Origin of the sequence: Amycolatopsis sp. NPDC098790, from assembly GCF_044759945.1 — a bacterium.
Taxonomy (GTDB): domain Bacteria; phylum Actinomycetota; class Actinomycetes; order Mycobacteriales; family Pseudonocardiaceae; genus Amycolatopsis.
In genome coordinates, this window is the sequence record NZ_JBIWAI010000001.1 from 665812 (window position 1) to 719905 (window position 54094).

General features: G+C 70.8%; 59 protein-coding genes, 3 tRNA genes and 1 pseudogene (2 of these 63 running past the window's edge). 26 read left to right on the plus strand and 37 right to left on the minus strand.

Features of this window, described 5'->3' with window-relative positions; translation table 11 throughout:
• On the plus strand, positions 1 to 468 hold the 3' portion of the coding sequence (locus ACIQWX_RS03420; protein ID WP_400864929.1) for a YitT family protein. Its footprint begins 153 nt before the window's first position; 468 of the gene's 621 nt are visible here — the last part of the coding sequence; the start codon falls outside the window, past its left edge; its stop codon occupies positions 466 to 468.
• Here the strand turns inward: ACIQWX_RS03420 and ACIQWX_RS03425 are convergent.
• A complete protein-coding gene (locus ACIQWX_RS03425) occupies positions 465 to 992 on the minus strand; it encodes a Clp protease N-terminal domain-containing protein (protein ID WP_400864932.1) in 528 nt (175 codons plus the stop codon). The genes ACIQWX_RS03420 and ACIQWX_RS03425 overlap by 4 nt on opposite strands.
• Entirely contained in the window at positions 992 to 1201 is a 210-nt protein-coding gene (locus ACIQWX_RS03430; protein ID WP_329052797.1) for a sigma factor-like helix-turn-helix DNA-binding protein, read from the minus strand. The genes ACIQWX_RS03425 and ACIQWX_RS03430 overlap by 1 nt, the downstream gene beginning before the upstream one ends.
• Before the next feature lie 94 nt (positions 1202 to 1295).
• On the opposite strand from ACIQWX_RS03430, the gene ACIQWX_RS03435 reads away from it, so the two are divergent.
• Positions 1296 to 2081, plus strand: a complete 786-nt coding sequence (locus ACIQWX_RS03435) for a hypothetical protein (RefSeq protein WP_400864936.1) — start codon at positions 1296 to 1298, stop codon at positions 2079 to 2081.
• A gap of 35 nt (positions 2082 to 2116) precedes the next feature.
• A pseudogene (locus ACIQWX_RS03440) lies at positions 2117 to 2680 on the plus strand (DUF998 domain-containing protein); the annotation flags it as partial.
• Positions 2681 to 2761: 81 nt separating this feature from the next.
• Here the strand turns inward: ACIQWX_RS03440 and ACIQWX_RS03445 are convergent.
• Positions 2762 to 3790 (minus strand): D-cysteine desulfhydrase family protein, encoded by a 1029-nt coding sequence (locus tag ACIQWX_RS03445; RefSeq protein ID WP_400864939.1) that lies wholly within the window; start codon positions 3788 to 3790, stop codon positions 2762 to 2764.
• An 85-nt stretch (positions 3791 to 3875) separates the two neighbouring features.
• On the opposite strand from ACIQWX_RS03445, the gene ACIQWX_RS03450 reads away from it, so the two are divergent.
• The 3 genes from ACIQWX_RS03450 to ACIQWX_RS03460 are packed head-to-tail and all read left to right on the plus strand — an operon-like array spanning position 3876 to position 6669.
• The gene (locus ACIQWX_RS03450) at positions 3876 to 5252 is read left to right on the plus strand and encodes an amidase (RefSeq protein WP_400864942.1); all 1377 of its coding nucleotides are present in this window, start codon (positions 3876 to 3878) and stop codon (positions 5250 to 5252) included.
• The gene (locus tag ACIQWX_RS03455; RefSeq protein ID WP_400864945.1) at positions 5219 to 5794 is read left to right on the plus strand and encodes a TetR/AcrR family transcriptional regulator; all 576 of its coding nucleotides are present in this window, start codon (positions 5219 to 5221) and stop codon (positions 5792 to 5794) included. The genes ACIQWX_RS03450 and ACIQWX_RS03455 overlap by 34 nt, the downstream gene beginning before the upstream one ends.
• Entirely contained in the window at positions 5794 to 6669 is an 876-nt protein-coding gene (locus tag ACIQWX_RS03460; protein ID WP_400864948.1) for an oxygenase MpaB family protein, read from the plus strand. The genes ACIQWX_RS03455 and ACIQWX_RS03460 overlap by 1 nt, the downstream gene beginning before the upstream one ends.
• An 88-nt stretch (positions 6670 to 6757) precedes the next feature.
• On the opposite strand, the gene ACIQWX_RS03465 is transcribed toward ACIQWX_RS03460, so the two are convergent.
• Complete coding sequence (locus ACIQWX_RS03465) at positions 6758 to 7333, minus strand: CGNR zinc finger domain-containing protein (RefSeq protein ID WP_400864951.1); 576 nt, start codon at positions 7331 to 7333, stop codon at positions 6758 to 6760.
• A gap of 53 nt (positions 7334 to 7386) precedes the next feature.
• Here ACIQWX_RS03465 and ACIQWX_RS03470 point away from each other — a divergent pair, with 53 nt between their 5' ends.
• The 5 genes from ACIQWX_RS03470 to ACIQWX_RS03490 all read left to right on the plus strand — a co-directional run bounded on the left by ACIQWX_RS03470 (position 7387) and on the right by ACIQWX_RS03490 (position 11810).
• Positions 7387 to 8232: an alpha/beta fold hydrolase gene (locus tag ACIQWX_RS03470; RefSeq protein WP_400864953.1), complete on the plus strand. Its 846-nt coding sequence runs from the start codon at positions 7387 to 7389 to the stop codon at positions 8230 to 8232.
• A gap of 96 nt (positions 8233 to 8328) precedes the next feature.
• Entirely contained in the window at positions 8329 to 9726 is a 1398-nt protein-coding gene (locus ACIQWX_RS03475) for a hypothetical protein (protein ID WP_400864956.1), read from the plus strand.
• The gene (locus ACIQWX_RS03480; protein WP_400864959.1) at positions 9723 to 10115 is read left to right on the plus strand and encodes a FixH family protein; all 393 of its coding nucleotides are present in this window, start codon (positions 9723 to 9725) and stop codon (positions 10113 to 10115) included. Before ACIQWX_RS03475 ends, ACIQWX_RS03480 begins: the two co-directional genes overlap by 4 nt.
• A gap of 14 nt (positions 10116 to 10129) precedes the next feature.
• Positions 10130 to 11272: a hypothetical protein gene (locus tag ACIQWX_RS03485; RefSeq protein WP_400864962.1), complete on the plus strand. Its 1143-nt coding sequence runs from the start codon at positions 10130 to 10132 to the stop codon at positions 11270 to 11272.
• Positions 11265 to 11810 (plus strand): hypothetical protein, encoded by a 546-nt coding sequence (locus ACIQWX_RS03490; protein WP_400864965.1) that lies wholly within the window; start codon positions 11265 to 11267, stop codon positions 11808 to 11810. The genes ACIQWX_RS03485 and ACIQWX_RS03490 overlap by 8 nt, the downstream gene beginning before the upstream one ends.
• Before the next feature lie 133 nt (positions 11811 to 11943).
• On the opposite strand, the gene ACIQWX_RS03495 is transcribed toward ACIQWX_RS03490, so the two are convergent.
• On the minus strand, positions 11944 to 12198 hold the full coding sequence (locus tag ACIQWX_RS03495; RefSeq protein WP_364461084.1) for a DUF397 domain-containing protein: 255 nt from the start codon (positions 12196 to 12198) through the stop codon (positions 11944 to 11946).
• A 432-nt stretch (positions 12199 to 12630) separates the two neighbouring features.
• On the opposite strand from ACIQWX_RS03495, the gene ACIQWX_RS03500 reads away from it, so the two are divergent.
• Positions 12631 to 12882, plus strand: a complete 252-nt coding sequence (locus ACIQWX_RS03500; RefSeq protein ID WP_400864968.1) for a hypothetical protein — start codon at positions 12631 to 12633, stop codon at positions 12880 to 12882.
• A gap of 181 nt (positions 12883 to 13063) precedes the next feature.
• Here the strand turns inward: ACIQWX_RS03500 and ACIQWX_RS03505 are convergent, their stop codons facing one another.
• The 4 genes from ACIQWX_RS03505 to ACIQWX_RS03520 all read right to left on the minus strand — a co-directional run bounded on the left by ACIQWX_RS03505 (position 13064) and on the right by ACIQWX_RS03520 (position 16296).
• Positions 13064 to 13663 carry a class I SAM-dependent DNA methyltransferase gene (locus ACIQWX_RS03505; protein WP_400864971.1) on the minus strand — a complete coding sequence of 200 codons (600 nt, stop codon included), beginning with the start codon at positions 13661 to 13663 and terminating at the stop codon, positions 13064 to 13066.
• On the minus strand, positions 13660 to 14508 hold the full coding sequence (locus ACIQWX_RS03510) for an SAM-dependent methyltransferase (protein ID WP_400864974.1): 849 nt from the start codon (positions 14506 to 14508) through the stop codon (positions 13660 to 13662). Before ACIQWX_RS03510 ends, ACIQWX_RS03505 begins: the two co-directional genes overlap by 4 nt.
• Complete coding sequence (locus ACIQWX_RS03515; protein ID WP_400864977.1) at positions 14505 to 15332, minus strand: SAM-dependent methyltransferase; 828 nt, start codon at positions 15330 to 15332, stop codon at positions 14505 to 14507. Before ACIQWX_RS03515 ends, ACIQWX_RS03510 begins: the two co-directional genes overlap by 4 nt.
• A 100-nt stretch (positions 15333 to 15432) precedes the next feature.
• Positions 15433 to 16296: a helix-turn-helix domain-containing protein gene (locus tag ACIQWX_RS03520; protein WP_400864980.1), complete on the minus strand. Its 864-nt coding sequence runs from the start codon at positions 16294 to 16296 to the stop codon at positions 15433 to 15435.
• Between the two features lie 236 nt (positions 16297 to 16532).
• Here ACIQWX_RS03520 and ACIQWX_RS03525 point away from each other — a divergent pair, with 236 nt between their 5' ends.
• Positions 16533 to 17453, plus strand: a complete 921-nt coding sequence (locus ACIQWX_RS03525) for an MBL fold metallo-hydrolase (protein WP_400864983.1) — start codon at positions 16533 to 16535, stop codon at positions 17451 to 17453.
• Between the two features lie 85 nt (positions 17454 to 17538).
• Positions 17539 to 18978, plus strand: coding sequence for an NADP-dependent phosphogluconate dehydrogenase (gene gndA / locus ACIQWX_RS03530; RefSeq protein ID WP_400864986.1), 1440 nt, complete (start codon positions 17539 to 17541; stop codon positions 18976 to 18978).
• 96 nt (positions 18979 to 19074) lie between these two features.
• Here gndA and ACIQWX_RS03535 read toward each other — a convergent pair whose 3' ends face one another.
• From ACIQWX_RS03535 to ACIQWX_RS03555, 5 genes are read right to left on the minus strand one after another with little or no spacing between them, the layout of a single operon-like run.
• Positions 19075 to 19812 carry a Clp protease N-terminal domain-containing protein gene (locus tag ACIQWX_RS03535; RefSeq protein WP_400864989.1) on the minus strand — a complete coding sequence of 246 codons (738 nt, stop codon included), beginning with the start codon at positions 19810 to 19812 and terminating at the stop codon, positions 19075 to 19077.
• Positions 19813 to 19843: 31 nt separating this feature from the next.
• Positions 19844 to 21067, minus strand: coding sequence for an NAD(P)/FAD-dependent oxidoreductase (locus ACIQWX_RS03540; RefSeq protein ID WP_400864992.1), 1224 nt, complete (start codon positions 21065 to 21067; stop codon positions 19844 to 19846).
• A gap of 24 nt (positions 21068 to 21091) precedes the next feature.
• On the minus strand, positions 21092 to 21883 hold the full coding sequence (locus ACIQWX_RS03545; RefSeq protein WP_400864995.1) for an IclR family transcriptional regulator: 792 nt from the start codon (positions 21881 to 21883) through the stop codon (positions 21092 to 21094).
• Positions 21880 to 22197 (minus strand): NIPSNAP family protein, encoded by a 318-nt coding sequence (locus ACIQWX_RS03550; protein ID WP_400864998.1) that lies wholly within the window; start codon positions 22195 to 22197, stop codon positions 21880 to 21882. Before ACIQWX_RS03550 ends, ACIQWX_RS03545 begins: the two co-directional genes overlap by 4 nt.
• Positions 22197 to 23336, minus strand: a complete 1140-nt coding sequence (locus tag ACIQWX_RS03555; protein WP_400865001.1) for a 5-methyltetrahydropteroyltriglutamate--homocysteine S-methyltransferase — start codon at positions 23334 to 23336, stop codon at positions 22197 to 22199. Before ACIQWX_RS03555 ends, ACIQWX_RS03550 begins: the two co-directional genes overlap by 1 nt.
• Before the next feature lie 117 nt (positions 23337 to 23453).
• On the opposite strand from ACIQWX_RS03555, the gene ACIQWX_RS03560 reads away from it, so the two are divergent.
• A complete protein-coding gene (locus ACIQWX_RS03560; RefSeq protein ID WP_400865004.1) occupies positions 23454 to 24776 on the plus strand; it encodes a nucleobase:cation symporter-2 family protein in 1323 nt (440 codons plus the stop codon).
• On the opposite strand, the gene ACIQWX_RS03565 is transcribed toward ACIQWX_RS03560, so the two are convergent.
• Complete coding sequence (locus ACIQWX_RS03565; RefSeq protein WP_400865007.1) at positions 24727 to 25302, minus strand: TetR/AcrR family transcriptional regulator; 576 nt, start codon at positions 25300 to 25302, stop codon at positions 24727 to 24729. The genes ACIQWX_RS03560 and ACIQWX_RS03565 overlap by 50 nt on opposite strands.
• Before the next feature lie 88 nt (positions 25303 to 25390).
• Here ACIQWX_RS03565 and ACIQWX_RS03570 point away from each other — a divergent pair, with 88 nt between their 5' ends.
• Positions 25391 to 25837: a pyridoxamine 5'-phosphate oxidase family protein gene (locus tag ACIQWX_RS03570; protein ID WP_400865010.1), complete on the plus strand. Its 447-nt coding sequence runs from the start codon at positions 25391 to 25393 to the stop codon at positions 25835 to 25837.
• On the opposite strand, the gene ACIQWX_RS03575 is transcribed toward ACIQWX_RS03570, so the two are convergent.
• Complete coding sequence (locus ACIQWX_RS03575; protein ID WP_400865013.1) at positions 25838 to 26350, minus strand: hypothetical protein; 513 nt, start codon at positions 26348 to 26350, stop codon at positions 25838 to 25840.
• Between the two features lie 170 nt (positions 26351 to 26520).
• Between ACIQWX_RS03575 and ACIQWX_RS03580 the strand changes: the two genes are divergently transcribed.
• Positions 26521 to 27261 (plus strand): rhomboid-like protein, encoded by a 741-nt coding sequence (locus ACIQWX_RS03580; RefSeq protein ID WP_400865016.1) that lies wholly within the window; start codon positions 26521 to 26523, stop codon positions 27259 to 27261.
• A 41-nt stretch (positions 27262 to 27302) separates the two neighbouring features.
• Positions 27303 to 29615 (plus strand): EAL domain-containing protein, encoded by a 2313-nt coding sequence (locus ACIQWX_RS03585; protein WP_400865019.1) that lies wholly within the window; start codon positions 27303 to 27305, stop codon positions 29613 to 29615.
• Here the strand turns inward: ACIQWX_RS03585 and ACIQWX_RS03590 are convergent.
• A complete protein-coding gene (locus ACIQWX_RS03590; protein WP_400865022.1) occupies positions 29609 to 30394 on the minus strand; it encodes an arylamine N-acetyltransferase in 786 nt (261 codons plus the stop codon). The two genes, ACIQWX_RS03585 and ACIQWX_RS03590, sit on opposite strands and share 7 nt — an antisense overlap.
• 33 nt (positions 30395 to 30427) lie before the next feature.
• Entirely contained in the window at positions 30428 to 30778 is a 351-nt protein-coding gene (locus ACIQWX_RS03595; RefSeq protein ID WP_400865025.1) for a YciI family protein, read from the minus strand.
• 175 nt (positions 30779 to 30953) lie between these two features.
• Here ACIQWX_RS03595 and ACIQWX_RS03600 point away from each other — a divergent pair, with 175 nt between their 5' ends.
• Complete coding sequence (locus ACIQWX_RS03600; protein ID WP_400865028.1) at positions 30954 to 31286, plus strand: hypothetical protein; 333 nt, start codon at positions 30954 to 30956, stop codon at positions 31284 to 31286.
• Between the two features lie 43 nt (positions 31287 to 31329).
• Here the strand turns inward: ACIQWX_RS03600 and ACIQWX_RS03605 are convergent.
• The 5 genes from ACIQWX_RS03605 to ACIQWX_RS03625 all read right to left on the minus strand — a co-directional run bounded on the left by ACIQWX_RS03605 (position 31330) and on the right by ACIQWX_RS03625 (position 32897).
• Positions 31330 to 31403: transfer RNA gene (locus tag ACIQWX_RS03605), tRNA-Phe, on the minus strand.
• A 31-nt stretch (positions 31404 to 31434) separates the two neighbouring features.
• Positions 31435 to 31508 (minus strand) — tRNA-Asp (locus ACIQWX_RS03610).
• A gap of 22 nt (positions 31509 to 31530) precedes the next feature.
• Positions 31531 to 31603: transfer RNA gene (locus ACIQWX_RS03615), tRNA-Glu, on the minus strand.
• Between the two features lie 99 nt (positions 31604 to 31702).
• Positions 31703 to 32491 (minus strand): hypothetical protein, encoded by a 789-nt coding sequence (locus tag ACIQWX_RS03620; RefSeq protein ID WP_400865031.1) that lies wholly within the window; start codon positions 32489 to 32491, stop codon positions 31703 to 31705.
• Positions 32492 to 32642: 151 nt separating this feature from the next.
• Complete coding sequence (locus tag ACIQWX_RS03625) at positions 32643 to 32897, minus strand: hypothetical protein (RefSeq protein ID WP_086683067.1); 255 nt, start codon at positions 32895 to 32897, stop codon at positions 32643 to 32645.
• 1130 nt (positions 32898 to 34027) lie between these two features.
• Here ACIQWX_RS03625 and ACIQWX_RS03630 point away from each other — a divergent pair.
• On the plus strand, positions 34028 to 34462 hold the full coding sequence (locus tag ACIQWX_RS03630) for a hypothetical protein (protein WP_400865034.1): 435 nt from the start codon (positions 34028 to 34030) through the stop codon (positions 34460 to 34462).
• A gap of 99 nt (positions 34463 to 34561) precedes the next feature.
• Here ACIQWX_RS03630 and ACIQWX_RS03635 read toward each other — a convergent pair whose 3' ends face one another.
• Positions 34562 to 34765: a cold-shock protein gene (locus tag ACIQWX_RS03635; RefSeq protein WP_003097368.1), complete on the minus strand. Its 204-nt coding sequence runs from the start codon at positions 34763 to 34765 to the stop codon at positions 34562 to 34564.
• Positions 34766 to 35221: 456 nt separating this feature from the next.
• Between ACIQWX_RS03635 and ACIQWX_RS03640 the strand changes: the two genes are divergently transcribed.
• The 4 genes from ACIQWX_RS03640 (at position 35222) to ACIQWX_RS03655 (ending at position 37938) form a co-directional block, all read left to right on the plus strand.
• The gene (locus tag ACIQWX_RS03640; protein ID WP_400865037.1) at positions 35222 to 36433 is read left to right on the plus strand and encodes an Ig-like domain-containing protein; all 1212 of its coding nucleotides are present in this window, start codon (positions 35222 to 35224) and stop codon (positions 36431 to 36433) included.
• Between the two features lie 164 nt (positions 36434 to 36597).
• Positions 36598 to 36900 (plus strand): hypothetical protein, encoded by a 303-nt coding sequence (locus ACIQWX_RS03645; RefSeq protein ID WP_400865040.1) that lies wholly within the window; start codon positions 36598 to 36600, stop codon positions 36898 to 36900.
• Positions 36901 to 36904: 4 nt separating this feature from the next.
• Positions 36905 to 37459 (plus strand): SigE family RNA polymerase sigma factor, encoded by a 555-nt coding sequence (locus ACIQWX_RS03650; RefSeq protein ID WP_400865043.1) that lies wholly within the window; start codon positions 36905 to 36907, stop codon positions 37457 to 37459.
• Positions 37460 to 37464: 5 nt separating this feature from the next.
• Positions 37465 to 37938, plus strand: a complete 474-nt coding sequence (locus ACIQWX_RS03655) for a hypothetical protein (RefSeq protein ID WP_400865046.1) — start codon at positions 37465 to 37467, stop codon at positions 37936 to 37938.
• Positions 37939 to 38279: 341 nt separating this feature from the next.
• On the opposite strand, the gene ACIQWX_RS03660 is transcribed toward ACIQWX_RS03655, so the two are convergent.
• Positions 38280 to 39608, minus strand: a complete 1329-nt coding sequence (locus tag ACIQWX_RS03660) for an MFS transporter (RefSeq protein WP_400869372.1) — start codon at positions 39606 to 39608, stop codon at positions 38280 to 38282.
• A 238-nt stretch (positions 39609 to 39846) separates the two neighbouring features.
• On the opposite strand from ACIQWX_RS03660, the gene ACIQWX_RS03665 reads away from it, so the two are divergent.
• On the plus strand, positions 39847 to 40443 hold the full coding sequence (locus ACIQWX_RS03665) for a PaaI family thioesterase (RefSeq protein WP_400865049.1): 597 nt from the start codon (positions 39847 to 39849) through the stop codon (positions 40441 to 40443).
• A gap of 61 nt (positions 40444 to 40504) precedes the next feature.
• On the opposite strand, the gene ACIQWX_RS03670 is transcribed toward ACIQWX_RS03665, so the two are convergent.
• The 12 genes from ACIQWX_RS03670 to ACIQWX_RS03725 form a co-directional block, all read right to left on the minus strand.
• Positions 40505 to 43174 carry a tetratricopeptide repeat protein gene (locus tag ACIQWX_RS03670; protein WP_400865052.1) on the minus strand — a complete coding sequence of 890 codons (2670 nt, stop codon included), beginning with the start codon at positions 43172 to 43174 and terminating at the stop codon, positions 40505 to 40507.
• Between the two features lie 53 nt (positions 43175 to 43227).
• Positions 43228 to 44196: a glutamate ABC transporter substrate-binding protein gene (locus ACIQWX_RS03675; RefSeq protein WP_400865055.1), complete on the minus strand. Its 969-nt coding sequence runs from the start codon at positions 44194 to 44196 to the stop codon at positions 43228 to 43230.
• Positions 44193 to 45614: a hypothetical protein gene (locus ACIQWX_RS03680; RefSeq protein WP_400865058.1), complete on the minus strand. Its 1422-nt coding sequence runs from the start codon at positions 45612 to 45614 to the stop codon at positions 44193 to 44195. Before ACIQWX_RS03680 ends, ACIQWX_RS03675 begins: the two co-directional genes overlap by 4 nt.
• Positions 45615 to 45720: 106 nt before the next feature.
• Positions 45721 to 46425 carry a sensor histidine kinase gene (locus ACIQWX_RS03685; protein WP_400865061.1) on the minus strand — a complete coding sequence of 235 codons (705 nt, stop codon included), beginning with the start codon at positions 46423 to 46425 and terminating at the stop codon, positions 45721 to 45723.
• Positions 46425 to 46847 (minus strand): hypothetical protein, encoded by a 423-nt coding sequence (locus tag ACIQWX_RS03690; RefSeq protein ID WP_400865064.1) that lies wholly within the window; start codon positions 46845 to 46847, stop codon positions 46425 to 46427. Before ACIQWX_RS03690 ends, ACIQWX_RS03685 begins: the two co-directional genes overlap by 1 nt.
• Before the next feature lie 22 nt (positions 46848 to 46869).
• The gene (locus ACIQWX_RS03695; protein ID WP_400865067.1) at positions 46870 to 48132 is read right to left on the minus strand and encodes a GAF domain-containing protein; all 1263 of its coding nucleotides are present in this window, start codon (positions 48130 to 48132) and stop codon (positions 46870 to 46872) included.
• 85 nt (positions 48133 to 48217) lie between these two features.
• On the minus strand, positions 48218 to 48946 hold the full coding sequence (locus tag ACIQWX_RS03700; RefSeq protein ID WP_400865069.1) for a thiamine pyrophosphate-dependent dehydrogenase E1 component subunit alpha: 729 nt from the start codon (positions 48944 to 48946) through the stop codon (positions 48218 to 48220).
• On the minus strand, positions 48943 to 49977 hold the full coding sequence (locus ACIQWX_RS03705) for an ATP-NAD kinase family protein (RefSeq protein ID WP_400865072.1): 1035 nt from the start codon (positions 49975 to 49977) through the stop codon (positions 48943 to 48945). The genes ACIQWX_RS03700 and ACIQWX_RS03705 overlap by 4 nt, the downstream gene beginning before the upstream one ends.
• A 273-nt stretch (positions 49978 to 50250) precedes the next feature.
• Positions 50251 to 50475: a heavy-metal-associated domain-containing protein gene (locus ACIQWX_RS03710; RefSeq protein ID WP_400865075.1), complete on the minus strand. Its 225-nt coding sequence runs from the start codon at positions 50473 to 50475 to the stop codon at positions 50251 to 50253.
• Positions 50476 to 50539: 64 nt separating this feature from the next.
• Complete coding sequence (locus ACIQWX_RS03715; protein ID WP_086855961.1) at positions 50540 to 50743, minus strand: cold-shock protein; 204 nt, start codon at positions 50741 to 50743, stop codon at positions 50540 to 50542.
• 205 nt (positions 50744 to 50948) lie between these two features.
• The gene (locus tag ACIQWX_RS03720) at positions 50949 to 51122 is read right to left on the minus strand and encodes a hypothetical protein (protein WP_400865079.1); all 174 of its coding nucleotides are present in this window, start codon (positions 51120 to 51122) and stop codon (positions 50949 to 50951) included.
• A 217-nt stretch (positions 51123 to 51339) separates the two neighbouring features.
• The gene (locus ACIQWX_RS03725; protein WP_400869374.1) at positions 51340 to 52995 is read right to left on the minus strand and encodes a thiamine pyrophosphate-binding protein; all 1656 of its coding nucleotides are present in this window, start codon (positions 52993 to 52995) and stop codon (positions 51340 to 51342) included.
• Positions 52996 to 53130: 135 nt separating this feature from the next.
• Between ACIQWX_RS03725 and ACIQWX_RS03730 the strand changes: the two genes are divergently transcribed.
• Positions 53131 to 54094, plus strand: partial view of a hydroxyacid-oxoacid transhydrogenase gene (locus ACIQWX_RS03730; protein ID WP_400865082.1) — the 5' portion only. The gene runs 317 nt beyond the window's last position; 964 of the gene's 1281 nt are visible here — the first part of the coding sequence; its start codon is at positions 53131 to 53133; its stop codon lies beyond the right edge, outside the window.

Genomic DNA, 54094 nt, shown 5'->3' on the forward strand with positions numbered 1-54094 from the left:
GGCGTCATGAAGCACACCGGCCTGACGTTCGGCACGGTCACCGGCCTGGTTTCGGTGGTCGTGCTCCTGCTGTGGATCCCGCTGCGCCAGCGGCCCGGGATCGGCACCATCGCGAACGTCGTGGTCATCTCGGTGATGGTCGACGTCGTCCGGGCGTTCCTCCCGGACCAGCACGACCTGGCGTGGCAGATCGCGCTGCTGGCCGGCGGCGTCGCGCTCAACGGCGTCGCGACGGCCACGTACGTCGGCGCCCGGCTCGGCCCGGGTCCCCGCGACGGCCTGATGACCGGGCTCGCCGGGCGCACCGGCTGGTCGGTCCGGCTGGTGCGCACCGGCATCGAGGTCACGGTGGTCGCCGCCGGCTTCCTGCTCGGCGGGACCGTCGGCGTCGGCACCGTGCTCTACGCGCTGGCCATCGGCCCGCTCACCCAGGCACTGCTCCCGCTGACCACCTGGCGCGAGGACTAGCCGGCTTTCCGCTGCTGGACGGCCCGGCGCAGCGTCAGGTAGTCGGCGCCGCGCCGGGCGAGGACGTCGTCGGTGCCGCGCTGCTGGGCCAGCGCGAGCAGGATGTGCTCCTGCCCGAGGTGCTTGTCCCCCAGCCGGACGGCCTCGCGGAGGCTCAGTTCCAGGGTCTTCTTCGACTGGGCCGTGAAGGGGACGTGCCCACGTTTCGCCGGGCCCAGCCGGCCGGCGAGCGCGCCTTCGCCGTGGGTCCGTTCGACGCTCCGCACGATCTGCTCGACGTCGATGCCGAACTCGGTGAGGGCTTCGGCGTCGGCGTCGCTGACCCCGCCCCGCCGTTTGGTCCGCTCGAGTTCGGCGGCCAGGTCGTCGGTGGCGACGCCCAGCTCGGTGAGCAGCGGAACCCCGGTCTTGAGCAGCCCGGCCAGCAGGTCCACGGGCCCGACCTCCACCGAGCCGGACTGCCGGGCCGTCATCTGAGCTTCGACGACCGCGAGCCGCGCGTCGGCGGTGAACCGTTCGAACATCAGTGCCTCCCGTACTTCTTGTGCACGGCCTGCCGGCTGACCCCCAGCTCGGCGGCGATCTCCTGCCACGACCAGCCATCGACCCGCGCACTGCGGACCTGAACGGCCTCGAGTTGTTCCACGAGCCGCCGAAGCGCGGCGACCGCGCGAAGCCCCACGCGGGGATCGCGGTCACCGGCCCGGGCGGCCAGGTCTGTCGCTTCCGTCATGCTTGTCAACCTACGTTGACATTCGTGGGTTGTCAACCTGAGTTGACAGCCGCGTCAGCGCGAAGGTCCCCGGGCCTCGACGTACAGTCGGGTGATGCCCGAGATCGTGATCGCCGAGCGGGCCGGGGTGGGCGCCGACGGCCACCCGCGCCCCACCGAAGACCACGTCGTCGTCCTGGACAACGCCGTCCTGCTCCTCGACGGCGCCACCTCCTCCGACCCCTCGCAACCCCCCGGCGGCTGGTACGCCGAACGCCTGGCCCAGCGCCTCGCCGACGACCTCCGCGCGGCCCCGGCAGCCGACCTCACCGACACCCTGACCAGCGCGATCGCCCAGGTCACCAGCGAAAACGCCCTCCGTCCGCAGCAGTCACCGTCGAGCACCGTCGCCGCCGTGCGGTGGCTCGACGACCGCGTCGACGCGCTCGTGCTCGCCGACAGCCCCGTCGTCGGGTTCGGCGGCTTCGGCGTCGACGTCGTCTCGGACGACCGGCTGGCGCGACTACGCAGACGCGGCATGCTCCAGACCGGCGCCGATGTCCGGAGAAGACGCAACGCCCACGACGGCTTCTGGGTCGCCGAAGCCGACCCCGGTGCCGCCGCGCACTCGATCCGCCGCAGCTGGCGAAGAGACACCCTCGACGCCGTCCTGCTCGCCAGCGACGGCGTCTCCATCGGCGTCGACCAGTACGCACTCTTCGACTGGCGCGAGGTCCTCGCGATCACCCGCGCCGACGGTCCGGACGCCGTGCTCGACGCCGTCCGGACCGCCGAAAAGCAGGATCCGGACGGCGACCGCTGGCCGCGGCCGAAGCGCCACGACGACCAAGCCCTGGTACTGATCGACTTCGCATCCGGGGGAATTCAGGGTCTTCCCTGATCACTTCGCCGCGTCCGAGCGAGAACCTGGACTGCATGGGGACGGAACAGGGGAAGCGCACGAGACCGTGGCGGCTGGTGGCGCTGGGCGCGATCGGCTGGGGGCTGTTCACGGCCGTCGTGCTGCACATCATCAGCTCACGCGACCCGGTGTACGACACGCTGTCGAGCTACACCGTGACCGACCGCGGCGACGGCATGCTCGCCGCGAGCGTGTTGTCGCTGGCCATCGGCTCGCTGGCGGTGCTCGGCGCACTGCACGCGGCCGGGGTGCCGCTGTCGCGGACGACCCGGCTGCTGCTCGCGTTGTGGTCGCTCGGGATGGCCGCCGCCGCGGTGTTCCCGGCGAGCTACCCGGAGGCGCCGGACCCGGTGAGCGGCGAAATCCACCTCTACGCCTGCCTGGTCGCGTTCCTCAGCCTGCCCGGCGCCGCGATCTCGCTGCTGGAATCGCTGCGAGGCCGCGACGAACGCGCCAGCGTCGTGAAGGCGCTGCGGCTGAGCGCGGGCGCGTTCGGGCTGTTCGCGCTCAGCTTCGTGTTCGTGCGGCTGGCCGAGGCCGAGGTCGGGCCGTTCCGCGCGATCTCCGACGCGTTCCCGATCGGCGTCATGCAGCGGCTGCTGCTGCTCGCCGACGTCGTCCTGCTGCTGACGCTGCTGCGGGTCGCGACGCGGCTGGAGTCAGCCTTCGACGGCCGCCGCGAATTCGGGGGCGTAGCCGTACAGGCCGGGCATCCCGCCGGTGTGCAGGAACACCACGTGGTCGTCCGGGGCGAAGTGGCCGGCCCATTCGACCAGCGCGGCGGCCACCTTGCCGGTGTAAACCGGATCGAGCACGACCCCCTCGGTGCGGCCGAAAAGCCGTAGCGCGTCCCAGACGGCGTCGGTCGGGATGCCGTAGCCGGGGCCGAGCGTCGAGTCGCCCATCCTCGTGTGCGTGAACGGCGGCGGCTCGACACCGAGGAGCTTGGCCGCGCCCGCGACGAGGTCGTGCAGGTTCTCGGTGGCCTCGTCGAGCGGGTGGCTGACGCAGGCGATGCCGACGCCGAGGCCGCCGAGGAGCCCCGCGGCCAGCGTCACGCCGGCCGCGGTGCCGCCGCTGGCGTGCGGGACGACGAGGTGGGCGCGCTCGATCCCGCGGTCTTCCAGTTGCTTCGCGAGCTCGTAGGTGGCGCGGACGTAACCGAGGGCGCCGAGGTCGTTGGAGCCGCCGACCGGGACGGTGAAGACCTTCCGGCCCTCGGCGGCGGCTTCGGCGACGAGCCGGTCGTACGTGCGGCCGGTCTCGTCGCCGTCCGCGCAGACGTGGACGGTCGCGCCGAACAGCCTGTCGAGCGGCAGGTTGCCGCCGCGTTCGTAGGCTTCGCCGTCGCGCGGGACCTTCGCGGTGAGGACGAGTTCGCAGCGCAGGCCGAGCTTCGCGCACGCGGCGGCGGTCTGGCGGCCGTGGTTGGTCTGGAGCGCACCGAACGTGATGACGGTGTCGGCGCCGGCCGCCTTGGCCGCGCTCAGGTGGTATTCGAGCTTGCGGAGCTTGTTGCCGCCGGCGCCGAGCGGGTGGACGTCGTCGCGCTTGAGCCAGAGGTTCCGCAGGCCGAGCGCTTCGCCGAGCCGGGGCGCCTCGTGCAGCGGCGTCGGCCAGCCGCCGAGGTCGACACGCGGGATCGAGGCGAGGGCGGCGTCGGGGAACCCGGCGAAGTCGAACGTCATGAGCCCCAGTCTGCCGCAAGGGTGGCCGAAAACCGCCGGTATCCGGTAACGTTCGTTCGAACGAACGAGAACTTCGGGAGGTGCCATGACCGCCACGAGCCTCGACTTCACCGGTCTCGCCGAGCAGGCCGCGCGGCTCGCCGCGGGCGAAGTCACCTCCGCCGAACTGACCGCCACGGCGTTGGGGCGTGCCCACGCGAGCCAGCCCACGCTCAACGCGTTCAAGCACCTGCGCGACGACGCCGCCCTCGCCGAAGCGGCCGACGCCGACGAGCGGCTGCGGTCCGGCGAACGGAAACCCCTGCTCGGGGTGCCCGTCGCGATCAAGGACGACGTCGACCTCACCGGCCTGCCCACGTCGTTCGGCTGCGCCGGCGAATTCCCGTGCGCCACGACCGATGCGCCCGCCGTCGCGCTGCTGCGCGCGGCCGGAGCGGTGATCATCGGCAAGACGAACACCCCCGAGCTGGGCCAGTGGCCGTTCACCGAGGGCCCGGCCTTCGGCGTGACGCGCAACCCGTGGCACCCCGGCCACACCCCCGGGGGTTCGTCGGGCGGGAGCGCGGCCGCGGTGGCGTCGGGGGCCATCGCGGCCGCGCTCGGGTCCGACGGCGCCGGCTCGGTGCGCATCCCGGCCGCGTGGACCGGGCTCGTCGGCATCAAGACCCAGCGCGGCCGGATCCCGACCGAAAGCGAGCTGTTCCACGGCCTGACCGTGCTCGGCCCGCTCGCCCGGACCGTCGAAGACGCCGCCCTCATGCTGGACGTCGTCGCGGACACCGGCACCACGTTCCGGACCGCCGCCGCGCGCGAACCCGGCCGGCTGCGGATCGGGCTGTCGACGCGGATCCCGTTCACCGCCACGAAAACCCGGCTCGACCCGGTCGTCGAAGCTTCCGTGCGCCGCCTCGCGGAGTCACTGGCCGGGCTGGGCCACGAGATCGTCGAGGTCGAACCGGACTACGGGCTGATCGGCCTGACGTTCCTGCCGCGCTCGCTCAGCGGCGTCCGCGACTGGACGCTGCGGGTGCCCGACCGCGCCGGGCTCGACAAGCGCACGCGCAGCAACGCCGGCCACGGGAGGCTCTTGGCCGGGCCGGCACTGCGGCTCGCCCGCGCGCTGGAGCCGGGACTGCACCGGCGGATCGGCTCGGTGTTCGGCCGCGTCGACGTCCTGCTGACCCCGACGACGGCGACCCCGCCGCCGCCGATCGGCACGTTCGACGGGCTGTCCGGCTGGGAGACCGACCAGGCCATGATCGCCGCCTGCCCGTACGCTTGGCCGTGGAACGTGCTGGGCTGGCCGGGGGTCAACGTCCCGGCCGGGCTCACGGACGGCGGGCTCCCGCTCGGGGCCCAGCTGCTCGGCCCGTCGCACGCCGAGGAGCGGCTGGTTTCGCTCGCCGCGCAACTGGAAGAGGTCGAACGGTGGCCGGAGCGGCATCCCGAGACAAGCTGGTAAGCACCCGGGACGCCATCCTGCGCGGCGCGCTGACCGTCGTCGGCGAGCACGGCGTCGGCGGGCTGACGAACCGCCGGATCGTCGCCGCCGCCGGCGTTTCGCTCGGCACGTTGACCTACCACTTCCCCAGCCAGACGGCGTTGCTGCGCGAAGCGATGCTGCTGTTCGTCGAGGAGGAGACGGCCAAGCTCGGCGCGATCGTCGACGGCTACCGCTCGGACGGCTTGAGCGTCGAGCAGGCGGCGTCGGTGGTCGAAAGCGTGATCGCGCAGCTGCCCTTCGGCGCGGACGAGCTGGGCGCGCACGAGCTGTACTTGCAGTCAGCCCGTGATCCTGAACTGCAAGAAGCTTCTTCGCGGTGCTTCGCGGCGTATGACGAGCTGGCCGTGACGATCCTGGCTGCGTTGGGAGTCCCGGAGCCGCAGCGGTTGGCCGGCCCGGTGGTCGCGCTGATCGCGGGCCTGCAGCTGCGGCGCCTGGCGACGGGCGAGACGGACACGCCGGTGGCCGAGCCGCTGATGATGCTGCTCCGCGGAGCTTGATGGCCCGGCCGATCGTCCGCGGCACGGCGGCGTGGAAGTACTTCGGCGACTTCCGCGACGCGCTGCTGGCGGGCCAGGTGCTGGTGCTGCAGGTGGCGCACCCGGTGGTCGCGGCGGGGGTGCGTGACCATTCGGACTACACGTCGGACCCGTGGACGCGGTTGATGCGGACGGGCGCGTCGCTGTCGATCTACGTGTACGGCGGTGCTTCGGGCGCGCGTTTCGAAGCGGCCCGGTTGCGCGCCTTGCACCGGTCGTTCACCGGTGTTGCTTCGGGCCGCCGTTACAGCGCTTTGGATCCGCTGGCCTATGCGTGGGTGCACGCGACGCTGGTGAAGGTTCCCGTTGACGCACAACGGTTCTTCGGCCGCCCACTGTCCTCTTCGGACCTTGAGGAGTACTACGCGCAGATGTGCGACGTCGGGCGGATGCTCGGCGTGCGGTCGCAGGATCTGCCGCCGGACTGGGCGGCTTTCGAGCGCTACTACGACTCGATGGTGGCCGGGTTTTCGGGGAATCCGACTCTCGACGAGCTGTTCGAGACGATCCGCACGGTCCGGAAACCGGTCCGCTGGCTGCCCGATTCGTGGTGGCGGTGGCACGGTCGAATCCAGATGTTCCTGCTGCGGGCAACCCTTCCGCCCGCCTTGCGCGACCGCCTCGGTCTACAGTGGACTTCGCGGGACGAGCGGCGGTTCAGGCGGTTCGCGTCTGCCGTGCGGCTTGCCGCCACGCCGATCCCGGCGAGGGTGCGGACTGTGCACATGCGGTGGATCGGCAAGCTCAACGTGCGGTTGCGCGCGCACCCGAAGGTGTACGAGCGGTTGATCGGCGGCAACGGCCCCGGCTCGGCGTCACCGTCACCCGGCGACTGAAGGCCGATCACGGGCGCGGGCCCGCGGGGGCGCCCCCCGGTTCCAGCGTATCGGCCGCCTACGACGAAAACTCGCGGTGCGGAGCCTGCTAGGCCGGGTTTTCCACATCTCGCTTTGCCTGTGGACCGGTGCGAGCGTAATGAGCTCGAGCCTTTGCCCGGTTCCCGCACCGGGACATCGAGCACCACTGCCGGTTCCGCCGCGGGGACGCATCACAGAACCGGACTCCGCAGTCGTCCGCCGCGCACACCCGCACTTCCGCGTCGCTCGTCGCCAGGTCGATCGCGTCCGCCGCCAGCGCCGCGAATGCCGATGCCACCGGGTCCTTCGGGGCCGGGACCTCGCGGCGCAGCCGGCCGTCCACCAGCACCAACCTCGGCGGGGGCGCCGGGGCCGATGCCGCCGCGTTGTTCACCAGCTCGATGTCCATCTTGTCCGGCTCCTCCGGTGGCAGCAGCACGCGGTCGATCGCCTCGCGCAGCGCCTTCGCCGCCAGCACGTTCCCCGCCGTCACCGGTACCGGTCCCGTCGTGAAGCCCGCCAGCGCGAGCCACTCCGCCAGCGCGTCCGGTCCAGTCAGCATCTCGACGCCGTCCGCGTACCGCGCGCGCAGCGTGTTGACCAGGTCGAGGCACGGCCGTCCGCCGTCGAATGCCCACTCCATCCCCCCATCCTAACCGTTGCCGACAGTTAGAACGTCGGCTACCGTCTAACCCCATGAACAGGTTAGAAAGCGTGAACGGACTCCGGATGCACTACCAGCGAGCCGGCGAAGGCCCGCCGCTGTTCCTGCTCCACGGCTGGCCACAGACGTCGCACTGCTGGCACAAGGTCCTCGAGCCGCTCGCCGAAACGCACACCGTCATCGCCCCCGACCTGCGCGGCTACGGCCGCACCGACAAACCCAAGACCGGCTACGACAAGCGCACGATGGCCGCCGACGTCGCCGCGCTCGCCGAGCACCTCGGGTTCACGAAAGCCGCCGTCGTCGGCCACGACCGCGGCGGCCGCGTCGCCCACCGCTGGGCCCTCGACCGCCCGGACCAGGTCGACCGCCTCGCCGTCCTCGACATCGCCCCGACCCGCGCGATGTGGCAGCGCCTCGACACCGGCATCGCGAAGGCCTACTGGCACTGGCTCTTCCACCTCCAGCCCGACCTGCCGGAGCTGCTCGCCGGCCAGAACATCGCCGCCTACCTCGGCTACTTCTTCGAGCGCTGGACCTACCAGCGCCACACCCTCGACCCCGACGCCGTCGCCGAGTACGTCCGCGCCTTCTCCCAGCCCGGCGCCCTCCGCGCGGGTTTCGACGACTACCGCGCCTCCTTCCCGGACGACGCCGAGCTCGACGACGCCGACTTCGACGCCGGAAGGCGCGTCACCCAGCCACTTCTCGCGCTCTGGGGTGCGAACGGCCTGCTCGGCACCCTGCCGACGCTCAAGATCTGGCGGGAGTACGCGAACGACGTCACCGGTGGGGCGATCGCCGAGTGCGGCCACTTCCTGCCCGAGGAACAGCCCGAAGAAGTGGTCGCTCACCTGCGGAAATTCCTCGGCCCCTGAGACCCCCGGGGGCTCCGGTCCCCCGCGCTGGGGACCGGAGTTCCCTCGCCGCCGTGACGCCCGCCACCCGCGGCCGTCGCTAGGTTCGGACCCACGATGGGGACCAAACCAAGAGTGTTCTTGCTGATGCTGCTGGCCGCGCTGGGGATCGCGGTGGGCGGCGGCACCGCGCACGCCGACGGCGCACCGTCCGGCACCGACGTCCAGGTCGCGCAGACTCTCGGCGCGCGCGAACTGACCGTGATCATCCGCCGGGTCGACGTCACGCCGTCGCCGCTGCGGGTCGACGTCGTGACGCACCAGGGCTCGCCGCCCGGCACGCTGCACCTGGCCGTCGCGGCCGACGGCGTCACGAGCGCGCGCACCGACATCGTGCTCGGCGCGGAACCGGGCGTGTACGCGGGAAATCTCCAAGTCGACAAACCGGGTCCGTGGGAACTGTCGCTGAGCGACGGCACCGGCCCGGCCGCGACGATCCCGTTCATCGTGCCCGCCCGGGTCGTCCCGCCGTGGGAAAAGGCGACCTACGGCGGGTTCGTCGCCGCGGGCGCGTTCTTGCTGCTGGCTCTGATCGTCGGCGTCAAGGCCCGGCGGACGGCGTTCGCGCTGATCCCGGCGGGTGGCGTGGTCGCGGCGATCGCCGTCGCGGTCACCGGCGCGCTGCTGTCGGCGAGCACTCCCCCGCCGCCCGCGCCCGGCAGCCAGCTCGACCCGACGTTCGACAACGTCACCGACCCGTACGCCAACGCGCAACTGTCCACAGTGGACTACTCACGGCCACCGGTGAACCTCGCGGCACACGCGGAAACCGGTGGGCTGAAGCTGAACCTCACCGACGGCGCCACCGGCCGCCCGGTCGACGACCTGCTGGTCCACGACAACGCGCTGGTGCACCTCGTCTTGGTTTCGCCGTCGGGGCGGATGAGCCACCTGCACCCGGTGCGCGTCGGCCCCGGTGACTACCGCGTCCGCGTCGCCGATCCGGAGTCCGGCACGTACGCGGTCGCCGCCGAACTGGTGCGGCGCGGCGGCGGGGTCCAGCTCGTCCGGTCCACTGTGGACTTGACGGGCACCGCCGCGCCCGCGCCCGAACCAGCCGGCGCCGGACCGCGGACCGTCGACGGCACCCCGGTCGACCTCACCGTCACCCCCGGCACGCCGACCACCATCACCGCTCACTTCAGGACCCAGGACCTCCAGCCGTGGCTGGGGATGCTCGGCCACCTCATCGTCGCCGGGCCGATCACCGGGCCCGTCGGGGAAAGCGCCGCGAAGGCACCGACGTGGGCGCACGTCCACGCGATGATCCCGCCGGTCGCGGGCCAGCTCGACCGCCCCGACGAAACCGTGGCCGCGTACGGCCCGGACGTCAGCTTCACCTACACCTTCGCCGCGCCCGGCCGGTACCGGATCTGGCTGCAGGCCGAACGCGGCTACCGCGTGCTGACGATCCCCGCCGTGGTGGACGTCCCGACGACAGGAGCCGGCCGATGAGACGCCCGACGTTGCTGATCGCCGTGGTCGCGCTGATCGTCGTGGCCGGCGCCACCTGGTTGCTCTGGCCGGGCGGCAGCGCGAAAGCCTCGGCGCAGCAAGCGGTTTCCGGGCCGTACACCGTGCGGTTCTCCGCGGACGAGCCGCGCATCGGCGGCAACACGTTCGGGGTGGCCGTCACCGGCCCCGCACCCGACGCCGTCACGGTCGCGCCGGTCATGGCGCAGATGGGGCACGCGTTCCCGGCGGTGCCCGCCGCCCCGGACGGCCCCGGCCGCTTCCGCGCCACCGGCGTCGGGCTGCCGATGTCCGGGCAGTGGGAGATCACGGTGTCGCTGCGCGGCCCCGGCGGGCCCGCCCAAGTCGTTTTTCCGTTGCTCGTCAAGTAGAAAGGTTCGGGGGAATGGATCTCACCGCATCCGGCGTGCGCACCACGTCGGTGGCGAAACAGGCGCGAACGGGGTTGCTGCCGGCGAACGTCGTCCTCGGCGGTTCGGTGCTGTCGCTGGTCGGGCTGACCTGGGACATCCAGTGGCACAGCGACGTCGGGCCGGACACGTTCTTCACGCTGCCGCACCTGTTCCTGTACGCGGGCAGCGCGGTCGTCGGGCTGGCGAGCCTCGCCGTCGTGCTGCTGACGACGGCGGCGCGGCGCGCGGGCCGCCCGGTCGACCCGCGGATCGGCGGGCGCGTGGTCAACGTGTTCGGCAAGACGTTCGCGGCGCCGCTGGGCTACCTGGTTTCCGGTGTCGGCGCGGCGACGTTCCTGCTGTACGGCCTGTGGGACCAGTGGTGGCACGGGCTCTACGGCTTCGACGCCGTCATCGACTCGCCGCCGCACATCGGGCTGCTGCTGGCGATCACGGTGTCGCTGATCGGCACGACCGCGGTGTTCGCCGCGGCGCGCGAGCACCGGTGGGGCCGGCTCGGGACGCTGGCGTCGCTGACCGTGCTGCTCACGTTCGGGCCGGTGCTCGCGCTCGGGCTGCAGCAGGTGCCGGACGACTACGCCGACGCCGTCTCGATCGGCTGCTCGATGATGGCGGTGCTGCTGGTCGCGGTCGGCGCGGGGTTCTTCCGCCGTCCCGGCGGCGCGGCCGGCACGGCCGCGATGGTCCTGGTCGTCCAGGGGATCTTCTGGTGGTTCTCGCCGTGGGCGGCGAAGGCGTACGCGGATCTGGTCGACCTGCCGTTGCGCGACGCGATTTCCGGGGTGCCGGAGATGCCGTCGCTGACGCCGCTGGCGCTGCTGCCGGTGGCCGCGCTGATGGAGCTGGGGTACCTGGCCGGGCGACGCCGGGGGTGGCGCGCGGGCCGCGTTTCGGTGGTCGTGGGCGGGATCGCCGGGCTGCTGATCGGGCTGAGCCTGCCGGTCCAGCGGACGCTGCTCTACACCGGCGCGCACCTGCCGCCGGCCTGGTACCTGACGACGACGGCCGTCCTGGCCGGCCTGTTCGGGCTGCTCGGCGGGTTCGCCGGGTGGCGGTTCGGCGGGATGCTCTGCCTGCTGGCGCCCGCGGAGAAGGGGGAAACCGCTGATGCGTAAGACACTTTTGGCCCTGGCGGCCGTGGCGGGGCTGCTGTTCGCGACCGCGGCGCCGGCGAACGCCTACGAGCCGGTCAACATCGTGCACACCGAGCACGTGCAGGCCGGGCCGTACGGGCTGACGGTCGGGTTCAGCACCTGGCCGCTGAAGGCCATGCAGTCACTGGACTTCACGTTCATCCCCGACGGCGGGATCGAGGACAAGTCCGGCACGCTCACGATGATCAACCCCGAAGGCGGCCAGAACCGGAAGCAGCCGCTGGTCCGGCACCCGCGCAAGCGGGACGTCTGGGGCCTGGACGTCCGCTCGATGCCGCGGCCGGGCGAGTGGACGTTCAGCTTCACCGTCAACGGCCCGGCGGGCTCCGGCACCGGCGAGCTGCGCGCGTTGCCGGTGCTCGAACAGCCGGGGCCGCCGATGGGGTTGAGCTGGGCGATCAGCACGCTGCCGTTGATCGGGCTCGTGGTGCTCGTCGTGGTGGCCTGGCGCCGGACGCGCGGCCGGCTGCGCGGGGGCGAGCTTCCGGCAATCGGGTGAGATAACCCTCACATTGAGCACTCAGGCGTATCCACGCCGTCGCGAAGGCCTCCTTCACCGTGAGAGCGGGAAGGGGGCCTTCGCGATTTCAGTGGACGGGCGGGTGATCATGATCACCCGCGCAGGGGAGGACTCAGGCGGGCAGGTCGAACTGCCCGGCCTTCACGGCGACCAGGAACGCTTCCCATTCGGCGGTGTCGAACACGAACACGGGGCTGGTGGCGAGCTTGGTGTCGCGGACGCCGATCAGGCCTTCGCGGCCGAGGTTGACCTCGACGCAGCTGCCGCCGTTGGGCTCGCTGGCGAACGACTTTTCCCAGGCCGCCTCTTCGAACAAGGACACGGCCGTGTTCGGATCGTAATCCGCGAACGACGGATAATCCGCCATGGGTCGTACCTCCGAGCATCGATGGGGGGCGCGGCCGCGACCTGGTCGAACGTACCCGCGTCCGGCTACTCAGTGTCTCAATGGAGTACGCCGCACGGCCAAGCGGGTGATCAACTAGGTCTGGCCTCGACATGAAGATTATTCCAGGAGTAGGATTAATCGCATCGGCCGGGGCGCTGGTGTCGGTGAATGACTGCCTGCATGCGGCGGGCGGTCCCCGAGGGCAGGCCACTGGCTGACGACCGACAAACCCACCACCGCAGGACCTCATGGGGGAGGATCAGCGTGATCGTCGAGGACAGCGCGCCACCGACCGCGGGCCACGCCCGCCGACCGGGCGCCACCCGTGGCACGAACGAGCTGGTCCGAAGCCGATGCCGGGAAGCGCTTTCCCAGGCACTGCCACCGCGACGAGAGCTGGGGGTGTAACCGATGGCCGTCCGAATGAACTCGCTGTTCCGCCGCGAAGAAGAGCGTCGTGGCCGCCGGGGGATCGGGAACGAGCTGCGGAACCGCTTCGGTTTCAGCTTGATCCAGGCACCACTGCGCAAGACGACGACCTGGGCGACGGACCAGGACCTCCCGCTGCAGCGCTACTCGGACGGGGTCCGGACCACGCGCCCGCTGGAGACCGCGATCGACTTGACCCCGCTGCTGCGCGGGCGGATCGGGTCGCGGGCTTGAGAGCCTGAACTGCCGCACCACCACAGAAGAGCCCCGGTTCCCCGATGGGACCGGGGCTCTCGCCGTTGCGCGGCTACGGCTTCCGCGGTCGCCCCGGGCCGCCTGCGGATGACATGAACGACCCTTTCATGGCGTCTGGCGACATGAAAGGGTCGTTCATGACGTCCGGAACCGGGCGCGGCTACGGTTTCCGCAGGAAAAGCCGCCCCTGACGGTAAGGCCGCTCCCCCTCGACGTGCTCCCGGTACAGCCGGCCCACCACGGCCAACCCCGCCTCGGCGGCCATCGAAGCCAGCGCGTCCAACGGCCACACGTAAGCCGTCGTCACCTTGTGGTCGAACTCCGAAACCTCGCCGGCCTCGAAGCACCCCAACAGAACGTGACCGCCGGGCGCCAACGTCCGGGTGAATTCGGCGAAGTACCCCGGCAGTTCCGCCGGCGGCGTGTGGATCACCGAATACCACGTCAGGATCCCCGCCAGCGACGCGTCGGGTACGTCCAACGCCGCCATCGAACCGACCTCGAACCGCAGTGAAGGATGCGCCGAACGAGCCAGGGAGACCATCGCCGGGGACACGTCGACGCCGAACGCGTCGACCCCCAGCGAACTCAAGTGCGCCGTCAGGTGGCCCGGCCCGCACCCGAGGTCCGCGACCGGTCCCCGGCCACGCACGAAGTCCGCGAACGCCGTCCACGCCGCGCGGTCCAGCACCGACGAGTCCCAGATGTCGCGGACGAACTCGGCGTACTGGACCGCGACCGCGTCGTAGGCAGCCGTCACGGTTTGCGGCCGAGGCCGCAGATGTGGCCGACGAACGCCGGGTCGTTCGCGAGCTTCTTCGTCGCCCGCGACTCGATCTCCTCCGGGTGCCACTCCGGCAGGTACACGATGCCCGGCTCGACGAGCTCCAAGCCGTCGAAGAACGACGTGAACTCCTCGCGCGAGCGCAGGTGCAGCGGGGTGCTCGACCTGTTGTACTGCGCCACGATCGACTCGCGGCTCTCCGAGTCGGCCATCCCGTCGAGGCCTTCGGTGGTCAGGTGCGAGGACAGGAAGTACGAGCCGGACGGCAGCAGCGACAGGTACTTCTGGATGGTCTGGGCCACCGGCTCGTCCTTGCCGAGGAAGTACAGGACGCCGACGATGATCAGGCCGATCGGGCGGTTCGGGTCGAGGACGCCGGTGTCGAGCGCGCGCTTCCAGATGTCGGCCGGGTCGCGCAGGTCGCCCTGCAGCACCGCGTGCCGGTCGGCGACACCCTCCTTCTCCAGCAGGATCTGCGAATGCGCCACCGCGACCGGCTCGTTGTCGACGTACACGCACCGCGCGTTCGGGTTCACCTCCGCCGCGACCTCGTGGACGTTGCCGACCGTCGGCACGCCCGACCCGAGGTCGAGGAACTGGTCGATGCCGTTGCGGGCCAGGTAGCGGACGCCGCGGCCGAGGAAGTCGCGGCCGACGCGGGCCACGGTCTTGATCATCGGGAACGTCTTGACGGCCTGCTCGCCGAACTGGCGGTCGATGGCCCAGTTGGCGTCGCCGCCGAGGAACCAGTCGTAGATGCGGGCCGCGTTCGGCCGCTCGAGGTCGACGCCTTCGGGGGCCTCGGGATCCTGTGTGGTCATGTCCGTCCTCCAGGCTTGCGGCCGACACCGCCGACCACGCTCGCGAGGGGGACCGTGGCGGCGCCGGGCTCGGGACGCCACTCTCCCACAGGCACGATTCCCGGCTCGACCACCTCGAAGTTACCGAAGAACGCGGCGATCTCGCCGAGCGTCCGGGACACCGCGGGCGAGCTCGACCGCTCGGACAGCTTCACGAGCCGCCGGATCTGCTCCAGTTCGTCGCCCTCGACGCCGGACTCGGTCGCGTGCGAGAGGACGTACGCCGAGCCGGGTGCCAGCAGCGTCCGGTAGTCGCGGATGGCTTCACGGACGCCGGTGACGTCGGGCAGGAAGTGCAGCACGGCCACGCTGAGCAGGCAGATCGGCTGCTCCGGGTCGAGCACGCCGGTGGCCAGCGCGGCGTCCCAGACCTCCTCGGCGTCGCGCAGGTCGGCGTGCAGGACGGCGTGCCGCTCCGGGTCGCCCTCCTCGTCGAGCAGGATCCGGCCGTGCGCGACGGCCACCGGCTCGTTGTCGACGTACACGCAGCGGCTGTCGTCGGCGTGCTCGTCGGCCACCTCGTGGACGTTGCCGGCGGTCGGGATGCCGGAGCCGAGGTCGAGGAACTGCGTGATGCCTTCGGACACGCAGTAGCGCACGGCTCGGCCGAGGAAGTCGCGGTTGCCCCGCGCCAGCGTCTTCGCCAGCGGAAACGCTTTCACGGCCAGCTCGCCGTACTGCCGGTCGACCGCCCAGTTCGCGGTGCCGCCGAGCGCCCAGTCGTAGATCCTCGCCACGTTCGGCCGGTCGAGGTCGACGGCGTCGGGGAGGAAGTCGGGGTCCACGATGTCCCCTTCGGGCGAAACTTCCGGTGGATTCCAGTGCAACAGAATGACTCTACCGAAAGTTGTTCACCGGCCGGGATACCTCAGGCCACCGTTCGCCCTATTGGAGCTGCTGCATCTGGCCGCGGTAACCCTCCGCGAGCTCCTTGAGGAACTGCCGGGTCTCCTGCCGCTCCAAAGCCGCTCCACGCAGCCGGTCCCACGAGTCGACGAAGATGTTGAAGTCCTTGACGTCGTCGAGGTACAGCCCGCCGGCGGAGTGCTCGATGTAGACGAAGTCCCGGGTGCGGTCCGGGAAGCGCATGATCGTGAAGTCGTTGGGCACCGCGGCCAGCCGCGCGCCGAACGGGAGTACGTGCACGTAGACGCGCTGGTGCTTCTCGAGCGAGAGCAGGTGCTCGACCTGGTCCAGCATCACCGCGGGCGCATACCCGCCCGGGGCCCGGCGCAGCGCGCCCTCGCTGATGATGAACCGGTAGTACGGCGGCTGCTGCTGCTCGAACACCGCCTTGCGGTCGAGCCGGTTGCGCACCAGCGACGTCACGTCGGTGGCGCCGAACTCGGTGAACTGCTTGAGCATGTAGTGCTCGGACTGCAGCGGGCCCGGGATGCGCTCACCGTGCCAGGTGAGGATCTCCGCGGCCGCGGGCTCCAGGTCGGTGAAGGTGCGGAACCAGTGCGGCACCACCGAGCGGTAGCCGGACCAGTGGCCGCGCTGCCCGGCGGCGGCGCGCGCCAGGTTCATCAGCGTGTCGGCCTCTTCGCCGTTGATCCCGAACGCGTTCAGCATGGATCGCACATCCCCGAGCTTGACCCCGACGGCACCGGACTCGATCTTGTTGACCTTGCCCTGGGTGCAGCCGAGGACCTCGGCGACCTGCTGCTGTGTCATCCGCGCCGCGGTGCGGGCATGCCGGAGCTCGTTGCCGAGCTGCTTCCGGCGCGAGGTGACGGTGCTGGCCATCGCCCTGCTCTCCCGGACCACTACCAAGCGACGGCGGCCTCCCGGTCGCCGTCGCGCGCGAACTATCGAACCCACCCAGGCTAGTGCTTCACCTTGCGGATCTCGATGATGACATCGCGCAGCGTTCCAGGAAACGCCGCGGAATGCCAGTCACCTGGGCTATCACTCGCCTGGACCAGCGAAATTCCTAATTATTCGGCCAACCGGCGGAGCCGGACTCGGGCATAGTGAGCGCCGTGACCGATCGCTCGCCCTCCGCCGCCGCCGTCACCCGGCTGGCCGACCAGGTCCACGGCTACGTCCAGCCGGACGGCTCCTGGTACATCAACAACTGCGGCGTCGTCGACGCCGGCGACCACACCGTCCTCATCGACACCTGCTCGACCGAGCGCCGCACGCGCGCGCTGCTCGCCGCGGTCGAGGCCGCCACCGGCAGTCCGGTGACGACGCTGATCAACACGCACCACCACGGCGACCACACCAACGGCAACTACCTGGTCGAGGGCGCGACGGTCATCGGCCACCGCAAGACGCGGGAGCTGATGGTCGCCGAGGGGATCCAGACGTTCGAGGGCATCTTCGTCGGCAGCGACTGGGGCGAACTGCGGTCGCGGCCGCCGGAGGTCGTGTTCGACGACCGGCTGACCGTGCACGCCGGCGACGTCACCCTCGAGCTGATCCACCCCGGCCACGCGGCCCACACGACCAACGACGTGCTGGTCTGGCTGCCCGAGCAGCGCGTGCTCTACGCCGGTGACCTGGTGTTCCACGGCGGCAGCCCGTTCGCGCTGATGGGCTCGGTGGCCGGCTGGCGCAAGGGCCTCGACGTCATCCGGGAGCTGTCCCCCGAGGTGATCTTGCCCGGGCACGGCGGCCCCTGCGGGCTCGACGTGGTGGACAAAGTGGACGAATACCTCGAGTTCGTGCAACAGACGGCCGAACGCGGGAAGGCCGCCGGGCTGTCGCCGCTGGAGGTCGCGAAGGAGACGGACCTCGGCGAGTTCGCGTCGCTGGGCGAGCAGGAGCGGCTGCCGGGAAACCTGCACCGCGCGTACGCCGAACTGGACGGCGCCGAGTGGGGCGCGGACATCGACCTGGTCGCGGCGATCACCGACATGCTCGCCTACAACAAGGGCCCGATCCGCTGCTTCTCCTGAACTAGGTGAGCTGCTCCTCCGTGGCCTCCCATGAGGCGTCGATCGGACTACTGTCTGAATCGAGAGAGACTTCGAGAGGATTCGGATGAGCAAGAAGGCGAGCATCGGGGTCACCGGCCTGGCGGTCATGGGCCGCAACCTGGCCCGCAACCTGGCCCGGCACGGGCACACGGTGGCCCTGCACAACCGGTCCGAGGAGCGGACCCGCGCGCTGGTGGAGCAGTTCGGCGACGAGGGCGACTTCATCCCGGCGTACTCCGCGCAGGCGTTCGTCGACGCGCTGGAGCGGCCGCGCCAGGTCGTGATCATGGTCAAGGCGGGCGGCCCGACCGACGCCGTCATCGAGGAGTTCGCGCCGCTGCTCGAAGAGGGCGACGTGATCATCGACGCCGGCAACGCGCACTTCGCCGACACGCGCCGCCGCGAGAAGGCGCTGCGCGAGCGTGGGCTGCACTTCGTCGGCAGCGGCGTCTCCGGCGGCGAGGAAGGCGCGCTGCACGGGCCGAGCATCATGCCCGGCGGCTCGAAGGAGTCGTACGAGTCGCTCGGCCCGCTGTTCGAGGACATCTCGGCGAAGGTCGACGGCGAGCCGTGCTGCACGCACATCGGCGCGGACGGCGCCGGCCACTTCGTCAAGATGGTGCACAACGGCATCGAGTACGCCGACATGCAGCTGATCGCGGAGTCGTTCGACCTGCTGCGGCACGCGGGCGGCTACTCCCCCGCCGAGATCGCCGACGTGTTCCGCACGTGGAACACCGGGCGGCTCGACTCCTACCTGATCGAGATCACCGCCGAGGTGCTGGCGCACGTCGACCAGTCTTCGGGCAAGCCGTTCGTGGACATCGTCGAGGACGCCGCCGAACAGAAGGGCACCGGCCGCTGGACGGTGCAGATCGGCCTCGACCTGGGCGTCCCGATCTCGGGCATCGCCGAAGCCGTCTTCGCGCGTTCGCTGTCGGGCTCGAAGCCGCTGCGCGCGGCGGCCCGCGGGCTCGGTGGCCCGTCGGCTTCGCCGCTGACCGGTGCTTCGTTGGAGCGCTTCGCCGACGACGTCGAGCAGGCGCTCTACGCGTCGAAGGTCGTCGCGTACGCACAGGGCTTCAACCAGATCCAGGCCGGCGCGACGGAGTACGGCTGGGACATCGACCTGGGCAAGGTCGCCTCGATCTGGCGCGGCGGCTGCATCATCCGCGCGAAGTTCCTCAACGACATCACCTCGGCCTACGCCGATGAGCCGGAGCTGCCGACGCTGCTGACGTCGGGCGGCTTCCGCAAGGCCGTCGAGGACGCGCAGGACTCGTGGCGGTCGGTGATCTCGACGGCGGTCCAGCTCGGCATCCCGACGCCGGGCTTCTCGACGGCGCTGGCGTACTACGACGGCCTCCGCGCCGACCGCCTGCCGGCGGCTTTGGTGCAGGGCCAGCGGGACTTCTTCGGTGCGCACACGTACCGCCGTGTGGACCGCGAAGGTTCGTTCCACACGGCTTGGGCCGCCGACGGCCGCCCGGAGTCCGACGCCTGACGAGCCGCTGCTCTGACCGGGAAGACCCCCTGGTCCCGCCCGGTCAGAGCAGCGTCACCAGCAGCAGCGCGATGAGCGCGGCCGCCACCAGGAGCCTCACTGCCCCCGGGCGGCGAGGAGTTCCGCCAGCACCTCCACGATCTTCGCCTCGGCCTTGTCCTTCTTGACGCCCAGGCCGTCCAGGACCTCGAACCCGGTGCCCTCACGCTGTTCGAGCAGCGCCAGGAGCATGTGCTCGGTGCCGATGTAGTTGTGCCCGAGCCGCAGCCCCTCGCGCATGGTGAGTTCGAGGGTCTTCTTGGCGGCGGCGGAGAACGGCACGACGTTCGGCACCGGGTCGACTGGCTCGGGCAGCCGCGCCTCGGCGGCTTCGCGGACGGCGTCGAGCTGGACGCCCTGGGCCAGGATCGCGCCGGCCGCCAGCGCGGCGGGTTCGGTCAGCAGGCCCAGCACGATGTGCACGGTGTCGATCTCCGGGCTGGCGTGCGTGACGGCCGCCTTCTGGGCCTCGACGACGACGTGGCGCGCCCGGTCCGTGTAGCGGCCGTAGACGCGTTCGATGGCACCGCTCGGGTCGCCCCCGGGATCGACCTTCGGCACGAACCGCTTCTGGGCGGCCTGCTTGGTCACGCCCATGCTGGCGCCGATGTCGGTCCAGGACGCCCCGGACCGCCGGGCCTGGTCGACGAAGTGGCCGATCAGGTGGTCGGCCACCTCGCCGAGGTGCTGGCCCACGTAGACGGCGTCGGTGAGCTGGGCGAGGGCGTCCTTTTCGTTGTTGCTCTTGATCGCGCTGATGAGGTCGTCGAGCTTGATGTTGGTCGGTAAGGTCATGCGTCAACTGTAGGTTGACGCTCGGCTAGCGTCAACCGCGAGTTGACGCCAGATGTCCCTTCAGGTCGAACGCGCTCGCTTCGAGGTCCGCGTACGCCGGCTTCGGGTCGGCGGTGAACAGGCGCCGGGCGGCGATGTGGTCGGCCGGCTTGTTCACCGACTCGACCGCGATGAGGACGTCGTCGCGGAAGGACAGCACCGAGAACTTGCCGCTCGCCGGGTCGCCCGCGACCACCGTTTTGTCGGCGCCGGACAGGATCCCGGCGATCTGCAGCTTCGCGCCCGACTGGTCGGTCCAGAACCACGGCAGGCTCGCGTACGGCTCGGGCGTGCCGGTGATCGCCGCGGCCACGCAGCGGGCCTGGTCGACGGCGTTCTGCACGGACTCCAGCCGGGTCGCGGCGCCCGCCTGCACGCACGGGAAGTTGGCGCAGTCGCCGATCGCGAAGATCTTCGGGTCTTCGGTGCGCAGGTGGGCGTCGACGACGACGCCGTTGTCCACGGGGAGGCCGGCTTCGGCGGCGAGCGTCGTCTCCGGCACGACGCCGACGGCGACCACGACCAGGTCGGCGGGCAGCCGGGTGCCGTCGGACAGTTTGACTTCTCGCACACGGGAGTCGCCGTGCAGCGCCGAGACGCCCTGGCCGAGCAGCACCGTGTGCCCGGCTTCGCGGTGCAACGCGGCGAAGTAGGCGGAGATCTCGGGTGTCGCGACGCGGTTGAGCAGCCGGTCCTGGGCCTCGACGACCGTCACCGGGCGGCCGGCGTGCGAGGCGAACTCCAGCCCGATGAACCCGCCGCCGACCACGACGACGTTCTCGGCCGCACTGAGGGACGCGCGGAGCCGGTCGGCGTCGTCGCGCGTGCGCAGGGTCAGCACGCCCGGGAGATCCGCGCCGGGCACGGGCAGCGTCCGGTTGCGCGCGCCGGTGGCCAGGATCAGGTGGTCGTAAGCCAGTTCGGTGCCGTCTTCGAGACGCACCCGCGAAGCCGCGCGATCGATCGCCGCGACCCGCCCGGCGACCAGCTCGATGCCCTTCTCCGCGAAGAAGTCCTCGCCGCGCAGGTGCAACTGTTCGAGGCCGGCGGTCCCGGCGAGGTAGGCCTTCGACAGCGGCGGCCGCTGGTACGGCACGCCCGGCTCGTCCCCGACCAGCACGACCCGGCCGTCGAAGCCGCGGTCCCGCAGCGACGCGACGGCCTGGAACCCGCTCTGACCCGCTCCGACGACGAGGACGGTGTTCTGTGCACCCATGCCTGCCATCCGATCACAAGACCCTTAAGCCGTCGAGGAGTCGCCCGGCGACCGCAGGGCGCGGGGTGCCCCGAGCACCCGCGAGATGCCGCGCGCGGCGGCCCGGACGGCCGGGACCAGCGTCCGCGGGTCCGTCCCCTCGGCCGGGACGACGACGGAGATGGCCGCGACGACCTCGTCCGTCGAGTCGTAGACCGGAGCCGCCACCGACAGGGAGATCAGCTCGATCTGGCCGTCGCTGATCGCGTAGCCGTCGCGGCGAACGTCGGCCAGGACCCGCCGCAGCTGCCCGGCCGAGGTGATCGTCTTCGGCGTGAACGTCTTGAGCGGCCCGGTCAGGACCTCCTCCTGCGCCTCGGCGGCGGCGTGCGCGAGCAGGACCTGGCCGACGCCGGTGGCGTGCGCGGGCAGCCGGCCGCCGACGCGGGTGAGGACGTTGACCGCGCCGCGGCCGGAGATGCGCTCGACGTAGACGACCTCCGGCCCGTCGAGGACGGCGAGCTGCACGTTCTGGTGCGTGGCCTCGTAGAGGTCTTCGAGGAACGGCATCGCGCTCTCCCGCAGCTCGGCGCCGTGCGGCGCGAGCGACGCGACTTCCCACAGCCACAGCCCGACGCGGTAGACGCCGGCCTCGTCGCGCACGAGCGCGCCGCGTTTGGTCAGCTCGCCGGCGATCCGGTGGGTCGTCGACAGCGGCAGCCCGGCGCGCCGGCTGAGTTCGGACAGCGTGAGCTGCGGCCGCTCGGCCGTGAACGCGCCCAGCAGGTCGAGGACGCGGTCCACGACCGACGGCGGCCGCTTCGCGCTGTGTCTCACACTTCGTCGTCCGGCAGCAAGGGGCGCATGAACGTCCGCCGGTACCGCACCACGCACCCGCTTTCGTCGCGGATCTTGTCGGCCTCGATGAAGTCCGGGTCGACGCCGAACAGCGTCCGGTAGCGCTCGTACGCGGCGAGGCTTTCGAAGCTGAACAGCGCACGGGCTTCGTCGCTCGCGCCTTCCGACGGCAGGAAGTAACCGTGGTGGATGCCGCCTTCGCGCTGCACCAGCCGCATCCACGCGGCGGCGAAGCGTTCGAAGTCGGGGAGCTTCGCGGGGTCGATGACGTAGTCCACGACGCAGGTGATCATCAGTGGCCGCCCCAAACCCGGTCGGCCGTGGCCACGATCAGCTCGAGCTTGCGCAGCTGGTCGTCCGGGGTGAGGTCGTTGCCCTCCTCGGTCGAGGAGAAGCCGCACTGCGGCGACAGGCAGAGCTGGTCGACGTCGACGTACCGCGACGCCTCTTCGATCCGCCGTACCAGGACGTCCGGGTCTTCCAGCTCGGGTCGCTTGGTCGTGACCAGGCCGAGGACGACCTTCTTGTCCTTGGGCACGAACCGCAGCGGTTCGAAGCCGCCGGAGCGTTCGTCGTCGAACTCCAGGAAGAACCCGTCGACGGCCAGGTCGCCGAAGAGCGCTTCCGCGACGAATTCGTAGCTGCCGGAGGCGACCCACGACGACCGGAAGTTGCCGCGGCACAGGTGGGTCGTCACGGCGAGGTCGTCGGGACGGCCTTGCAGGGCCGCGTTCAGCGTCGCGATGTTGCGCAGGTGCTGGCGGTCCGGGTCGCCGCCCATCCGCGCGACGAGCTCCCGCTGCGCCGGGTCGTTGAGGTAGGCGAGGCTGGTGTCGTCGAGCTGGAGATACCGGCAGCCGAGGCCGGCCATCGCGGCGATCTGCGCCTGGTAGGCCGCGCTGAGGTCGGTGTAGAACTCCTCGAGGTCCGGGTAGACGGTCTCGCTGACCGCCGCCCGCCCGCCGCGGTAGTAGACCATGCTCGGCGACGGGATGGTCAGCTTCGGCGTCACGCCGGGGTCCACATGGGACTTCAGGAACTCGAAGTGCTCGGCGAAGATGGGCTCGTCGAGCCGGACCTTGCCGTCGACCTGCAGGCCCGGCGGGCTGAACTCGAGGTCGCCCGCCAGGTTGTGGAACTTGACGTGCAGCCGCTCGTCGCTCTTGGAGACGCCGCCGAGCGCGTAGATGAAGTCCATGTGCCAGGAGGCACGCCGGAATTCGCCGTCGGTGGCCGAGCTGAGCCCGGCCGCTTTCTGCATCTTGATGACGTCGCGGATCGCGTCGTCCTCGACCGCGCGGAGCTGCTCCGCGCCGATCTCGCCGCTTTCGCGCCGCCGCCGCGCGTCACGCAGGACCGGGGGCCGCAGGAGGCTCCCGACGTGATCGGCGCGGAACGGCGGGCCCACCTGGGAAGTACCGCCCGAAGTCATGCACCGATGGTCACACATTCCCGGCCTCCGCGCCGCCCCCCGAAACAAGATCATGACCCCCGGGACTTGCTACCGTCACGTCCTGCCTTTTCACTGTGCCGGGGAAAGGGGCCGTGCATGACGAAACACCCGGTCGACGAAGTCCTGCCCGCCGGGCGGCTGGCGCTGCTCGGCCTGCAGCACATGTCGATCATGTACGCCGGTTCGGTCGCGGTGCCGCTGATCGTCGGCAGCGCGCTGAAGCTGGACCCGGCGACGATCGGGTTGCTGGTCAACGCCGACCTGCTGGTGGCGGGGGTCGCGACGCTGATCCAGGCCGTCGGCATCGGGAAGCTCTTGGGCATCCGGCTGCCGGTCGTGGCGGGTGCGACGTTCAGCGTCGTGAACCCGATGATCCTGATCGCCTCGCAGTACGGCCTGCCCGCCGTGTACGGCGCGATGCTGGCGTCCGGTGTCTTCGGGCTGCTGATCGCGAGGCCGTTCGCGAAGCTGATCCGGTTCTTCCCGCCGCTGGTCACCGGGACGCTGCTGCTCGTCATCGGCGTCTCGCTGCTCGGCCCGGGCGCGGGCCTGATCGCGGGCAACGACCCCACCGCACCGGATTACGCGGCCCTGTCGCACATCCTGCTCGCGTTCGGCGTGCTGGCCCTGCTGATCCTGTTCACGCGGGTGCTGCGCGGGTTCGCCAACCAGATCGGCCCGCTGCTGGCGCTGGCGATCGGGCTCGTGGTCGCGATCCCGATGGGGCTGGTGCACTGGGACGGCCTGGGTGCGGCGAGCTGGTTCGGGCTCGCGTCGCCGTTCCACTTCGGGGCGCCGACGTTCCCGGTCGCCGCGGTGCTCTCGATGTGCGTGGTCATGCTGGTGACGTTCACCGAGTCGACGGCCGACATGATCGCCGTCGGCGAGATCACCGGGCGGCGGCCGACGGACTCGGACCTCGCGCGCGGGTTGGCCACCGACGGCTTTTCGGCCGTGCTCGGCGGTGTCATGAACTCGTTCCCGGACACGGCGTTCGCGCAGAACGTCGGGCTGGTGCGGATGACGGGAGTGCGCAGCCGCTGGGTGGTCGCGGTGACCGGCGGGATCCTGGTGCTGATGGGGCTGGTGCCGAAGATCGGCGCGTTCATCGCGGCGATCCCGCAGCCGGTCGTCGGCGGGGTCGCGGTGGTGATGTTCGCGATGGTCGCCGCGGTCGGTGCGCAGAACCTCCGCACGGTCGAGTTTTCGGGCAACCACAACACTTTCATCGTCGCGGTCGCGCTCGGCGTCGGGTTGCTGCCGGCGTTCGCGCCGAAGATCTTCCAGCACTTCCCCGCGTGGCTGCAGACGATCTGCGGCAGCTCGATCACCGTGGCGGCGGTGCTGGCGTTCGCGTTGAACCTGCTGTTCAACCACCTCGGCCGGCGTTCGGAGCCGGATCTGCTCGAAGCGCCGTGAGCAGCCGTTCGACGAGCTTGCCGCCGGTGCCCGGCTCGACCGGGCGCCGGAACAGCACGCGCAGGTAGAGCGGAGCCAGGACGAAGTCGAGGACCTCGTCGACGGTCGGCACGTCCTCTCCGCGCGCAGCGGCCTTGTCGAGCGTCGCCTGCAGGTCGTCACCGCGAGCCTTGAGGTATTCGATCGGTTGCTTCTCCGGTCCCAGGGTGGCGACGAGCGCGCGCAGCAGGATCTGGCCGCGCGGGTCGCGCATCGCGCGTTCGACGCCTTCGGCCCAGCCGAGCAGGTCGCCGCGCAGCGTGCCGGTGTCCGGGATCGGCGACGTCGCGCGCAGCCGCGTCACGGCGGCGTCGAGCAGCAGCTGCTCGCGGCTGCCCCAGCGCCGGTAGATGCTGGTCGGGTTCACGCCCGCGCGCTCGGCGATCTTCGGGATCGCCGCGTTGATGTCGCCGAGGGAGAGCAGCTCGACGACGGCGTCGTGCACCGCGTCGCGGACGCGGGCGCTGCGGCCGCCGGGTCGGGTCATGGGGTTCATCTTAAAGCAAACATGCTTGCTTTTGCCGTCCGGCTGTGGCTACCGTTAAGGCAAATGACATGGCTTTAAGGAGCAGGCGATGGCCCGCAAGATGACCCGCGAAGAGCGTGAAGAGTTCCTGGCCCGGCCGCAGGTAGGCGTGCTGAGCGTCGCCGCCGAGGCCGGCCGGGCCCCGCTGACGACGCCGATCTGGTACCGCTACGAGCCGGGCGGCGACGTCGTCGTGATGACGTCACCGGGCTTGCGCAAGACGCGGCTGATCGAGGCGGCCGGCCGGTTCGCGCTGTGCGTCCAGCAGCAGGACGGCGTCTACAAGTACGTGTCGGTCGAGGGCCCGGTGGTGAAGACGTGGCCGATGACGAAGGAGGAGCGCCACGAGATGGCGGCCCGCTACCTGCCGCCGGGGGTCAGCGAGGCCTACACGGACGCGACCGACGGCACCCACGGCAACAACATCGCGATCGTGATGCGCCCGGAGCGCTGGAACACGTCGGACTTCAGCGACGTCGCCGAGCAGCTGGCCTGATCACCAGCAGATGATCAGGATGCACGACGGCCGCGGCTTCGGCTGCGTCGTCGTGGGCGGCGGCAGCTGCCCTCCGGACGGGGGCGTCGTGGTCGTGGTGACCGGACTGGACGGGTCCCCGCTGGTCGGCGTGGTGGTCGTCGTCCCGGGGTCCGTGCTGCTCTCGGTCGTCGGGTCGCTGCCCGGCACCTCGGTGACCGTCTCGCGGGGCACCCCGACGCCGGGGACGACGTCGCCGCCGCCGGTGCCGCCCTCCGGCGGGGAGTCCGTGGCCTGGTCGGCGCCGCCGAGCCCGGTGGTGCGCCCGGGAAACGGGATCACCTGGATCTGGTCGACCGGGGAGGCGTTCTCGGTGCCCTTGCCGCCGAGGCCGACGAGCACCGCCGCGGCGCCGCAGCCGATGACGACGGCGAGCATCACCGCGAGCACCCGCCACCGCGACTGCCCCGGTCCTGAACGCTCGCCCCAGCCCTCGCGCACGAGCAGCTCGGCGACCGATACCTCGTCGTTCACCCCGGCAGACCTTCCCGACAGGCCTTTCGGCCGACATCGTGGCCGTATTTTTACCGCACAAGACCCCCGAATGGGTGAGTTTCTGGCAAAAACTCGTCACGTAACGAAAACCTTGACTGTGGGTGACATTCCACAGCGGATTCACAGCTGCGGTTCGGGATGCTCCCAGCATGACCGGCGAAGCTCAGTCCATGCTGCTGAAAGCCGATCGGCCGGTCCCCCGGATCGCCGTTCCGCGCCGCGGCCTGCTGACGCTCGTCCCGAACCCGAAGTCGACCCCGTTCACGTTCGGCTACCTGGTCCTCCTGCTCGGCACGACGCTGGTGCTGAAGTTCGCCGACCCGGCGTTGACCGACCGGCTGCTCCAGCTGTCCAGCACCGACGCCCACAACCTGTGGCGGCGGCCGCTGACCTCGCTGCTGACCAGCGCGCTTTGGCTGTCCGACGAAGGCTGGCTCGTCTACGTCGTCATCTTCGCGATCGCCGTCGCGCCGCTGGAACGCCGGTTCGGCGCCCGCCGCGCGGCGACCGTGTTCTTCTCCGGCCACGTGCTGGCCACGCTCGTCACCGAGCTGCCGGTGATGGCTTTGATCAGCGCCCACGTCCTGCCGGGCTCGGCCGGGCACTGGCTCGACATCGGCGTCAGCTACGGCTTCTTCACGACCGCCGGCGCGCTCGTCTTCCTGCTGCGCGGCCGCGCGCGGCTCGTGGCGCTCGCGGTCATGGAGGCGTTCATCGCGGTGGTCTGGGCGAGCGACGACCCGCTGGCGCTCGACTCGGTCGTCACGCTGCTCGGGCACGCGTTCGCCGCGCACTTCGGCCTGCTGTTCTGGGGGCCGCGGCTGCGGGGCGCTTCCGCAGGCCGGACCGGGGTTTCGGCGGGTAGGCAGGCGCCGGAGTCGGTGGTGTAATCGACCGAGCCACACGCCGACTGCCGGGGGGACGGACGCTCATGCAGGCAGACTCCCTCGCCGAGCTGGTCGAGCTGAGTCCGGACGCGATCTGCGTCCACGAGAACGGCGTCCTCACCTACGTCAACCGCGCCGCGCTCGAGACGTTCGCCGCGTGCTCGGCCGACGACGTCGTCGGCCGCCGGTTCACCGACTTCGTCGCGGAGGAGTCGCGGACGGCCGTCGTCGGGAAGCTGGTGCGGCTGACCGAGCCGGGGCAGGCGAGCGAGCCGGTCGAAGCGCTGATGTCGCGGCTGGACGGGAGCAAGGTCGCGGTGGAGGCGGTGTCGGTGCGCCTGGGTGGCCGGCTCGCCTACCAGGTCGTCATGCGGGACATCACGGCGAAGAAGGCGGCCGCGGACGCCCTGCGCTACCAGGCCGCGCTGGTGTCGCACGTCAGCGACGCGCTGATCGCGACCACCGGCGAAGGCGTCGTGACCAGCTGGAACCCGGCCGCGGAAGCGGTGTACGGCTGGACCGCGGCCGAAGCCGTCGGACGGCGGGCGAGCGAGCTGGTCGGCGCGCCGCTGGACCTGCGCGGCGCCGGCGTCACCGAAGCCGTGCACCGGCGCCGGGACGGCGCGCCCTTGGCGGTCCGCGTTTCGGCAGCTGAGATGAACGACGGGTACGTGCTCGTCTGCGCGGACGAAACCGCGCGGCGGCGGGCCGAGCAGAACTACCGCACGGTCGTCGCGTCGCTCGACGAAGGCGTGCTGGTGATGGGGCCGAGCGGGCTGATCGAGGCCGCGAACCCGGCCGCGTGCCGGATCATCGGCGTCGCCGAAGCCGACCTGATCGGCGTCCCGTGCCACACGCTCGTGCTGTTCACCGAGTCCGGGCACTGGATTCCGCCGGACGAGACGCCGTCGGTGCAGACGCGGCGGACCGGCGTCACGCACAACGGCCTGGTGGTGCGGCTGCGCCGGCCCGACGGCCGCGACGTCTGGGTGTCGCTGACCTCGCGGCTGCTCAACCCCGACGACCCGGCGGCGCTGGCCGTGGTCACGTCGTTCACCGACATCACCGAGACCCGCGCGATCAGCGCCCAGCTCGCGCACGACGCCACCCACGACCCGCTGACCCGGCTGGGCAACCGGACCCTGGTGCTCGACCGGCTCGCCGCCGACCGGCGCGGCGCGGTCACCGTGCTGTTCCTCGACCTGGACAAGTTCAAGGTCATCAACGACTCGCTCGGGCACTCGGTCGGCGACCAGGTGCTGCGGATCGTCGGCGAGCGCCTGCGCCGCTGCTCCGGCCGCGACGACCTGGTCGGCCGGCTCGGCGGCGACGAGTTCGTCGTCGTGACCGGCGCGGTCACCGAACTCGGCGAGGTGCGGGCGCTGGCCGAGCACCTGCGGGCCGCGCTGGCCGAGCCGATCGGCGTGCTCGGCAGGCAGCTGCACCTCGACGCGAGCATCGGCGTGGTGCTCGTCGGGACGGCGGACCGGCGCAGCGCCGAGGACCTGCTGCGCGACGCCGACATCGCGATGTACCAGGCGAAGACGCTCGGGCGCGGCCGGCACCACTTCTTCGACGTCGGCCTGCGCGAGCGGATGCAGCGGCGGCTGCGGATGGAGCAGGACCTGCGCGACGCGGTGCACGACGGCCAGCTGTGGCCGGCGTACCAGCCGGTCGTCGACCTGCGGACCGGCGAGATGGTCGCGGTCGAGGCGCTGCTGCGCTGGACGCACCCCCGCCACGGCGCGATCTCGCCCGCGGAGTTCATCCCGCTGGCCGAAGAGAGCGACCTGATCAACGTGATCGGCAAGGAGATGCTCCGCGCGACGACCCGCGAACTGGCCACGCGGCGCGGCGAGCAGGGTCTGGACCTCACGCTGAAGGTCAACCTGTCGACGCGCCAGCTCGACGACCCGCACCTGGTGCCCGCGGTGCAGGACGCGCTGGCCGGCACCGGGCTGCCCGCGAGCGCGCTTTGCTTGGAGGTCACGGAAAGCGCGTTGATGCGCGACCAGGAGGCGGCTGCCGAGGTGCTCGCTTCCCTGCGTTCACTGGGTGTCCTGCTGGCGATCGACGACTTCGGTACGGGCTATTCGTCGCTCGCGCAGCTGCGCCGGCTGACGCTGGACACGCTGAAGATCGACCGTTCGTTCATCACGGGGATCGCGGAGTCGCGGGACGCCGAGGCGATCGTCACGAGCATCATCGCGATGGCGCACGCGGTCGACCTGACGGTGATCGCCGAGGGCGTCGAGTCCGCGGAGCAGGTGGATCTGTTGCGCGCGTTGGGATGCGACCAGGCGCAGGGGTACCACCTCGGCCGCCCGGTGGCGGCGGCCGAGTTGTTCGGTCAGTAGACGGCTTTCAGGCGCTCCAGCTCATCCGGCGTCAGTTCGATGCCGAGGTCCTTCAGGGTGGCGTCGAGTTCCTCGGGGGCGATGGTGGTGGTTTCGCTTGTGCCGTCGGGCTTTTCGACGGTGAGTTCGCGGCCGAGCAGCTTCCGGCTGACGCCGGGTTCGAGCGTCATGATGACCAGGCGGCCGGTGAACGGCGACTTCGGGTGCGTCGAGGTGTAGTGGTGGTAGACCTCGTAGTCGATGGGGTGCATGCCGTCGAGCCGGAAGTCGAGCAGGTCTTCGTCACCTTTCGAGAGCGTCCACCAGCCGTTCTTTTCGGTGAGCCGGTGCGGCCAGCCGGCCTGGTCGGTTTCCTGGCCGTCGACGAGCGGCATCGGGGCGAGGATCCCGGCCCCGAAGCCGACATCGGCGTGGAACCTCTGGTTCTCCGCTTCGACGACGAGCGTCATGTGGGTGTAGGGCCCGGGCCGCCGAGGCTGGACGCGCGCGGCGAGCCGGTGAACGCGGTAGCCGAGCTGCTCGAGGACGGCGGCGAAGAGGCCGCTCTGCTCGTAGCAGTAGCCGCCCCGCCGCCGTCCGACGAGCTTGGCGTGCACGACGTCGAGCGAAATCCCTTGGTGCTGCCCGAGAACGACGTCGACGTTCTCGAAGGGAATGGCCCGGACGTGCGCGCGCACGAGGTTTTTCAGCGCCTCTGCCGACGGTTCCCTGGCGGGCTGTCCGACCCGCGTCAGGTAGGCGTCCAGGTCGACGGCATCGATGCCCCATTCGGTGGTCATGGGGTCAGCGTGCACCCTCGACCTTGATCGAGGTCAACCCTCGTGCACGACCTTCCGCACCTCGACAGCGGTGTACTGGGCATCAGGAATCATGGCGGCCAACTCGACGGCGCGCGCTTCGGTCTCGACGTCGACGATGTAGTAGCCGCAGAAGAAGGCTTCGGCCTCGACGAAGGCCCCGTCTTGGACGTGGGTGGATCCGTCATTGACGCGCACGGTCTTGGTTTCGGCGGGCTCGGCGAGCGCCTTGGTCCCGACCATTTCGCCGGTGTCGGTGATGAGCTTGATGAAGTCCCCGTGTCCTTCGTAGACGGCGTTCTTCTGAGCATCGGTGAGGGTGCCCCAGAGGGTCGGGTTCATGTGGAGGGTAAGGAGGTATCGCACGTCGGCTCCCCTGATGTGGGCGGCGGCCCCGGGTGGGCTGCCTTTCGCCGGGTGGTCGGTGCCGGGGTCGTGGACCGGACACGGGGGTTTCGGGTTCACTCGTTCGGCCTAGTGCCGCGTGTCCTGGCCTCTTCGGTGTCCAGGGGGTTCGGCGTCACGGTGGGACACTCGCCCGGTGGCGAAGCTTCCGGACGACAGCCCTTTCCCGTTTCGCGGCCGGGTCGTCTGGCTGACCGCGGAGCAAGGCGGCCGCACGACCGGGCCACCGCGAGCCGACACCGAAGACGACTACATGGCGAACGCCTTCGTGCCGCCGCGAACCGCCGACTCAGGACTCGCGTCTTTCGTGCTTCGCGACCTGTCGCCGGGAGCCGTCGTCTCGCCGGCGGCGGGGTGCTGGTTGGTGGTCGGCAACTCCGGCCCGTACCGGATCCAAGCGGGCACCGTGGTCGTGATCACCGAAGGCCCGAGGACGGTGGGGTACTTCCACGTCGACGAAGTCCGTTGAACGAAAAAACCGCCCCGAGCCTTCGGGGCGGTTTTCGTTGCGGTGGCCAGGGCCGGGGTCGAACCGGCGACCTTCCGCTTTTCAGGCGGACGCTCGTACCAACTGAGCTACCTGGCCGGGAACGCCGGCAAGGAGCCGAACGATCTTGCGACCCTGACGGGACTCGAACCCGCGACCTTCGCCGTGACAGGGCGACGCGCTAACCAACTGCGCCACAGGGCCTTGCATCTACTACAGTACTGCGTACTCCCAACGGGATTCGAACCCGCGTTGCCGCCTTGAAAGGGCGGAGTCCTAGGCCGCTGGACGATGGGAGCCCGGCCGGTTTCGGGTGACCGACCGACCGCGCTCTCAGGTCCCCCCGGGAGCGATTACAAGCATAGGGCACGCCACCACCGCTTTGCAGCAGGGGGGTCTTAAGCCTGCAGCGGTCCCACGACCTGCGCAAACAACTCCGCCAGCCGCCGATCCAGCTCACCCTGCTCCGGCTCGGTCAACGCGGCCGACAGGACCTCGCCGATCCGGTCGTCGGTCAAAGCCTCCGCGCGGTGCCAGCGGTCGCGCAGATCCGGCTTCCGCGAAGCCGCTTCCACGAGGTCGTCAGCGGCCTCCGCCGGCCACGCCGTGCGCAGCAACCGCTCGCGGCCGCCCTCCGGGTCCGCGATCACCGCCTCCGGCACCGTCAGGCCGACCGCCCGCAGCGCCGCGAAGTGCAGGCCGCCGCGCAGCTCGCGGACGAGCATCAATGCGAACCCGAGCCGTTCGACGTCCCCCGTCGGACGTTCGGCGTTCTTCCAGCCCGCGAACAGCGCCAGCCCGCTGGCGTCCGCGGCGTCGGCGACGCGGAACAGCAGCTCGGCCAGACGGCCGGGCTCCGATACGGCCGAAAGGCTGACGCGTGACCACCGAGCCGATGACTCCGCGTAGGCACGGACGGCGGAGGGCGCGTCCAAGGCCGCCGTCGCGGGCGGCAGGACGAACTCGAACAACCAGTGCGGAAAAATCCCGAACAGCCCCGCGGCGACCTTCGGCGGGACGTCCCCGAGCACGGCCGACCGCCCCCGCACGTAGAGCGAACGCGGCGGCAGCCCGGCCTCCGCCTCGACCGCCGCCAGCTCCGGCGACGTCATGAACCTGCCGCCCAGCACCTGCACGACCGGCCGGATCCGGCTCGCCAGTCCGGCGGCGCCTTCGATCGTCGTCATGTCCGTCCCCTTTCGACCCGGCAAACGTAACACTGTTACGAAACCTGCGTCAAGGAAACTCGGCGACCTCGCGAATCACTCACCGGAAACGGCGACAACCAGCAGGAACATCACCGGACAGGCCCGGCGGAACACCGCCAGGCCCCCGGCGTCAACGCTGGACGGGCGCCTGCCCGTCCTCGTCCAGGTTCAACCCCAGCATCTCCAGCAGCTGCACACAGTCCTCGACCCCCAGCGCACCGTTCGCCACCGCCAGCCGAGCCCGCCGGACCTGATCGTCCGACACCCGCTGCGCATCCGCGGCACCACTCCGCTGCGCCGGCAACCCCCCGGCGAACGGAGCACTCCCCCCATCGGCACCTTCGTACCGAAGGAGGAACTGCCGCACTTCAACAGACCCGCTCATAGCCCCTCCACACGGCTCACAACAGCTTGGCCGCGAGGCTAACCAGCGCCGGCCGCCACACACAGCCCCCCGGAGAGTGAACCTGAGGCCACGCTCCGCTCAACGCAGCGCAATCGGCACAGCGGAAGAAGCCCGCCACCCGAACGACGGTCACCTGGCCCGGAAGTGACACCCCACGCGGAAATTTCCCGCTCTCCACTCGCCCAGAAGGGGAACTCGTGCAACAATCGAAGTGCTGACACACCCCCGGTCAGCGCCTGTGGAGATCCCCTCCGACCCCCGCGTTCCTCCCCCTGGCGCGGGGGTCCTCCATTTCTCGGGCACGCTTCGGGCTTCGCCCTTCGCCTGCCCGATCATTTCGGGGTGCTGACCCGGGGGGCCGAGCCCCCCGGACCCCCCACGGTGCGTCCCTTGCGGCTTTTCGGGGTGGTTGCTTCTCAACGCCTCGGGCGCTGCGCGCCCTGGCGCCCCCCTTCGGGCCTCGCCACTCGCACTCCCGTCAACTGCGCCGGCGATCTCCTCCCCCCTCGCACCCTTGCCCGCCGCGCACGAGTGCCGTCCCAGCCCTCCTCTGGATGCTCGCTCGCCGCCGCCCCCGCCTTGCAGTCTCTCGGTCCCCCCTCTCGCCACCTCGACCTCGCCCCCTCACCTTGCGCCTCTCGCCTTGCGCCTCTCGCCTTGCGCCTCTCGCCTTGTGCACCTCGCCTTGTGCAGCTCGCCTAAGGCCTTTCGCTGCGCCGGCGATCTCTCGCCCTTGCGCCCCCTGCCGCCACACCCCGAGCGCAGTTCGCCCCCCTCTCGCCGCCTTGCCCTTGCCTCCCCCATCTCGTCGCTCGCCTCTCCGACCGCCCCTTAGTCCCCTCCCCAAACCGCCGGCCGCGCACTTCAGCCGACTGACCGCTCGTCGGCCCGTTTCCCCTTCACCTCTGCGCGTCCGGCGCCCGACCTCGCCACCTGCGTCGACCACACTGCGTTCGTCGTGATCGACTCATAGCGTCAACACCCTGTTGCGCTGCGTTCCTTGCTCATTGCTCCGTTCGGGTAACCGCTGGGCTGACTGGGGCGACCGTTTGTCGTGTTGTGGCTCACAGTGGTTTGTGTGGCGAGATCTAACCGTTACCGTGGCTGGCGTGCCTCTTCCCTCCCTTGGCCGCTTGAGCAGCCGGACGAACCTCAAAGCCGCGTCCTCCGGACGCCACCGTGGTGCCGCGAAGCCTGCGGACGATGGCGTTGTCGAGGACAAGGAACTCACCTCCTACCTCGCCGCACTCGCGCCCGATGCCGACAACGAGAGCACTGGCTCCGGCAAGCGCTTCGGCGAAGCTCAGGTCATCCAGCTCCGGATGAGCCTCATCGCCAACCAGCAGCTGAAGGACATCGCCGCCGAGCGGGAGATCTCGCCCCAGGCGCTCGCTCAGGAATGGATCCTCGAGCGGCTCAACTGGGAAGGTCAGGCCTCTTCGCTGCAGGACCAGCGGCAGCAGGCCGGTGACCTCTCCGACCTCACCGACGAGTTCCACTTCCCCGCCGACGCCTTCGACGCGCCGGTCCTCGGGCGCCGCTGACACAACAAGCCCCGAAAGACCGCAACGAGAAAGGGCCCCCGGCGATCAGATCGCCGGGGGCCCTTCGCTCAGGCCTTTACAACGCAGAGGGCCTGGTTGTCAGATCGCGCGGACCTTCTGGGCCTGCGGACCCTTCTGACCCTGGCCGACCTCGAACTCCACCCGCTGGTTCTCCTCGAGGGTGCGGAAGCCGCGGCCCTCGATCTCCGAGTAGTGAACGAACACGTCGCCTTCGCCGCCGTCCTGCGCGATGAAGCCGAAGCCCTTCTCCGCGTTGAACCACTTCACAGTGCCTTGCGCCACCGCTGTACTCCTCGTTACACAGATCCGCTTCGAATGCCACCGAAGCGGCACCCCGACCGTCCCGGGCGGTTCCAACGAGTCGAGTCAAGAGCGTGTCGGCTCCATGGCTCGCGTCAGAAGTTCCGCGAGTGTGAAGCCACTAACACGCAAAACGACGGCCTGAGAGCAGACTACCGGGATCTGGCCAAAGTTGAACCCCGTGATCCAGGCGAAAACCGCCTGTCCGGGCCAAGGTCACCGGAACGTCGTAGGGCTCCGACCGCGTTCTGCCGGACCCACCGGATAGTCTGGCGCAGCACAGCGACTCCGTGATCACCGGATACGGCTCGGAGTCGCCCGTGCCCCCTCAGTGAAAGCTTTCGTGGACTATTGTGACCTTCGTCACGCCGATGTAGCTCAACGTCGCCGGTCTGCGGGACGTCTCGATGAGGGGAAGCACCAAAGGGGCAAAGGGGAATGGGTGTGACGGTGAGGACTTCCACGCGGCGCCGGGGCGCGGCTGTGGCACTGGGGTTGGTCGCGGTACTCACGCTGGGGGCGTGCAGCAGCGAACCGACCGTGTCGGCGAGCGGGACGTCGGGCGGGGGCCCGACCCAGTCGCCGGCGCCCACCGCGCAGCCGGCGAAGCTGACGGTGACGCCGGCGGGCGGCGCGCAGGACGTGCCGCCGGGCGAACCGGTCGGCGTGCAGGTCGCCGACGGCACGATCGTCTCGGTCACGCTGACCAACCCGGACGGCAAGCAGGTCCAGGGCCAGACGTCGGCGGACAAGAAGAGCTGGAACACCACCGAGCAGCTCGGCTACGGCAAGACCTACACGTGGTCCGGTCAGGTCAGCGGCTCCGATGGCAAGAACGTGCCGATCGGCGGCAACTTCACCACGGTGAAGCCGAAGCGGCAGATGTCGGCCAGCCTGAACGTCGGTGACGGGCAGACGTACGGCATCGCGATGCCGATCGCGCTGACCTTCCCGAGCCGCGTCACGGACAAGGCGTCGGTCGAGAAGGCGCTTTCGGTCGAGACCACGCCGAAGACCGAGGGCTCGTGGGGCTGGATGAACGGCGACACCTCGGTGCACTGGCGGCCCAAGGAGTACTACAAGCCGGGCACCACGGTGAAGGTCAACGCCAAGATCTACGGCGTCAAGCTCGGTGACGGCGTGTTCGGCAAGCAGGACGTGTCGGCCAGCTTCGCCATCGGCCGCTCGCAGATCGTCAAGGGCAACACCACGCAGCACACGATGCAGGTGATCCGCGACGGCCAGCAGATCGCCGACTACCCGGTGAGCTACGGCCTCGACTCCGACCCGGGCCGCGTCACCCACAGCGGTGTGCACGTGGTGATGGGCAAGCAGGCGACGTACGCGATGAGCAACCCGAAGTACCACTACGAGAACGTCGTGGTGCCGTGGGCGGTCCGGATCTCCAACAACGGCGAGTTCATCCACGGCCTGGCAGCGTCGGTCTGGGCGCAGGGCAAGAAGAACGTCTCGCACGGCTGCCTGAACCTGTCGCCGGCGCGGGCGAAGGAGTACTACGACGGCGTGCTCACCGGCGACCCGGTGGAGATCACCGGCAGCACGCAGACGCTGACCGCGAAGGACGGCGACTACAGCGACTGGACCTACGACTGGGCGAGCTGGCAGAAGCTGTCGGCGCTCGCGGGCTGAGACCACTGACGAACACCGGGCGGCCGGGAAGTCCAGCGCGGACTTCCCGGCCGTTCGCGTTTCACGAACAGAAAAATCCGGTGCAACCCCGGCGAGCACCCGCCGCATGACTAAGGGCAGAGGCGCGACGATCCCAGTCGCGCCCGCGAGAATGAGGAGCTGTCTTGCGTATCCGCATCGCCCTGACCCTCGGCGCGCTCGTGCTCGCCGGTGGCGTCCTGACCGGTGGCATCGCGCTGGCTTCGGACGCGCAGGCGCCGGCCCCGACGACGACGCGCCCGGCCCCGGCCCCGACCGAGCCGCCGTCCGCGGCCCCGGCGCCCGAACGCGGCACCAAGGCGCCGACCGCCGTCCCCGCACCGCCGCGTGAGGCGACCAAGGCTCCCGGCGCGGTGCGCGTTCCCCGCGCCGTGCCCGCCGGCCCCACCGGTGACCTGCACCTGCCGGCCATCGGGGTGACCCGGTAGTCCGGTGATCTCCCGCTCCCGTCCGTCGACCGGGCCGGGCTCGCCGTGGGACGGCGAGTTCGCCCGGTACTTCGGCGAGCGCGCGCACAGCCTGCGGTCCACGGCGTTCCTGCTCTGCGGGGACTGGCACCAGGCCGAGGACCTCACGCAGGCCGCGCTGCTCAAGCTCTACCTCGCCTGGCCGAGGCTGTCGCGCCACGACGCCTTGGACGCCTACGCCCGCAAGGTCGTGCTGCGCACGTTCCTCGCCGAGCACCGGCGCAGCAGGTGGAAACGGGAGCGGCTCACCGACGCCCCGCCGGAGCTCCCGGCGGAACCGGCCGCGAGCGGGCCGGACGAACTCGTCCGGCAGGCTCTGGCCGTACTGGCGCCCAAGCAGCGCGCCGTGCTGGTGCTGCGGTACTTCGAGGACCTGAGCGTCGAGGAGACGGCGAAGGCGCTCGGCTGCAGCACCGGCACGGTGAAGAGCCAGGCCTCGCGGGGCCTGGCGACGCTGCGCAACCGGCTCGGCCCGCACTACGGTGCGCTGACGTTCAGCGCGCCCACGGAGGGGAGGTGACGAACATGGACCCCGAAGACGACGTCCGCGCGGTCCTGACCGGCGCGGCCGGTGGCACGCAGCCGCCGATGCGCCTCGAAGCCGCCGACGTGATCGAGGTCGGCGGCCGGGTCCGGCGACGGCGCAAGCGCTGGGCGGTCGCCGGCACCTCGACGGCGACGGCGGTGATCCTCGCGGTGGCCGGTTTCCTCGCCGGTCACCGCGCCGGGCCGCCGGCCCCCGTGCAACCCGCTGATCCGGGCCTGTCCACGATCGGCACCACCGCTCCCGCCCCGACCACCTCGCCGCCTGCCGTCAAGGCCCCGGCGACGTCGATCGCGCCGCCGGAGGCCCAGCCGGGCCGGACGTCGCCGCAGCGGGCGTCGCGGACGACCGTGCCCACCCCGGCGACCGGCCGGAAGACGGAGCGGCCGTCGTCACCACCGTCGGCCGGCCCGACGGAGACGAGCCAGGACGCACCCGCCGCGACGACCCGCTAGACGTTTCCGCAGCTCAGGGCACGTGCCGCAGATCACGGTTTCATTGTGGGTTTTTGACGAAATACCGGCCCGGGTCGGGGCGATATGCCCTGTGGTGGTCCGATCGGACGCCAGCCGACTGCTCAGCCGGACGCTTCGCCGCCGGCCCGAGAACCCGAGGAGGAAGCACATGGTGCTCGCCGCACTGATCGTCGAAACCGGAATCGCTGTCGTGGCTGCGGGTGCGCTCGCCGCTTGGTCCCGCAAGCGCTTCACTCCTCGCAGCGAAGCGAACTGACCCACGGCGCACGTGTGCCCCGCCCGGTGATCCGGGCGGGGCACACGAGTTTCCGCCGAACCGCTCAGCGCTGAGCGGACGCCAGCTTGCCGCCGCTGTTCTCGGTGTCGATCTGTTCCATCGGCACCTGCGACGTCTCCGGGATCTTGATGATCGGGAGGATCGCGATCAGCGCCGCCGCCATCAGGTAGTACGCCGGCCAGTCCTCGTTGCCGGTGCTCTTGATCAGCGCCGTCACGATGACCCCGCACGTGCCGCCGAACAGCGACGTCGAGACGTTGTAGCCGATCGCGAACGAGCCGTAGCGCACGCGCGTCGGGAACATCGCCGGGAACGTCGAGCCGATCACGGCCAGCATGAACACCAGCAGGATCGCGACGATCAGGAACCCGACGAACAGCCACAGGATGCTGCCGGACTGCATCAGCTTCAGGCACGGCCAGCTCAGCACGAGGAACCCGATGGCCGCGGTGAGCAGCAGCGGTTTTCGCCCGATGCGGTCGGACAGCGCCCCGAGCGGGATGATGATCGCCATCTGGATGACCTCGACCGCGATGATGATCAACGTCGAGGTGTTGTCGTTGATCTTCAGCGTGTCGGTGAAGTACGTCGGCATCGTGGTCAGCAGCAGGTAGTCCGCGACGTTCAGCAGCAGCACGATGCCGATCAGGTTGAGGATCATCCGCCAGTTGCGGACGAAGATCTCCTTGAGCGGCGCCTTCTTCGGGGCCTCGCCCGCGGCTTCCATCCGCCGGAACTCGGGGGTGTCCTCGAGCTTGTTCCGCAGGTAGAGCCCGATCAGGCCGAGCGGCAGCGCGACGAAGAAGGGGATCCGCCAGCCCCAGGCGTCGACTTGGTCGGCCGTCAGCGACAGCGTCACCGACAGCACCACGAGGTTGCCGAGGACGTACCCGGCGAGCGTGCCGAGCTCGAGGAAGCTGCCGAAGAAGCCACGGCGTTTCGTCGGGGAGTACTCGGCGATGAACGTCGCCGCTCCGCCGTACTCGCCGCCGGTGGAGAAGCCCTGGATGATCCGCAGCAGCAGGATCGCGATCGGCGCGGCGATGCCCATGCTGTAGCCGCCGGCGTACGTCGGCAGGACGCCGACGAGGAACGTGCAGCCGGACATCAGCAGGATCGTGATGGCGAGGACGCGCTTGCGGCCGATCTTGTCGCCGAGCGGCCCGAAGAACGCCCCGCCGAACGGCCGCACGATGAACCCGACCGCGAGCAGCGCGAGCGACTTCAGGACGGCGTTGCCTTCGCCGGGGAAGAAGAGCGTCCCGATGCTGGTGGCGATCGCGCCCGAGGTGAAGACGCCGTAGTCGTACCACTCGGTGGCGTTGCCCATGGCGGATGCCCAGACGGCGCGCTTGACGGTTCTCTCGTCCACTGACGGTTTGCCCGTCGTTGCTGCTGGTTCGCTCATGCCGGCGACGACCTCCTCCGCACAGTGCCCATTGGGCCGTTCGAGCTCATCCGCCCAGTCTTGACCGGCTCTCCGGACTCGGCAGCCTGAGCCGTGAATCTTCTACGGTGGGGAACTTTCCGGCTACTGAGAGATATGCGTTTCCTGCTCACGCCGCCGGGGCGCGCGCGGCGGGCCGCTACCGGCCGGTTAACGTCAGCGCATGAGTCGTGTTTCTCAACCGTGGCCGCCGGTGGCGGTGGAGCCGGCCGTCCCGCACCCGAAGGCGCCCGAGCCGGGCACCGAGCTCGGCGTGCACTTCAGCGAGTGCTTCGGCTGCGGCGACGAGGCCGACGCCGGTCTGCACCTGCGCTCGACGGTCGGCGAGGGCCAGGTGATCCACTCGCGGTTCACCGTGACGGCGGCGCACCAGGGCGCGCCGGGGCTGGCCCACGGCGGGCTGCTGGCCTGCGCGTTCGACGAGGCGCTCGGCTCGACGGTGGGCAACCTGATGCGCCGCCCGGCGGTGACGGGCAAGCTCGAGACGGACTTCCGCCGCCCGGTCCCGGTGGGCTCGACGCTGTTCATCGAGGCCCGCCTGGACGGCATCGCGGGCCGCAAGATCTACGTGAGCGCGGACGGCCGCCTGGACGCCGAGGACGGCCCGATCGCGGTCAGCGCGCGGGCGTTGTTCATCGTGGTCGGGTTCGAGCACTTCAGCACGCACGGCGACCCGCAGGCGCTGGACAAGCTGGCGGCGCAGCACGAGAAGAACAAGCAGCGGCAGCGCGAGGAACGCGACTGGGACATCAACCCCTGACTGTCACTTTCCCTATGAAAGCTCCGGCCCAAGAGCGGCACTTTCCCTATGAAAGTGCGGCTCAGGTCAGGGTGCGGGGGCGGATGGCGTTGGCGCGGTCCACGAGCTCAACGCGTTCGTCGACCGTGCTCGCCAGCCGGGCCAGGGCGCGGTAGCAGCGTTCCAGCCCGAACCGCAGCTCCCGCTCCTCCAGCGAGCACCCCAGCACCCGCGCGCCCGGGGACGGTTTGCCCTGCTTGATCCAGTCGTGCGCGGCCTCGAGGACGCCGGCGGACAGCCGCGTCTGGCGTTCGAGGTCGAGCCGGAGCCGCTCGAGCCGGGAGGACGCGTCCAGCAGGTCGTGCTCGGTCACCGGGGTCTCGCGGCCGTTGGCCTTGGTCGCCGTCGTCTTGATCTTGATGGCCGCGACCTGCGCGTCGACGTAGTGCGTCGAAGACGGCGGGACCGTCTCGAGCACCTCGACCGCGCTGTTGCGCGCGCCCTGCGCGAGGTACACCCGCGCGAGGCCGAACGCCGCGCTGACGTACGTGCGGTCGGTGCGCCAGACGAGCTCGTAGAAGCGCGCCGCGGCGAAGTAGTCACCGACGCCCTCGGCGCTGATGCCCAGCGCGAGCTTCGGCGCGATCTCGCCCGGCAGGTCGTCGTAGACCGATTCGAACGCGACCTGCGCGACCCGCGAGCGGCCGCCGGCCAGCTCGATCAGGCCGCGGTACCAGTCGATGCGCCAGTCGTGCGGGAAGCCGTTCTTGATCGCCAGGTACTGCGCCGCCTGCAGCTGCCGCTGCGCTTCGGCCAGCTCGCCGAGCTCGATCCGGGCGCGGACGATCCGCAGCCGCACCTCGATCGACTCCCGCGGCGCGCCGGCCAGCGCCTCGATGGCGCCGCGCGGGTCGAGCGCGGTCGTCGTGGCGAGCACGCCCGCGGCCGGGTCGTCGGTGTCGACCTGCGGGATGGGCAGGCCGGCGACGACCTCGTCGGAGCCGGGCAGCGGCACGCTCTGGCCCTGTTCCGGCACCACCAGCTGCACGCCGAAGGTGCGGCTCTCGGGGCCGAACACCGTCGACGCGCCGGGCCGCGGTTTGCCGGTGCCGAGCGCCATGATCTCGCGCAGCACGCCGGTCAGCTGGTCGCCCATCTCCTCGGCGGAGAGGAACCGCCGGTCCGGGTCGGCGTGCGTCGCGCGGCGCAGGAACCGGTAGTACGAAACGAAGAGCGCGAACAGCGGGACCGCGTCCGGGCCGGGCAGCGTCGTCTTGAACTTGGTGGTGTAGCCGGTGAACTCGAAGCTCAGCACGGCGAGCGTGCGCCCGACGGTGAACAGGTCGGACGCCACCGACGCGCCCTGCTTCGCCAGTTCCGGCGCGCTGTAGCCGGTGGTGAAGAACAGCGGGCTTTCGTAGTCGTCCATCCGCCGGACCGCGCCCAGGTCGATCAGCTTGAGCTGCTCGTTGGTCTGGATCACGTTGTCGGGCTTGAGGTCGCAGTAGAGCAGGTTCTGGCTGTGCAGGTAGCCGAGCGCGGGCAGGATCTCCAGCCCGTAGGCGATGACCTGGCCGATCGGCAGCGGTTCGGGGCGGCGGCTTTCGCGGTGGTGCGCGAGCGCGAGCTGCCGCAGCGACTGACCGCCGACGTACTCCATGACGATGTAGCCGACGGTCGTGCCGCTGTGCGCGTCCGGGTGCTGCACGAAGTTGTGGATCTTGACGATGTTGGGGTGCTCGACCTCGGCGAGGAACCGCTGTTCGTTGGCCGCGGCCGCCATCGCCGTCTGGTCGCCGGTGTCGATCAGTCCTTTGAGGACGACCCAGCGGTCGGACACGTTGTGGTCCTGCGCCAGGTAGATCCAGCCGAGCCCGCCGTAGGCGATCGCGCCGAGCACTTCGTACTGGCCGCCGACGAGTTCGTGCGGCTGCAGCTTCGGGAGGAACGAGAACGGCGTGCCGCAGTTCTCGCACTTCCCTTCCGGCGCACCGGGTTTTCCGTCCTTGCCGCGGCCGACCTTCGCGCTGCAGTTGCCGCAGAAGCGTTTTTCCTCCGACACCACCGGGTTCGTCAGCACCGCCGACGCCGGGTCGCGCGCCGGGACCGGCGGGACCTCGACCAGCCCGGCGCCGAGGCGGCCGCGGCGGGAACGTGACGTCCGCGACGACGTCCGCCGCGAAGTGCCGGGGAACGAACCGGAGCCGGACACCGAGCCCGAGCCGCTGCCCGTCCCGGTGCCGGTGCCGGTGTGCCTGCCTTCGCTGCTGCGTTCGGGCAGCACGCTTTCGGTGCCCGGGTCGGGCAGCGGTGTGCCCGGGCCGGTGTCCGGCCGCGGCATCGGCGGCATGATGCTCTGGGTTTCCGGCGCCGGCGCGGCGAGCACGCTCGTCGGCTGCGGCGCGTTCGGGTCGGGCCGGACCGCCTGCGTCGCGGGCTGCACCGCCTGCGTGGCCTGGACCGGCGGCAGGACGGGGTTCATGCTGCCCGGCGGGCGGGTCGGGTCTTCGGCGCCCGGGATCGTCCCGCGCACGGCCGCGGGCTGGCCGCCCGGCGGGGTCGGCGGACGGCGGACGGGCGCGTGGATGACGGTCTCTTCTCCGCGTGACGGCACACCGTCGTCGAGGCGGCCCGAGATCGACGGCTCCGGCGTCTCCCACCGCACCGGTGGCGGCGGCTGCCAGCTCGGCGTGGCCGGCTTCGGCTCGTCGTCCGGCGCGGCGTGCCGAGGACGGCGCGGCTCCTCCGACACTGCTTACCTCCCAGATCCCCGGCCTGCGGGAACCAATCCTAGTCGCGACGCGCTCACCGGTACTGCGGCGACGGCGGCGACGCCGACCCGAGCGACGGCTCGACCCACTTGCGGTAGCTGTCCTGCCAGACGCCGGTGCCGCGGATCTCGTCGAGGACCGCGTTGACGTAGCGGACCATGTCCTCGTTGTCCTTCGGGATGCCGATGCCGTAGTTCTCCTGCGTGAACTGCTCGCCGACGACCTTGAGCGTCGGGTCCTGCGCGGCCATCCCGGCGAGGATCGTGTCGTCGGTCGACACCGCGGCGACCTGGCCCTGCTGGAGCATCACCAGGCAGTCGGACCAGTTGTCCACCGAGACCGGCACGACCTTGGCCGGGTCGGTCGCGATCTTCGCCAGCGACGTGGACTTCTTGGCCGCGCACACGCGCTTGCCGCTGAGGTCGGACAGCTTCTCGGCCTTCGACTCCTTGGCGACCAGGATCCGCTGCCCGGACACGTAGTAGACCGAGGAGAACTGGACCTTCTTCCGGCGGTCGCAGGTGATGCTGTAGGTCCGGACCACGACGTCGACCTGGTGGGCCATCAGGACGTCCTCGCGCTGCGAAGACGGGATCGCGCGGAACTGGACGTGCCCCTCGGAGGTGCCGAAGAGGGCGCGGGCGATCGCGTTGACCATGTCGATGTCGAAGCCCTCGAGGTTGCCCGAGGTGGGGTTGCGGAACCCGAAGAGGTAGGTGGTCTGGTCGACGCCGGCGATCAGCTTCCCGCGTTCCTTGATCTTCGCCATGGTCGAGTCGCTGCCGATGGTGCCGTTGGCGGGCAGGCTCGCCAGCGGGTTGCAGCTGGTGTCGGCGCCGCCGCCGGCGGTCGCGTCGGGCCCGCCGACGTGCGCGGGCTGCGGCCAGGCCGCGTTGCTGACCGGGGCCGGGTCGACCGGTTTCCCGGGACTGCCGCACGACGCCGCGAGCAGCGTGACGAGCGCCAGCACGCCCGCCCGGACCGTGTTCCCCCGCCTGCTCACCGGTACTCCCTCAGTCGCTCCCGGATTCCCATGGTGACACCCGCCGCGGCGACCACCGCGAGGACGGCGAGGCCGGGCGCCAGCAGCGTCAACGCGGCGTCGCCGTCGTGGGTGTCGTCGAGGAACTGCTGCCTGCCGACGTCGATCGCCGCCTGGAGGCTGTCGTCGAGCCGCCGGAACGCCGGGGCCGAGCCGGTCTTGCGGTCTTCGAGCACGGCGATGTCGACGGCTTCCTGGTACTGGCCGGAGTCGTCCTGGGTGCGGACCTGCTTGTGCGCGGTCAGCCAGTCCTGCGCGGCCCGGGTCGCGTCGGCGACCCTCGTGGCGCCTTCGCCGTCGGTGATCAGGCCGCGGGCTTCGCCGAGGAGGCCGCCCTGGCCGTCGGGGCCGACGAGCTGGGCGGCGTTGACGCCGAAGTCCTTCTCGTACGCGGCGCCGTCGCCGCGGGCGACCAGCGTCAGTGTCTCGTCGGCGCGGGCCTGCAGCGCGGCGATCCGCGCGCGGACGAGGACGTCGACGCGGTGCGAGCCGTCGTCCTGGCCGCTGCCGACGAGGCTGCCCTGCACGACCAGCGCGACCGAGCCCCACAGCAGTGACACGACGACGGCGGCGGTCGCGACGACCAGCCCGACGTTGAGCACCCGGTTGGTCCGCCGGGTCAGGTAGACCTGCGCGACGACGAGCGCGGCCAGCAGCGCGACCACCAGGATCGTGGCGAGCCACGGGAAGCCGGTGGAGGTGTCCTGCTCCTCGATCAGCCGCTCGGTGTCGACGCGGTAGAGGTCCTGCGCGGCGGGCAGGATCTTCGCGCGCATCAGCTCGGAGGCTTCGCGCAGGTAGGACGCGCCGACGGGGTAGCCGAGGCGGTTGTTCGCGCGGGCGGTCTCGACGAGCCCGGTGTAGACGGGCAGCGACTGGTTGAGGACGTCGACCGGGGCGGCCGCGGCGGCGACGTCGGAGGAGTCGGAGGCGGCCTTCGCGAGCGCGGCGCCGGCTTCGGCGATGTCGCGCTCGTAGCGGGAGCGCAGCTCGGGCGGCTCGGTGCCGATGGAGAGGAACGCGCTGGCCGCGGTCGCGTCGGCGTCCGAGAGCGACTTGTAGACCTGCTGCGCGGCGGCGGCCAGGGGTTCGCGGTGGTCGATGACGCCGCTGATCGTGTCGTCGCGGTCCTGCACCGACAGCGTCGCGACCGTGCCGGCGACCAGCGCGAGCAGCACCAGCGCGACGGCGATGACGGTGAGCCTGCCGGGGGTGGTCGCGGCGGACCGGATGATCGCGCGGACCGCCTGGCCGGGCAGGTCCAGCAGCCCGAGGAGGCCGCTGCGGCCCCCGGCGCGGTCCCGGCCGTCCGGTGGCGGCGGCGGTGGGGGTCCCGGCGCGGGCGCCGTGGGACCCGGGGCCGTCGCAGTGCTGGTCATCCCCGATTCCTCCCCGAAAGCCTTACCCCGAGAAGGTAGCCGAGTGGCCGCACGCGCGGGCACGGGCACCGCCCGCCGTCACCAGCACGTGATCTCGGGCGGCCGATCAGCCGCGGATTTCGGCGTGTACGCGCCAGTAGCCGTCGTGGGGCCCCGTTTCCAGCGTGCCTCCGGCGAGCGCGAGCCGCTCACGCATGCCGGCCAACCCGAAACCTTCACTCGTCCGAGTGAATTCGCTGCACGGGTTGCTGACCTCGAGCCGGACCTCTGCCGGGCCGTACTCCAGCCGCATCCGCACGTCCTGGCCGGGCGCGTGCTTGCCCGCGTTCGTCAGGGCTTCCCGCGCGACGCCGACCAGCGCGACGACCGCGGCGGACGGCAGCGGCCGGGGTTCGCCGTCCGTCTCGAAGCCGGCCTCGACGCCGTGGTTGGCGGCGTGCTCGGCGGCGATCGCGGCCAGGGCGTCGGCCAGCGGCGGGACGTCCCGGCGCAGCGCGGCGACGGCGTTGCGCGCTTCGGCGAGGCCGTCGGCGGCCAGGCGCCGCGACCGCCGGACCGACCGCAGCGCACCGTCCACATCGGACCGTTCGGTCAGCAGGGCATCGGCGAGTTCGAGCTGGACGCCCAGCGCGCCAAGGGAATGCGCGAGGACGTCGTGGATCTCGCGGGCGATGCGGGTGCGTTCGTCGAGCGCGGCGGCGCGCGCGTGTTCGGCTTGCGCGAGCCGGGTTTGTTCGAGCAGCGCCTCGGCCTGGCCGGCCTGGACCTCGTACTGGCGGCGGTTGAGCCCGACGAGGACGAGCAGCAGCATCACGGCGGCGTCGGCGAGCGCGGCGCCCGCGGAGTGGCCGGCGACAGGTGGGCCGTCACCGCGAGGGCCATCTCCAGCAGGCCGACGCCGACGATCGCGCCGACGCCGACCGTGGTGAGCGCGGCGAGCCTGCCGAGCGGGATGACGGCCATCAGGATCGCCGAGGAGTCCGCGGCCCGGCCGACGAGCGCCGCGGGCAGCGCGCCGGCCACGGCGAGCAGCGCGGCCGCCGTCTTCGGCCGCCGGGACGCGAGCACGACGAACCCGAGCCAGCAGGCGCTCGAGACGCCGTACGCGGCCCAGATCCAGGGGTCCGGTTCGCGCGCGGTGAGCAGCGTCCCCGCGACGAACAGGGTGCCGAGCACCTGCACCACGAGCCAGCTCGGCGCGATGGTGTCCGGGAGCAGGGGGCGGTTCGGCACGGCCCCATCTTCCCGGGCGGGGTCAGCCGCGGATGGCCGGGGCGAGCGAGTGCGGCAGCACGGCTTCGGGGCTCGGCGGGCGTCGGACCAGCACTTCGACGTCGTCGGCGAAACGGTAGGGCTTGGCGCCGAGGATGCCGCCGAAGTGGCGGCGCAGCCGGGACATCTCGGCGCGGACGGTGACCGCGCGGCTGGCGTCGCCGAAGAGGTCCGAGGACAGTTCGGACGCCGAGCGGCCGTCGCGGTGGCTGGCCAGGACGTACAGCATCTCGGCGTGACGCGGGCTGAGCCGGTGCGTCCAGGTCCCGGCCGCGCCGGCGACGGTCAGCTCGGGAGCGCGCGGCGACCGGACGTCGAGGACGACCCGGGTCGGCGGGGCGGCGTCGGTCTCGGTGGGGCGGATCAGCCAGCCGCCGGGGACGGGCTCGACCGCGCAGTGGCCGTACGCCGGCAGCCAGACCCCTCCGGGCGCGAGGTTGGCGGGCAGGGCGATCCGGTCGACCGGCGCGAGCCCGGCGGCCGCGGCGACCCAGCCGTGTTCGTCGGCGACGACGGCGCGGCCGCCGACCTTCGCGAGCACGGGGACGGCGAAGCCCCGCAGCCGTTCGAGTTCGGTGAGGTGGGTGGTGCGCAGCTGGGACTCCGCGAGCCGCGTCACGGCGTCGACCAGCGCCAACGTCGTCGCGTGGACGGTGGAGGCGGGGCCGGAGAGGTCGACGACGCCGAGGAGCCTGCCGTCGCGCGGGTCGTGCAGCGGCGCGGCGGCGCACGTCCAGGAGTGGTGGGAGCGGACGTAGTGCTCGGCGGCGTACATCTGCACCGGGCGGCGCGCGACGAGGGCGGTGCCGATCGCGTTGGTGCCGACGGCTTCTTCTTGCCAATCGACGCCTTCGACGAAGCCGAGGCGGTCGGCGCGGCGGCTGATCGCGGTGCTGCCGTCGCGCCAGAGGACGTTGCCGCCCGCGTCGACGATCACCATGATGTGCGCGGCCTGCTCGGCGACGCTGGTCAGGCCGCCGCGCAACGTCGGGAGCGCCTCGGCGAGCCCGCTGGCGCGGCGCCGTGCTTCCAGCTGTTCGACGGTGAGGACGGGTGCGGCGGCGCGGCTGTCGGGGTCCATGCCGAGCCGGCGCATCCGCTGCCAGGAGGCGTCGACGACCGGCCGTGGCCTGCTGGGCAGTTCCTTGCCCGCCAAGGCGGCTTCGTGCACCTGGGCGAGGACACGGGCGTGCCGCCGGGGGTCCGCCCCGGCCGGCAACGCTGCCTCGAGGTCTCGCTGACCCAACCGCCACTCCTTGCGCTCCGCCTCAGTCTGCCTTTTCGGTTCGCTGATCGGAAGGTGGCGACGATCTCGTGGCCTCGGGCGGCCATCACGGCATCGGCGTGGCCTTCGCTTCGGAGACGGCGTCTTCGATGAGTTTCGCTACCGCGGCGTCGATGTCGTCGAGGACCTGTTCGGCCAGCTCACCGGCTTCCGTGACGCGGGCGCGGAAGCTCTTCAGGCAGTCGAGGTTCTCCTGGGCGTAGCGGGTGAACGTGACTTCGAGGAGCGTCGGGCCTCCGCCGGCGCGGGCGCGTCCGATGGCTTCACCGGCGGCTTCGTGGACGGCGAAGAAGTCGAAGCCGTCGACGATCACCCCGGGCATCCCGAACCCGGCGGCGCGGTCGGCGATGGTGTCCGCGGCGACGAAGATCGCGGGGAGGTCCTGGGCTGAGGCGAGGTTGAGCGCTTCGAGCGTGTCGCCCTGGTCGCCGGCGCCGATGAAGGCGACGCCGACACCGCCGGTGTTCTGCTGTTTCGCGGCGAGTGCGGCGCCGCAGACGAGGGGCGGGCCGCCCTTGCCGTGACAGGATCCTGTCTTGCGACCGTAGACCGCGGCCATCACGGCTTTGACGTCGACGCCCTTGGCGATGCAGTGACCGCGGTGGGCGCCGGCGACGGTGTCGCGGTCGTCGAGGTGGGCGCAGACCCCTGCGGCCGAGGCTTCCTCGCCGGCGTAGAACCCGGGTTCGCCGGTCGCGAACTCGTCGTGGACGCGTTCTTCGAAGGCCCGGATGGTGCGCATCACGCGGTACGCCTCCCGCAGGGTGTCCGTCATCTTCGACGCTCCTTCCCCAGATCGGTGTCCGTGCGCAACAGCCCTTTCCGCGCCGCTTCGGCCATCGCCGCCCGGACGTCCACGACCCAGGGACCGTCCGGCTTGAGCTCGACGAAGGCGCTTTCGCCGGTCTTGAGCTCGAGTTCGCGCTCGCCGTCGAGCGCGATGACGCCCCCAGCCGCGGCGAGCTCGACGCGCACGCCGGGTTCGAGAACACCCCACCCGCGAACCCCGACGGGCCGAACGAGCCCGGGCGCGATGGGAGCTTGCACGACGTACGGCGTCTCCCCGACGGGCCCGAGCTGCAGCGCGACGCCGGTCGGACTGGACCGCGGACTAGGACAAAGTTGTCCAGGAACGCTGGAGAGCCCGATCCCATCGGGTTCGGCGAAGGTGCAGTAGAGCTCGGTGAGCGAGGAGGGATCCCACAGCGCCCTAGCCCCGATGTGCCGGCTGAGCGAAACGCAGACATCGACGAGCGCGATCTCCCGCCTCGCCTTGGTGACGACTTCGAGCACGCTGACGCGATGGGTGACGAGATCCGGATCGACCTGCCCAGTGGCGATGAGCCCGGCGGCCAACCCGGCGACGGTCGCCTCCCGCATCTGCGGGAAGGCGTTGTTGGTCCCGGTGGAGAGGGCGAGGATCGGAACGTCTTCGCAGGCAGCGGCGGCAACGCGAGCGGTGCCGTCCCCACCGAGCACCACGATGACCCCGGCCCCGGCAGCAACCATCCGCCGCACGGCATTGGTGGTGTCGGAGGCGGTGCCGGTGAGGGGGTAGTCGTCACAGAAGTCGACGTCAGGCCGGGTCCCGCCTCGTCCAAGGGCTTTGAGGACGGAGGCGGAGATCCCCCCGAGATCGGTGGAGACGAGAACCCGATCAAGCCCGGCAACGGCGAAGGCGGCCAGCAGCCGCTGCACCATGTTCGCCTTTTCCGCAGTGGGGAACACGGAAGCCTGCGCAACCAGCCGGCGGATATCCCGCCCCGAAGCCGGATTCGCGACGATCCCGGCCACCGTTTCGCCCAACCTGACCTCCTGAGACTGCACGCAGGAGAACAGGAGATCCCAAGACCGGCCGGTAGTGGAAGGGTTGCAGGGCGTTGCAGTGTGCAGGATGAGGCTGTCATCGCCCAGCGCCGTCTGTACGCGCCGGCCCCAACGGCCGCGCCAGCCGCCGCAGCCGGCGCCGCACGACTGAGCCGAACGTCACACCGGCGTTCCGATCTCCAGTGGACTGTCCAACCCGGAAACCGATAGCGCCGGAGAAGAACCAACCGAGGCCCAAGCTCCGCCGAAGGGCTACGAGACGAGACTCGCCGTGCCCTCGTAGGTGAAGCCGGCCTCGTCGATCGCGCCGCGCACGTCGTCTTCCGCCAACGCCGTCTCAGCGCGAACGACCACCCGGCCGGTCGCGACGTCGACGTCCACTTCGGTCACTCCCGGCAAGCCGGTGAGTTCTTCGGTGACCGACTGGGCGCAGTGTCCGCAGCTCATCCCGGAGACGGTGTAACCGTGCTCGATCATGGTGCGCAGCATACGAAAAGGGCCGCCACCCCGAACGGGTGACGGCCCTTTCCCAAGATCAAAGTCAGATCACGGTGACCGACGTGGCCTGCGGGCCCTTCTGGCCCTGGCCGATCTCGAACTCGACGCGAGCGTTCTCCTCGAGGCTCTTGAAGCCGCTACCCTGGATCTCGCTGTAGTGAACGAAGACGTCGCCGCCACCGTTGTCGGGGGTGATGAAGCCGAACCCCTTCTCGGAGTTGAACCACTTCACAGTGCCCTGAGTCATCAAAAATCTCCATATGCAACACCAAACAGGAAGCCACTTCGGCGACCCGGGTCAACACCCGGACGGTTTGCTTCCTCGGCGAGGAGACACTACGCCCGCTGAGTTCTGCGAGCGTGACTCAACACGAACACAAAAATCGAGACCTAGAGCAGTAAAGCACACTTTGAGCAGGGCGGACAAGCTGTCTTCACCCGGCAGGGGTGAGCTATTCGCCACTCGCCGGACGCAGCCCTTCCCCGCCGAACGGCGACCGCCAAGCGGTGTCGTGCTCCGCGGCGACCACGGCGTCGTCGTGGGCCTCGGCACTGGCGCTGAACAGCACCGGCACGACGCCGGAGGACTTCCGCGCTGGTTCGGATGCGTGCTGGTGATCGGTCACGTCGAAACTCCCCTCGTTCCCTACCCGCTTCCCTGCGGGTGATGACCGCGATGGTGCCATGCGGCACCGACAGAAACCGGTTGTCTCCCGCCGGGACCCGGCCGGGAACGTTCAGCGGCGAACCACCACCGGAACACCGTCAGATTACCCGAGCCATCGCTGTGCTACCACACAACTTTCCCGGCGTTTCCCGAAGCGAAACCGAGCAAAACCCTTACTAGGCGGGAGGTTGCGGACGCGCCTGTCCGAGCAGGGCCGAAAGCCGCACGTCGGGGGTCACGACGTCCGGGTCCGTCCGCACGTCGATGACGCACGGCCGCTGCCGCACCAGCGCGCTGGCGATGATCGGCTCGAGCTCCTCCCGGTCGTCCACCGTGTACCCAGCGGCGCCGAGTCCACGCGCCCACGACGCGAAGTCGGTCAGCGGGATGGACACCCCGGACAGCCGCCCGTGCGTGCGGGCCTGGTGCATGGCGAGGGCGCCGTGCACGCCGTTCTGGAAGACGACGACCATGACCGGCGCCCGGTACCGGACCGCCGTTTCGATCTCCTGCCCTGTCATCAACGTACCCGCATCGCCGACCATCGCGACGACGGTCCGCCGCGGCTCGGCCAGTTTCGCCGCCACCGCGGCCGGCACGGCGTAGCCCATCGCGGCGTTGCTCGGGCCGAGCTGGCTGCGCGGCGCGGTGAAGCACCAATACCGGTGCATGAACTGCGCGAAGTTGCCGGCGTCGCTGGTCACGATGGTGTCCTCGGGCGCGAGTTTTCGCAACGCGCGGACGACGTCGACGGGGTGCACCCGCGTGTTGCCGCTGGTGTCCGGCGGCGTCATGAAGGTGTGGACCGCCGCGTTCGCTGCGGACGCCCGCCGTGTCCGCGGCGAAGCGACCTCGCGCAGCTCTCGCAGGAACGGCTCGACCTCGGAGTCGACGCGGAAAGTGAGGCCGCGCCGCTTCGGGCTGACGTCGATCCCGGTGCCGACCATGACCAGCGTCTGCTGGGCGGTCGGGTAGCGGTAGGCCTGCGTGGTCACCTCGTCGAGCTGCGTGCCGAGCGCGAGCACCAAGTCAGCACGTTCCAAGGCGTCCAGCTGCCGCGCGGGGATGCCGAGCCCGAGGTGGCCGGCGTACCGCGCGTGGTTTTCCGGGAAGGCGTCCTGCCGCCGGAAGGCGTTGTAGACGGGCAGAGCGAGCTCGTCCGCGACCGCGATCAGTTCGTCGCGCGCCGACCGCGCCCGCCCGCCGACGATGACCACGGGGTACTTCGCCTCGTCCACCAGTTGCGCGACGGCGTCCGCCGAACGGCCCAACGTGCCCGACGCCGGCGGCCGCACTCGCGCCATCGGTTTCGCCGCGTCGTAGGGCATGCCCCAGACGTCGCAGGGCACACCGAGCACGACCGGCCCCGGTCGCCCCTCCTGCGACGTCGTCAGCGCGTGCGCGAGCAGCCCCGGCAGGCTGTCCGGGTCGGTCACCCGCAGAGTCGACTTGGCGATCGACTCGAACATGGCCGTCAGGTCCGAGGTCGGCAGCTCCCCCGACGACAACGGCACCGGTCCGCTCGCCGGCGTCTCCAGCAAGACGACCATCGGCGTCTCGTCCTGGTACGCCGTTTGGACGCCGATCGCCAGGCTCGCCGCACTCGGCCCCCGGCTGGCGAGCAGCACGGCGGGCCGTTCGGTGAGCTTGCCTTCGGCCTCCGCCATGAAGGCCGCGCCGGCGTCGTGACGCGCCGAGACCACGGTGATCTCCCGCTCGCGCTGCAAAGCATCGAGCAGCTCGAGGAACGACTCACCGACCACCGCGTACACACGGCGGACACGCGCCTCGGTCAGGATCCGCACGGCCGTCTGGGCGACGGTCGCTCCCAGTTGGTATCTAATGAGGAGAGCTTAGGCGGGCACCGTTCAGTGCAGTCAAGTGATCTTCGCCGAAACCCGGTAAGGATGGACTGAATGTCCGCTTTGACCGACTGCTAGCCGATCAAGGGAGCGAGGACCGCAGTCTTGACCGCGACCGAACATGAAACCGTTTTTACTTATGGCGCACCGGCGTTGAAGTACGGCACCGGCGCCAGCGACGAGATCGGTTACGACCTGACCCAGTACGGCGCGCACCGCGTGCTCGTCGTGACGGACCCGCAGGTCGTCGCGACCGGCTGGCCGCGCCGCATCGCCGACGGCATCGCGGGCTACGGCATCGAGGCCGAGATCTTCGACGGCGTACACGTCGAACCCACCGATGTCAGCATGCAGAAGGCGGTTGACTTCGCGCGCGGAACCGGCCCGTACGACGCCTTCGTCGCCGTCGGCGGCGGGTCGGCCATCGACACCGCGAAGGCCGCGAACCTGCTGACCAGCAACGACGGCGAGCTGATGGACTACGTCAACGCGCCGGTCGGCGGCGGCCGCGCGCCGGACCGCCCGCTGAAGCCGCTGGTCGCGGTCCCCACCACCACCGGCACCGGTTCGGAGAGCACCACGGTCTGCGTTCTGGACGTGCTTTCCCTGCGCGTCAAGAGCGGGATCAGCCACCTGCGGCTGCGCCCCACCCTCGCCGTCGTCGATCCGCGCCTCACCGTCAGCCAGCCGGCCGGCGTGACCGCCGCCAGCGGCATGGACATCCTCTGTCACGCCGCCGAGAGCTACACCGCGAAGCCGTACACCGAGTTCGAGCGCAAGCGCCCGGAGCAGCGCGTGCCGTACTGCGGCTCGAACCCGCTGGCCGACATGTTCGCCGAGCAGTCGCTGCGGCTGCTGTCGTGGGCCCTCCCCGCCGCGGTGCGCGACGGCGAAGACCTCAAGGCGCGCGAGGCCATGGCCTTGGCCGCGACGTTCGCCGGGCTCGGCTTCGGCAACGCCGGCGTGCACATCCCGCACGCCAACGCGTACCCGATCGCCGGCCAGGTCCGCGATTTCCACCCGGACGGCTACCCGGGTAAAGAACCCATGGTGCCGCACGGCATGGCCG

What these genes read in the sequence shown, in the direction of transcription:
- ACIQWX_RS03425 (WP_400864932.1), bottom strand. Translation starts at nt 992, where the DNA reads ATGTTCGAACGGTTCACCGCCGACGCGCGGCTCGCGGTCGTCGAAGCT.
- ACIQWX_RS03430 (WP_329052797.1), bottom strand. Translation starts at nt 1,201, where the DNA reads ATGACGGAAGCGACAGACCTGGCCGCCCGGGCCGGTGACCGCGATCCC.
- ACIQWX_RS03435 (WP_400864936.1), top strand. Translation starts at nt 1,296, where the DNA reads ATGCCCGAGATCGTGATCGCCGAGCGGGCCGGGGTGGGCGCCGACGGC.
- ACIQWX_RS03445 (WP_400864939.1), bottom strand. Translation starts at nt 3,790, where the DNA reads ATGACGTTCGACTTCGCCGGGTTCCCCGACGCCGCCCTCGCCTCGATC.
- ACIQWX_RS03450 (WP_400864942.1), top strand. Translation starts at nt 3,876, where the DNA reads ATGACCGCCACGAGCCTCGACTTCACCGGTCTCGCCGAGCAGGCCGCG.
- ACIQWX_RS03460 (WP_400864948.1), top strand. Translation starts at nt 5,794, where the DNA reads ATGGCCCGGCCGATCGTCCGCGGCACGGCGGCGTGGAAGTACTTCGGC.
- ACIQWX_RS03465 (WP_400864951.1), bottom strand. Translation starts at nt 7,333, where the DNA reads ATGGAGTGGGCATTCGACGGCGGACGGCCGTGCCTCGACCTGGTCAAC.
- ACIQWX_RS03470 (WP_400864953.1), top strand. Translation starts at nt 7,387, where the DNA reads ATGAACAGGTTAGAAAGCGTGAACGGACTCCGGATGCACTACCAGCGA.
- ACIQWX_RS03475 (WP_400864956.1), top strand. Translation starts at nt 8,329, where the DNA reads ATGGGGACCAAACCAAGAGTGTTCTTGCTGATGCTGCTGGCCGCGCTG.
- ACIQWX_RS03480 (WP_400864959.1), top strand. Translation starts at nt 9,723, where the DNA reads ATGAGACGCCCGACGTTGCTGATCGCCGTGGTCGCGCTGATCGTCGTG.
- ACIQWX_RS03485 (WP_400864962.1), top strand. Translation starts at nt 10,130, where the DNA reads ATGGATCTCACCGCATCCGGCGTGCGCACCACGTCGGTGGCGAAACAG.
- ACIQWX_RS03490 (WP_400864965.1), top strand. Translation starts at nt 11,265, where the DNA reads ATGCGTAAGACACTTTTGGCCCTGGCGGCCGTGGCGGGGCTGCTGTTC.
- ACIQWX_RS03495 (WP_364461084.1), bottom strand. Translation starts at nt 12,198, where the DNA reads ATGGCGGATTATCCGTCGTTCGCGGATTACGATCCGAACACGGCCGTG.
- ACIQWX_RS03500 (WP_400864968.1), top strand. Translation starts at nt 12,631, where the DNA reads ATGGCCGTCCGAATGAACTCGCTGTTCCGCCGCGAAGAAGAGCGTCGT.
- ACIQWX_RS03510 (WP_400864974.1), bottom strand. Translation starts at nt 14,508, where the DNA reads ATGACCACACAGGATCCCGAGGCCCCCGAAGGCGTCGACCTCGAGCGG.
- ACIQWX_RS03520 (WP_400864980.1), bottom strand. Translation starts at nt 16,296, where the DNA reads ATGGCCAGCACCGTCACCTCGCGCCGGAAGCAGCTCGGCAACGAGCTC.
- gndA (WP_400864986.1), top strand. Translation starts at nt 17,539, where the DNA reads ATGAGCAAGAAGGCGAGCATCGGGGTCACCGGCCTGGCGGTCATGGGC.
- ACIQWX_RS03535 (WP_400864989.1), bottom strand. Translation starts at nt 19,812, where the DNA reads ATGACCTTACCGACCAACATCAAGCTCGACGACCTCATCAGCGCGATC.
- ACIQWX_RS03540 (WP_400864992.1), bottom strand. Translation starts at nt 21,067, where the DNA reads ATGGGTGCACAGAACACCGTCCTCGTCGTCGGAGCGGGTCAGAGCGGG.
- ACIQWX_RS03550 (WP_400864998.1), bottom strand. Translation starts at nt 22,197, where the DNA reads ATGATCACCTGCGTCGTGGACTACGTCATCGACCCCGCGAAGCTCCCC.
- ACIQWX_RS03555 (WP_400865001.1), bottom strand. Translation starts at nt 23,336, where the DNA reads ATGACTTCGGGCGGTACTTCCCAGGTGGGCCCGCCGTTCCGCGCCGAT.
- ACIQWX_RS03560 (WP_400865004.1), top strand. Translation starts at nt 23,454, where the DNA reads ATGACGAAACACCCGGTCGACGAAGTCCTGCCCGCCGGGCGGCTGGCG.
- ACIQWX_RS03565 (WP_400865007.1), bottom strand. Translation starts at nt 25,302, where the DNA reads ATGACCCGACCCGGCGGCCGCAGCGCCCGCGTCCGCGACGCGGTGCAC.
- ACIQWX_RS03570 (WP_400865010.1), top strand. Translation starts at nt 25,391, where the DNA reads ATGGCCCGCAAGATGACCCGCGAAGAGCGTGAAGAGTTCCTGGCCCGG.
- ACIQWX_RS03580 (WP_400865016.1), top strand. Translation starts at nt 26,521, where the DNA reads ATGACCGGCGAAGCTCAGTCCATGCTGCTGAAAGCCGATCGGCCGGTC.
- ACIQWX_RS03585 (WP_400865019.1), top strand. Translation starts at nt 27,303, where the DNA reads ATGCAGGCAGACTCCCTCGCCGAGCTGGTCGAGCTGAGTCCGGACGCG.
- ACIQWX_RS03590 (WP_400865022.1), bottom strand. Translation starts at nt 30,394, where the DNA reads ATGACCACCGAATGGGGCATCGATGCCGTCGACCTGGACGCCTACCTG.
- ACIQWX_RS03620 (WP_400865031.1), bottom strand. Translation starts at nt 32,491, where the DNA reads ATGACGACGATCGAAGGCGCCGCCGGACTGGCGAGCCGGATCCGGCCG.
- ACIQWX_RS03625 (WP_086683067.1), bottom strand. Translation starts at nt 32,897, where the DNA reads ATGAGCGGGTCTGTTGAAGTGCGGCAGTTCCTCCTTCGGTACGAAGGT.
- ACIQWX_RS03640 (WP_400865037.1), top strand. Translation starts at nt 35,222, where the DNA reads ATGGGTGTGACGGTGAGGACTTCCACGCGGCGCCGGGGCGCGGCTGTG.
- ACIQWX_RS03655 (WP_400865046.1), top strand. Translation starts at nt 37,465, where the DNA reads ATGGACCCCGAAGACGACGTCCGCGCGGTCCTGACCGGCGCGGCCGGT.
- ACIQWX_RS03665 (WP_400865049.1), top strand. Translation starts at nt 39,847, where the DNA reads ATGAGTCGTGTTTCTCAACCGTGGCCGCCGGTGGCGGTGGAGCCGGCC.
- ACIQWX_RS03680 (WP_400865058.1), bottom strand. Translation starts at nt 45,614, where the DNA reads ATGACCAGCACTGCGACGGCCCCGGGTCCCACGGCGCCCGCGCCGGGA.
- ACIQWX_RS03685 (WP_400865061.1), bottom strand. Translation starts at nt 46,425, where the DNA reads ATGCTGCTGCTCGTCCTCGTCGGGCTCAACCGCCGCCAGTACGAGGTC.
- ACIQWX_RS03700 (WP_400865069.1), bottom strand. Translation starts at nt 48,946, where the DNA reads ATGACGGACACCCTGCGGGAGGCGTACCGCGTGATGCGCACCATCCGG.
- ACIQWX_RS03710 (WP_400865075.1), bottom strand. Translation starts at nt 50,475, where the DNA reads ATGATCGAGCACGGTTACACCGTCTCCGGGATGAGCTGCGGACACTGC.
- ACIQWX_RS03715 (WP_086855961.1), bottom strand. Translation starts at nt 50,743, where the DNA reads ATGACTCAGGGCACTGTGAAGTGGTTCAACTCCGAGAAGGGGTTCGGC.